The following is a 55,193-nucleotide window of genomic DNA, read 5'->3' as shown; positions in this document are numbered from 1 at the left end:
ATGCGAACGCATCCATAAACATCGTAGATGACGGGGTTTCACCGCGAAACGCATTGGGCGCGGGCATGGAAACCGTCATGATTGTAAAGATGATCAAAATCCAGATCAGCAACGGAATGTTGCGAAAGATTTCGACGTAGACGGACATCAACTTGCGTACCAACCAGTTCTTGGAGAGGCGCAGAACACCAGCCAACACACCAAGCACGGTAGCTGTGATACAGGCCAGAAACGCAACCAACAGCGTGTTGATGATCCCGACCCAAGCGGCCTGAAGGTTCGTGGACTGACTGGTATAGGGGATCAGCGTTTGGTTAATGTCATAACCTGCCGGATTGCCCAAGAAATCAAAACTGATGTCCAGCCCTTGCTCGCGCAAGTTGGTGCCAACGTTTGAACCCAGATACCAGAACGCGAAAACCAGAACGGCTAGGGCGATAACTTGCATCGTAACGGATCGATAGCGCGTATCGTACAAAAGCATGGAGAGCCGAAACGACTCCCTTGGAGGGTCGGTCAATATCGTCATCTGGGACGTCCCTGTGTTGCCCGCCTTCCATCTCGATGGCACGTCGCTGCGTGCGGGAAGGTCGGAATTTTTATATATCTTAAAGCCTAAAGCGCGAAGGGCGCAGAATTATCTGCGCCCTTCGTTTTTGTCGTTCTTAGCGGAAAGGAGGCGTGTAAAGCAGGCCGCCATCTGTCCACAGAGCGTTCAAGCCACGTGCCAGACCGATTGGTGTGTCTTCGCCGATGTTCTTGGAGAAGATTTCACCGTAGTTACCACCGGCAGAAATGGCCGCTTTGGCCCAACCAGCGTCAAGACCCATCATCTCACCCAATGTACCTTCGGTACCCAACAGGCGGGCAACTTCAGGGTTATTGGTGTTGCCGGACATCTCTTCGATGTTGGCAGATGTGACACCCAGTTCTTCAGCTGCAACCAATGCATTCACTGTCCAACGGACAACATCGCCCCATTCGTTGTCGCCGTGGCGAACGAGTGGGCCAAGTGGCTCTTTGGAAATGATCTCAGGCAGCAGGACGTGGTCGCCTGGGCTTTCGAACGTTGCACGTGTCGCCGCCAGACCAGAAGCATCTGTGGTGTACGTGTCGCAAGCACCAGCAAGATACTGCTGCTGACCTTCGGCGTTTGTTTCGATAGGCACGGGCTCATAGCTGATGTTGTTGGCACGGAAGAAATCCGCGAGGTTCAGCTCTGTTGTTGTACCCGTTTGGATACAAACAGTTGCGCCGTCCAATTCTTTGGCGGACGAAACACCCAATGCTTTGGGCACCATGAAGCCTTGGCCGTCATAGTAGTTGATACCGATGAAGTCGAACTTTAGGTCAACATCACGGGAGAACGTCCACGTGGTGTTACGCGCCAGCATGTCGATCTCGCCCGAAGCAAGTGCGGTAAAGCGTGTCTTGCCTGTTGTCGGGATGAATTCAACAGCTGTTGGGTCGTTCAGAACAGCAGCGGCAACCGCGCGGCATACAGCCACGTCAAAGCCGGACCATTCGCCGTTCGCATCCGGTGCAGCAAAGCCCACCAGACCAGTAGTAACACCGCAGTTCAGCTTGCCACGCGCTTTGACATCGTCAAGCGTACCAGCTGCTGCAATGCCGGCCGCCAGACCGGCAACGGTCAGCGTACCAATAAGTACAGATTTTTTCATTTTTACCTCTTCCTGATTTTCCGCCATGTTGTTTGACGGTTAGATCCGACGGGTTTTCACGCCGTAACTCCCACTATGCATTATAGTTCTCGCATAGTGGCGCACAGTCTGCTCGAAATGACGCCTAAGCGTCAAGGGCAGCCCCAACAAATCGCAGTAAAAACTCAGCTTGACCAAGCGTAAACTTTCAATAGCGGGAATCTAGGTATCAGATAGGTCAAACATGCGCTTTGCATGCTCAAATGCCCTCTGTTTAAGGGCCGCCATGGATTCGGCGTCTTCGTCAGCCCCCCACTGCTCAGCTTGCCAGCGCTCGTCCAAACGAGAAATATCCCAAATATCACCCGCAAAACGTGCATTTTGTGACGCGGCAAGCCCTAGAACCCAAGATCCTGACAGACTAACTAAGTCATGAAATGCTGCCAGGTCGAACGCTCCCATTTGGTGGGTAAGCTCAGTGGCCCGTGCGCGTGTCTGCTCAGATTGCGGCACGTGAACCACACCGATTCGGGTGTGAAAAATTATTCCATGTTCTTGGCGTACCCAATCCAGCATCGGGTCCCAAATCTCGTTTTGCCGCGCGACCAGCGATTCTGGTTGGTCTGCGCGGTAGCACAAGAGATCACTATCAGCATACGCCGCCAACATATCTGCCACTTCGGCGTGCTGTATCGCGACCTTATCAATCGCGGCATTTGCGGTCTTCGTGACTGGCATCAGGGCCGGATTGATTGTGCCTTCTTGCGCGTCCCATTCAGCCGCAGCGGCTTGCGCCATCTTGCGTGTCGGCAAGATCAGCGCGCGCTTTGCCGGTGTTTTGACCGGACGACCATCTAAGGTGACAGTAAATCCGCCTTCGGCCTCTTCAACTGTTGCCTCTGCCCAGAAACGTTTGGCCTTCCAATCGCTCATGACACAGTCTCCCAGATGCGCTGCACAAGCGGGCCAAGCGCGTCGAACCCTTCGATATTGTACTGCGCAGCACCCAAACGTTCTGGACCATGATAGCCCCAAGAAACGCCGATCCCGGTCACACCTGCCGCTGCCGCCATATCCATGTCAAAGCTTGTATCACCAACCATAACAGCATCTGACTTTTCGACGCCCGCATCGCGCAGCGCCTCAAAGATCATCGACGGATGCGGTTTGGAGGGGTGAAAATCGGCAACCTGACGCGTGACAAAGAACTTTTCTAATCCATGCCCCTCGATCAGCTTATCGAGGCCACGCTTGCTTTTGCCTGTCGCCACACCGAGCAGAACATCGGGCATCATGTGCAGCTCTTCCAACGCCTCTCGTGCGCCAGGATAAAGAGGGGATGACGCCGCCGTGCCTGTCTGCGCACGCAAGGTCATGTAAGCGTCTTTGTACCCCTGAACCAAGCGGCCATGCATCACGGTATCTTCTTCTGGGGCCAAAATCGGCATCGCCACATCAAGCGACAGACCGACGATCCCAAGCACCGAGTTCAGGATCGGCGGCACCAATCCTTCGGCCTGAAACGCCGCCGTCATCGCAGCCGAGATGTCGCCTTGGCTGTCGACCAAAGTGCCGTCTACGTCAAAGATCACCAGCCGCAAGCGGCCCGTCATGACCAGTCTTCCTCGAAAGGATCCGTAGGCACATCCGCCGGGAACCACTGGAATGTGTCCCAAGTACGCAGCATATGATCGGGCATTGGGGCCACAAGATTCAGCCGCGCTTTTGTCACAGGATGCTCAATCGTCAGAGACCGCGCATGCAGATGCAGCTTCTTTGAGATGTCGCCACCCAATTGCGCACCCCAGCCATCGCCCATGTTTTCTTGGCTAGACCCGCCGTATTTGCCGTCGCCCACAATCGGATGCCCGATTTCAGCCATATGCGCACGCAGCTGGTGAGTCCGACCGGTCACAGGAATAAGTGCTGCCCAACAGGTGCGGCTGCCGGCCTGCGCCAGAACCGTGTAGTCGGTAGTGGCCCGCTTGGCACCCTCGGTGGTGTCGATGTCGCGCGGATGCACGGCTACCATCTTTTCACCTTCGCCGCGCACACCGTGCCCGCCCGCTTTGACCAATCCAAACTTGATTTGGCCATTGCGCGGATGGGGCACACCCGCAATTGCTGCCCAGTAAATCTTGCGCGTCTCGCGGTGCCGAAACGAAGCCGTCAGCGCAGCTGCGACCGACCGAGACCGCGCCATGATCAGCACGCCCGACGTGTCCTTATCGAGCCGGTGCACCAGCCGTGGCTTTTCGTCCAGATCAAACATCAGCGCATCGGCCAACGCGTCCACATGACGGTCAGATTGGCCGGAACCGCCCTGCACCGGCAGGCCCGGAGGCTTGTTGAGCACAATGACATGATCGTCGCGGTAAATCACACAAGACCGAATGAATTTCGCGTCTGCATCCGTGACGCGAGTCCGCTTTGGTGGTGGCGGAGCTTCGGTGTCAGGCAACGGCGGCACGCGTATTTGCTGTCCGACCTCAAGCCGCGTTGATGCTTTGACCCGCCCGCCATCGACGCGGATGTCGCCCTTGCGGCACATCTTTTCGATGCGCCCTTGAGATATCAGCGGGAAAACGCGTTTGAACCAACGGTCCAACCGCTGATCACCGTCGCCCTCTTCAATCACTAATGTTTGTACTCGGCTCATGAAAGGACCCCTCTGGTCATCCAAACCCCCAACATAAGGGCCCCTATCGACACCACCACCGATACCAAGACGTAAAACGCCGCGGCCGTGATATTGCCACGCTCAATCAACAGCACCGTCTCAAGCGAAAAGGCGGAGAATGTTGTAAAACCGCCCAAAAGCCCCGTCATCACCAATGGACTGAGATGCGTCAGGCCCCGCTCGGCGGCAAAGACGACAAAGACGCCCATTAGAAACGACCCGACGACGTTGACAAAAATAATCGCCACCGGAAAATCTGATGGACCCAACAGGCGCAAGACCGCAACACCAGACAGGAACCGCAGCCCTGCACCGACAGCGCCTCCAAGGGCGACAAGAGAAAGCGTTGAAATCATGCCCGTGCTGTCGTCCTTCGAGGCCGGGATGTCAAGTTTTCCGCTTTGCGCGCAGCCCTGCAAAGTAATCCAGTCGCTTTTTTAGCTCGCGCTCAAAGCCGCGTTCGACCGGTTGGTAAAGATCTGGGCGCGCCATACTGTCAGGAAAGTAGTTTTGCCCCGAAAATCCATCCTCTGCATCATGGTCATAGGCATAGCCAGCGCCATATCCTTGATCCTTCATCATAGACGTCGCAGCATTCAGGATATGTTTGGGAGGTGGCTCTGAGCCAGTCTTTTTGGCCGCAGCCCGCGCGCCTTTGTAGGCCACATAAGCAGCGTTGGATTTCGGGGCGAGCGCCAGATACGTCACCGCTTGCGCCAATGCCAACTCCCCTTCGGGACTACCAAGGCGCTCGTAGGTTTCCCAACATTGCAAGCACACGGCCTGCGCCTGAGGATCGGCCAAACCGATATCCTCGACTGCCATCCGCGTGATCCGGCGCGCCAGATAGCGGGGGTCTTCGCCGCCCTCGAGCATACGCGCAAACCAATAAAGCGCGGCGTCCGGATCACTGCCGCGTACCGATTTATGCAAGGCTGAGATCAGGTTGTAATGCGCGTCACCAGATTTGTCGTATTGTGCCGCGCGTTTCATCAGACGCTTGGACAAAGCATCCGTGCCCAACGTGCCGTCGACCTTCCACGCCGCGACCTGCTCAATCAGGTTCAACAGCGCACGCCCGTCGCCGTCCGCCATATTCATCAAAGCATTACGCGCGTGATCGTCCAGCGGCAGGATTTGATCCAGCTCCTGCTCAGCGCGCAGTGCCAGTTTTTCTAGATCATCCAAGGCCAATCGCTCAAGCACGAGCACCTGCGCCCGGCTTAGCACAGCTGCATTCAACTCAAAGCTGGGGTTTTCAGTGGTTGCGCCCACAAGCAGGATGGTCCCATCCTCCATATGCGGCAGAAACCCGTCTTGCTGCGCTTTGTTAAAGCGATGTATTTCGTCGACAAATAGCAGCGTTCCCTGCCCGTTTTGTCGCCGAATTTTTGCCGCCTCAAAGACTTTGCGCAACTCTGGCACACCGCTAAAGATAGCAGATATCTGGACAAAATGCAGATCCGTCTCATCTGCCAAAAGCCGCGCGATGGTGGTTTTTCCAACACCCGGTGGACCCCAGAAAACCAAGGAACTCAGAACACCAGAGGCCAGCATCACGGTAAGTGGGGCATCTGGTCCAAGTACCTGGTCCTGACCAATCACCTCGGCCAGGGCACGCGGCCGCAACCGATCCGCGAGAGGTCGATGGGTACTCTCTACACGCGCGGGGCCGCTGCCGAACAAATCAACCATCCTACAGATACCCCCGCAGGGATAAGTCGACAGTTCTATGGATCAGGGCAAAAACTCTCATGACATATGATATGCGCGGGGGGATGGTTCTGCGCAACTCTCCTTAGGCCGAATGTTCGCACCCATACCCTCAAAAACAAAGAACCCCGCCAAAGGCGGGGCTCAAGGGCATTAACCTATGCAGGTAACGCTTATTCTTGCTCAGCAACTTCTTCGGCTGCAACACGGGCTTTGTCGCCTGCGCCTTTTGCATCACGGTCACGGTCAACAAATTCGATGATTGCCATTGGCGCCATGTCACCATAGCGGAAACCGGCCTTAAGGACGCGCACATAACCACCTTGGCGGTCTTTGTAACGTGGGCCCAAGATATCAAAAAGCTTTGTAACAAACTGGTCTTGCTTAAGCTTTGATGCCGCCTGACGACGGGCATGCAAATCGCCACGTTTGGCCAGCGTGATCATCTTTTCGATGATTGGCTTAAGTTCTTTTGCCTTAGGCAATGTTGTTTTGATTTGCTCATGTTCAATGAGCGAGCCTGCCATGTTAGCCCAGAGCGCCTTGCGGTGCTCATGTGTGCGGTTCAGGCGGCGGTATCCACGTGCGTGACGCATTTCTTATCTCCAAAATGATGCCCTCTACGGGCGGTTATGCTTTGTACGAGCCGTGATGCGTGTCAGCGGCCTTGTTGGGGCGGAATGCCCGGGTCTTTAAGGGGGTGACTTGCGGCCACCCCCTCGACACCCCCCGTATACCGGGGGAATGCGTAATCTTAGAACGAATCCTCGAACTTCTTGGCAAGGTCTTCGATGTTGTCAGGTGGCCAATCCTCGACGTCCATACCAAGGTGCAGACCCATACCAGACAACACTTCCTTGATTTCGTTCAAGGACTTGCGGCCAAAGTTTGGCGTGCGCAGCATCTCGGCCTCGGTCTTTTGAATGAGGTCCCCGATGTACACGATGTTGTCGTTCTTCAGGCAGTTTGCCGAACGAACAGACAGCTCCAACTCGTCCACTTTCTTGAGCAGAAGCGGGTTGAACTCAAGACCATCGTCATCGTCCTGACGCGAAGCTGATTCAGGCTCATCGAAGTTAACAAAGATGCCCAGCTGGTCCTGCAGGATGCGTGCAGCGAAAGCTACAGCGTCGTCCGGCGTGATAGAACCATCAGTTTCAACCTTCATCGTCAGCTTATCATAATCCAGCACCTGACCTTCGCGGGTGGGCTGTACATCATAGCTAACCTTCTTGACCGGCGAATAGATTGCGTCGATCGGGATCAAACCAATGGGTGCATCCTCTGGCTTGTTCTTGTCCGCAGACACGTAACCTTTGCCAGTGTTGACCATCAGCTCCATGTAGATGTCGGCACCATCATCGAGGTGACAGATCACATGGTCGCGGTTCAGAATTTCGATGCCGGCTGATTCAGAGATATCGCCTGCTGTCACAACGCCTGGACCCTTTGCAGAGATCGACAGACGCTTTGGTCCTTCGACTTCCATCCGGATGCTAACACCCTTGAGGTTCAAGATGATGTCAGTGACGTCTTCACGCACACCAGCAACGCTTGAGAATTCATGCAGCACGTTGTCGATCTGAACAGACGTGATCGCAGCACCCTGCAACGAGCTCATCAGCACGCGACGCAGCGCGTTACCCATGGTCAAACCAAAACCACGCTCAAGCGGTTCGGCAATCACAGTCGCCTGACGCGCAGGATCGTTACCCGGTTTGACTTCAAGCTGCTGTGGCTTGATCAATTCGGCCCAATTTTTATGGATCATATGTCCCTCCATCCTTGTTCATGCCTCATGTCCAAAAGGCGCGAACTCTCGAGGTTTCAAAAAAGCGGAATGGGGCCAGTGAAAACTCACCAGCCCCAGTATCGTAAAAGCTTAGACGCGGCGGCGCTTTGGAGGGCGGCAGCCGTTGTGTGCCATAGGCGTCACGTCGCGGATGGACGTGATGTTAAAGCCTGCAGCCGCCAGCGCACGCAGCGCGCTTTCGCGGCCAGAACCAGCACCTTGCACTTCAACTTCAAGCGTTTTCACGCCGTGGTCTTGTGCTTTGCGGCCCACGTCCTCTGCGGCCATCTGAGCTGCATAAGGTGTCGATTTACGAGACCCTTTAAAGCCCATGGTGCCAGCGGAAGACCATGCAATTGCGTTGCCCTGAACGTCAGAGATCAGGATTTTTGTGTTGTTGAAGGAAGAATTCACATGCGCCACACCTGCGGCGATGTTCTTGGAAACCTTCTTCTTAGCGCGTGTCTTTTCGCGTGCCATCGGTCAGATCCTCCCTTATTTCTTCTTACCAGCAATGGCCTTTGCGGGGCCTTTGCGAGTGCGAGCATTTGTGTGAGTACGCTGACCGCGAACCGGAAGGTTGCGACGATGGCGCAGGCCACGGTAGCAGCCAAGGTCCATCAGACGCTTGATGTTCATCTGTGTGTCCCGACGCAGGTCACCTTCGACAGAGTAGTTCTCGTCGATGTGCTCGCGTACTTTCAGGACTTCAGCATCGGACAACTCATTTACGCGACGCGCTGGGTCAATGCCCACTGCTTCGCAGATCGCTTGCGCGGAGGTTGTACCGATACCGGTGATATATGTGAGGGCGATTGGAACCCGCTTTGCAGTCGGGATGTTTACGCCGGCAATACGTGCCACGTGTCATATTCCTTTTTGTCGCGGGTCCGTCATACCAGACCCTTTTTTCACAACATAAGCCCGAAGCGTTTATGGCGCATCGGGCCCGGCTGATCAGGTGTTCTTGCGCAGGGCGTGATCGGTGCCCGTTGCAATACGATTCTCGTCAGAGATAGCGCTGGGTAGGGCTTTTCTCAGGGGGCGTCAAGTCAGACATAACCTCAATCGAAGATGGGCTTTGCCTACGCTTGTTTAGATGATCTAGATAGGATGCAAATTCAAGGGGACGTCGGATAATGTCAGGGTTTTCCAATCAGAGCTTTTCAGTTCTGGCCGAGTTACAGGCAAACAACACCAAAGAGTGGTACGACGCTAACAAAGACCGCCTTGTAACCCATGTCCGCGCACCCTTTGCTGCGATGCTTGGAATAACAACTGCTCTCCTCGAAGGCAGCAGCCTTCCTATGATCGGCAGCGACAAGACGATGTTCCGCCAAAACCGTGATGTTCGATTTTCCAAAGATAAGACGCTGTATAAAACCAACGTCTCGGGCATGTTAACGCCCTCCGGGGTCAAAGGTGGGCTGGCCGGGTTGGTTTATGCACAGCTGGGGCCGGAGGGCGGCTTTCTGGCTGCGGGATATTACCAACTGTCAACGCCGCAGCTGAACTTGGTGCGCGATCAAATCCTTGCCAACCCGGCCCGGTTTACAGAGATCACCGATGCTCTTGCGGTCAAGGGGCTGGTACGTTCCAGCGAGGGGAGCCTCAAGACGATGCCGCGCGGCTATACTCAGCACGCAGATCACGAGCTGGCAGATGCGCTTCGACTTAAAAGGTACGTTGTTTCCACGCCGCAGCCAAAGGAGGTCTGGCTGAACGGCGATATCGTTGAGCATATCGTGGCAATGGCTGAAGCAATCGCACCCCTGCTCCGCTTTGGACGAGACGCGCTCAGCAAGCAGGCCAGCTAGGCGTCAAGAACCTTTGCGATGCTCGTTTGCACAACTGCAATGTCACCCAGACCGTCAACTACGCCTAACTTATCTTTGGCGTAGTAATACCCGATCAGCGGTGATGTCTGTTTGTAATAAGCCATCAGACGAGTCTTGAGGCTTTCCTCATTATCATCAGCACGGCGTTTGAATTCAGTGTGACCACAATGGCTGCATTTGCCATCCGCTGGGATCGGTGCAGTCTTGTCGTTATAAACTTCGCCGCAGTCACCACAGGTCGACCGAGCTGTAATGCGTTCTACCAAAGCAGTGTCATCAACCCTCATCTCGATCACATGATCCAGTGCTTGGCCTTCTGCATCCATCAAACGCGTCAGCGCATCTGCCTGCTCCAACGTGCGCGGAAAGCCGTCAAAGATAAATCCACCGCCAGTGTCGCCTTGCAGCTTCTCTTTGATCAGCCCGATCACGATCTCATCCGTCACCAATTCTCCACGGGCCATGACGCCGGCAACCATATTGCCCATCTCGGTCCCGCTGTCCTTGGCCTCTCGCAGCATATCGCCAGTCGAAAGCTGGATCATGCCGCGCCCATCAACCAGATGCCGCGCTTGTGTGCCTTTACCGGCACCGGGTGGTCCAAGCAGAATTATGTTCATCGGCGTACTGGGCTCCGTTTTTTGCGGGGCTTGCCCGACTTGCTGGATTTGCCGCGCAACTGCGACTTTTCAAGCAGACCTTCGTATTGATGCGCAAGCAGATGGCTTTGCACTTGCTGGATTGTATCCATTGTAACGGAAACCACAATCAGCACAGATGTACCGCCGAAATAGAACGGGATCGCGAACTGACCCCGCAAGATCTCAGGGAGCAAACAAACCGCAGCGAGATAGGCAGAGCCAAGGACAAGCAGGCGGTTCACCACATATTCTAGATACTCTGCAGTGCGCTTACCTGGGCGAATACCCGGAACAAAACCGTTCTGGTTTTTAAGGTTATCAGCCACATCATCAGGCTTGAAGCTGACGTTGAATGTGTAGAAATACGCAAAGAACACGATCATCGCCACAAAGAACAACAGGTACAGCGGCTGACCGGGGCCAAAGTTTGCCAGCAGCCAAGACATAATCGGGTTGGTCGAATTGCCCGAGAACGTGCTGATCGTCACCGGCAAAAGCAGCAAGGACGAGGCAAAGATCGCAGGGATCACGCCAGCAGGGTTAACTTTGACCGGCAGGTGGCTGGAGCCCCCGTCATAGACCTTCATCCCGACCTGACGGCGCGGGTACTGGATATGGATCTTGCGCAGAGCGCGTTCCATAAAGACCACGAACATGATTGTCGCAATCACCATGACCAACACGGCCACAATAATCGCAGGGCTGATCGCGCCAGACCGGCCAGAAGCAAAGAACTGCGCCAGTGCAGCAGGAACTTCGGCGATAATGCCCACAAAGATGATCAGCGAGATGCCATTACCGATGCCACGTGCCGTGATTTGCTCACCAAGCCACATCAGGAACATCGTGCCGCCAACAAGTGTGATCATACACACAATGCGGAAATAGAGACCTGGATCAGCGGCAATGTCGCCCGCTTCAAGCGAAACGGCCAAGCCGTAAGCCTGCAATGTCGCAAGCGCCACGGTGCCAAAACGGGTGTATTGGTTGATTTTCTTGCGGCCCTGCTCGCCCTCTTTCTTGAGTTGCTCAAGCGAGGGAACCATCGACGTCAAAAGCTGAACGATGATCGAAGCCGAAATATAAGGCATGATACCAAGCGCAAAGATACCCATGCGTCCTAGCGCGCCGCCAGTAAACATCGAAACCATGCCGCCAATACCTTGGCCAGCGCTTTCCATGAACTGACGCAGTGCCGCGCCGTCGATGCCCGGAACAGGGATGAACGTCCCCAACCGGTAAATAATCAGTAATCCCAGCGTAAACAGGATGCGGTGGCGCAGGTCCGTGGCCTTGCCAAAGGCAGACCAGCTGGAGTTTGCGGCCATGTTTTCGACGGCTGATACCATGTTAAGGCTCTTTTCTGTTGGCACAACGCCGCCCGTGCCGTTTTCCGGCGGGCGGCGTTAAGGAAAACTCGAACTATTATGTAAGCGGCTTGCTAGCCGCTCACAAGTCACAAGGTTGGGTTACTCAGCTGAAGCCGTCGCTACTGGCGCCGTCACTGTCAAGCTACCGCCCGCTTTTTCCACTGCCGCGATGGCGGATTTGGACGCACCAGTCACGCTTAGGTCAAGCTTGCCGGTCACATCGCCCTTTGCCAGAACGCGGATACCGTCCAGCTTGCGACGTACCAGGCCGGACGCAATCAACACATCTTCGTCGATGGCTTTTTTGCCATCAATCTTGCCTGCGTCCACGAATTTCTGGATCAGGCCAAGGTTGATAACGGAAAATTCTTTGCGGTTCGGCTTGTTAAAGCCACGCTTTGGCAAACGTTGGTACAAGGGCATCTGGCCGCCTTCGTAACCATTGATCGCAACACCCGAACGGGATTTTTGACCTTTGATACCACGGCCACCCATCTTACCGGTGCCGGAGCCTGGGCCACGACCAACGCGCTTGCGTCGTTTGGTTGCGCCATCATTGTCTGAAAGTTCATGCAGTTTCATTGTCGCTTCTCCTTTTGCCGGAAGTGCTCCCCAGCGACGGGAGTGAGCAAACGCGGCGTTACGATTCTAAGGCGGACACACAGGTCCACCGGGGGCGTATAGACCTAGCCGAACGCCCGTTCAACCCCCACCTATACTGCAACATTTCAAATCCATTGCGTTTTTGGCCGCCGGATGTCTGTGGCCCCTAAATCGGGCCCGTTGGGGTACGGTATTCCTTACCCTGAGCATGGATCATTTGACACACCTGTCCAAAAAGTTACGGTAATCCCAGCGGCACTATATTTTCAGCTGCGCACAACTAATTTTAGCGCCCTTTTGTTGGGCTACATTTTTCGGAGACGCGGTGTGTTTGAACCCGTAACTCATGGCATTTCGCCATGGCAATTGCTTGGTATGGCATCGGCACTTTTAAGCTGCTACGCCTTTTTTCCTTACATAAGAGACACTCTGGCAGAGCGCACCAGGCCTCAAAGGGCGTCTTGGCTCATCTGGTCAACTCTGGGCAGCGTCGCACTATGCTCACAGATCTACGAAGGAGCGGTGCAATCTCTTTGGTTCGCTGCAACGCAGGTTGGTGGCACAGTTTTGATCTTCCTGCTGTCGATCACTCGCGGTACCGGGCGTTGCTTGCAAGGCGGTGACTGCTGGGTGCTGGTGCTCGCTGGCATCGGATTGGCACTGTGGTCAATTACGGAAAATGCAGGCTACGCATTGGCGATTACGATTGCGATTTCACTGATTGGCGGGTCGGTGACCGTCACAAAGGCCCTCCGCGACCCAAGCTCAGAGACGATGGCGACTTGGGTGTGCTCGTTGCTGGCAGCGGTCCTCGCCATGCTGTCAGTCGGTCGCGTTGATTGGGTGCTGTTGGCCTACCCATTCTACCTCTTTGCCCTCAGCGGGGCGATCGTCGTTGCCATGATCCGCGGTCGGGAACGTCAGCTCCAGGTAGGATACCCTACGCTCCAATAAAAAACGCCCTACACATGATGCAGGGCGTCTAATAATTCAAAGCGAAGAGCTTGGGCCGTCTGCAGATGCAGTTAGCCTTTTTCTTCGATGATCTCGACCATATGCGAAATCTTCCGGATCATACCGCGAACAGACGGTGTATCTTCCAGCTCGCGCACACGGTGCATTTTGTTCAGACCCAAACCAACCAATGTTGCTTTCTGGTCTGCAGGGCGGCGGATGGGTGAACCCACCTGCTTGATGACGATCGTCTTGGCCATGCTTATGCCTCCTCAGTCGCGGGTGCTTGATCAACAACAGGCGCATCCTGCGTACGCAGAATGTCCGCAACCTTCTTGCCGCGACGCTGAGCGACAGAGCGAGGTGAGGATTCTTTACGCAGACCGTCCATCGTGGCGCGGATCATGTTGTAAGGGTTCTGCGAACCGATCGACTTGGACACAACGTCCTTAATGCCGAGCATTTCGAAGACAGCACGCATTGGACCACCAGCGATGATACCAGTACCTTCAGGAGCTGAACGCATGATAACTTTGCCGGCACCGTGGCGACCGTGCATGTCGTGGTGCAGTGTACGGCCTTCGCGCAATTGAACGCGGATCATCTGTCGCTTTGCCTGCTCGGTGGCTTTGCGAATGGCCTCAGGGACCTCTTTCGCTTTACCTTTGCCGAAACCGACGCGGCCTTTTTGATCGCCTACAACCACAAGAGCTGCAAAGCCAAAGCGCTTACCACCCTTAACGGTCTTGGAAACGCGGTTGATCGCGACAAGGCGGTCTGTGAATTCGGGGTTCTCATCGCGGTCGCGACGACCGCCCCGCTGGTTTGGATCTCTGGCCATGCTGGCCTCCTGTCAATGCGGGCGCAACATGGCACCCTCTTTATATCAATCCTAGTGGGCCAAAGCCCCCGGATCATCGAGGCGGCACATCACGTGCCGCCTTCAAGTCTTAGATCTTAAGGCCACCTTCACGTGCAGCTTCGGCCAAAGCCTTCACCTTACCGTGAAAAAGGAAACCACCCCGGTCGAAATAGGCCTCAGCAACACCAGCCTTCTTGGCACGTTCCGCGATTGCGGTACCCACCTTGGTTGCGGCATCGATGTTGTTCTTGCCCACAACGCCCAGATCTTTTTCGAGCGAAGATGCGGCGGCGAGAGTCTTGCCGTTCACATCGTCGATCAGCTGGACGCTGATGTTCTTGTTGGAGCGGTGCACCGAAAGGCGCATGCGCCCCGCGTTGACCTTGCGAAGCTTGTTCCGAACGCGCAGGCGGCGTTTCAGAAACAGTTGTCTTTTGCTGTTTGCCATCTGAGCTATCCTTACTTCTTCTTGCCTTCTTTGCGGAAGACGAACTCACCCTTGTAGCGGATGCCTTTGCCCTTATAGGGCTCGGGCTTGCGCCAAGCGCGGATGTTCGCAGCGACTTGACCAACAAGCTGTTCGTCAATGCCTTCCACAACGATTTCGGTTTGCTTTGGTGCTGTTACAGTGACGCCCTCAGGCGGCGTGTAATCAACATCGTGGCTCAAGCCGAGGTTCAGTCGCAAGGTGTTGCCGTTCATCGCGGCGCGGTAACCCACACCCTGAATTTCCAGCTCTTTCTTGAAACCATTTGTAACGCCAGTGACGAGGTTTTCCACCATCGTGCGGGACATACCCCACTGTTGACGTGCGCGCTTGGACTTGCCGCGCGGTGTCACAGTAACAATATTGTCCTCTACAGTGAAGGTCACATCATCAGTCGCCTTAAAGCTACGGGTCCCCTTAGGGCCTTTCACTTCGATGGTCTGGCCGGAAACGCTTGCGGATACTCCGCTGGGCATTTCGACCGGTTTTTTACCAATACGAGACATCGTTTTCTCCTTAGAATACGGTGCAGAGCACTTCGCCGCCAACGTTGGCAGACCGTGCAGATGCATCCGACATCACACCCTGTGGGGTGGAGACAATCGACACGCCAAGGCCCTGACGGACCACCGGAATATCATTGACGCCCATGTAGACGCGGCGACCAGGCTTTGAAATCCGCTTAAGTTCGCGAATAACAGGTTCACCTTCGTAGTACTTGAGGCTGATCTCGATGGCAGGGTGGCCGTCGGCGCCCGTCATCTTTTCGTAGCCGCGAATGTAGCCTTCATCAGCCAGCACATCCAATACCCAGGCGCGCAGCTTGGAAGCTGGCGTCATGACGGTGGACTTGCCGCGCATCGAAGAGTTACGAATGCGGGTCAGCATATCTGCGATAGGATCGTTCATAATATGCTCTCCTTACCAGCTCGACTTGACCATGCCCGGGATCTGGCCTGCTGAGCCAAGATCACGCAGCGCGATACGCGAGATTTTAAGTTTGCGGTAATAGGCGTGAGGACGGCCCGTCAACTGGCAGCGGTTGTGCAGACGCACAGCGCTTGAGTTGCGAGGCAGTTTTGCCAGCTTCAGCGAAGCGCGAAAACGCTCTTCCATCGGCTTGCTTTCGTCACTTACGATTTCCTTGAGAGCAGCACGCTTCGCGGCGAATTTCTTCACCAGCGCTTCACGCTTCTTCTCGCGTTCGATCATAGATTTCTTAGCCATGTCTAATCCTTCCCGCGCTTACGAGTTGAAGGGCATGTTGAAATGCTTCAACAGTGCCTTGGCTTCAGCGTCGTTATCCGCAGTCGTGGCGATAACGATGTCCATTCCCCAAGTTTCATCAACTTTATCAAAGTCGATTTCGGGGAACACGATGTGCTCCTTCATGCCCATGGCATAGTTGCCACGGCCGTCAAAGGATTTGCCTGGTACGCCGCGGAAGTCGCGGATACGAGGCATTGCGATCGTGATTAGACGGTCCAGGAATTCATACATCCGCTCGCCGCGCAGGGTCACTTTGGCCCCCAACGGCATATCTTCACGGACGCGGAAACCAGCGATGGATTTCTTGGCCAATGTGGTCAGCGCTTTTTGGCCAGCAATCGTGCTCAGGTCTTGCTGAGCAGATTTGGCTTTCTTGCTGTCACGTACAGCCGCGGCACCACAACCAATGTTCAGAACAATCTTGTCCAAACGCGGGATCATCATGTCGTTCTTGTAAGAGAACTCTTCCTTCATCGCAGGACGGATTGTGTCCATGTACTGCGCCTTCAGGCGGGGTGTGTATTTTGCATCGTCAAGCATCAGATCACATCCCCTGTTGTCTTGGCAAAGCGCACTTTTTTGTCGCCTTCCATCTTGAAACCAACGCGGGTGGCTTTGCCGTTCGCGTCTTTGATTGCCAGATTGCTCAGGTTAATCGGCATCGCCTTAGGGATGCGACCGCCCTGGTCTGTCTGGGTTTGGCGTGTTGCGCGGATAGAGATGTTAATCCCGTCCACGATGGCTTTGTTGGATTTTGGATCAACGGAGGCGATTGTGCCTTCTTTGCCCTTGTCCTTGCCAGTCAGCACGACAACCTTGTCACCTTTACGAAGTTTGGCAGCCATGACTACAGTACCTCCGGTGCAAGTGAGATGATTTTCATGAAGTTCTTCGCACGCAACTCACGCACAACTGGCCCAAAGATACGTGTGCCAATTGGCTCGTTGTTGTTGTTGAGGATAACTGCGGCATTGCGGTCGAAACGAATGGCGGTGCCATCGTCGCGACGTACTTCCTTGGCGGTGCGAACAACGACGGCCTTACGGACATCGCCTTTTTTCACACGACCGCGAGGGATGGCTTCCTTTACCGACACGACAATAATGTCGCCGACGGATGCGTACTTACGCTTGGAACCACCCAGTACCTTGATGCACTGAACACGGCGAGCGCCGCTATTGTCAGCAACATCCAGGTTGGTCTGCATCTGGATCATTTGGTTTCTCCCGACCTTTGGGGGGCCGATGCGTGGCCTTCTCCCCCAGGGTTTCGATTAAGCAGGTAGGACTTATGCCTCAGCGGCAGTCAGCACTTCCCAACGTTTGGTTTTCGAGCGAGGCGCACATTCAATGATGCGGACGCTATCGCCCACTTTGAATGTGTTTTGTTCGTCGTGGGCCCGATACTTCTTGGACCGACGGATTGTCTTTTTCAGAACTGGGTGCGTAAAGCGACGCTCAACGGATACAGTTACTGTTTGTGCATTGGCATCGGATGTCACGGTGCCTGTCAGGATACGCTTGGGCATTTCTCAGGCTCCTCTTATTCCGCTGTCGCCGCAGAAGCGGCTTTTTGGTTCAACACTGTTTTAACACGGGCTGCGTCACGCTTAACGGAGCGCAAACGTGCAGGGTTTTCCAGCTGGCCAGTGGCTTGCTGAAAGCGCAGGTTGAATGCTTCTTTCTTGAGATTGACAAGCTCATCGCGGAGCTGGTCCGGCGTCTTGTCATGTAGTTCTTTGGCGTTCATTGACGCTGTCCTTTTCAACATCACCGGCAGGCCGCAAAAGCGTGACCCTGATTCCCGATGGAGTGGGGTGAAGTCCGCCGTATAGGAGGGTTATCTGCGTGGCGCAACCCCTTATCCCGCTGGGCTGTGGGACGTTTGGGATGTGTATCAAGGATGCTGGCGACTGACCAAGCAGTGCGTTATGAACAAGACATGTCAGATATCAAATCGCTCTTTGCGACCCGCCTTTATCACGCCGCCCTGTCAGAGCGCGGCAAACCCGTCGATGCAGAAGAGTTGGAAGCGTCGTGCCTTTCCGTCGCCGAGGATGACGAAGCAGGGCAAAACTGGTGCGAGGAAAACGACTTTCCCGGCTACACGTCTTATGCATCCCTGACCGACCTGCCCTGGCGCTTTCCGATCTTCAAAGATCTCAAAAAGGCCTTGGATAAGCATGTGAAGGCCTTCGCCAAGGATCTTGCCTTTGATTTGGATGGCAAAAAGCTAAAGCTGGACAGTCTTTGGATCAACATCTTGCCTGAGGGCGGCATCCACACGGCGCACATCCATCCTCATTCGGTGATTTCTGGTACAACTTACGTGGCAATGCCCGAAGGCGCTTCAGCTATTAAGTTCGAAGACCCCCGTCTGGCGATGATGATGGCCTCACCTGCCCGGGCAAAAGACGCGCCCGAAGCGCTGCGGCAATTCATCTATGTCGCCCCCAATGTCGGGGACGTGCTGCTCTGGGAAAGCTGGCTGCGTCACGAAGTCCCTATGAACATGGTAGAAGACGACCGCATCAGCGTTAGCTTTAACTACGCTTGGGGGTAGCCAGCTTTCTGGCGTCATCGATCGCCTTCACGGCGGCCTTTTCTTCTTTGGTCATTTTGTTGCCCCACTGATTGTTACTGAGGCCAAGGTCCGCAGGCATCGGCTTTGTCTTGCCCTTTTTGATCTCACCACCTTTGTTGAGAAACTGCTGGATGAGGTCCTCGTCTGTGGTCGGTTTGGGAACTTGTTTCATAGTGGGGTAACCTTTGTGCAGCTGTTGAGGTTCCGCACAATGATAGGCGTCTGGCCGGACATTGGCCAGTGCCTGAAGAGCTGACTAAGCTCGTTAAATCATAACGCGCCCAAACCGAAAGGTAGGCGAGATAGGAGCGCCCTGTTGGGGTGGTCAGGGCACTACCCACCCAGACGCCACTTATAGTCTACATTCTCTTTGCGCATTTGATCCGCAAGAGGCTCGGCATTTGCGCCCACGATCAGTTCTTGATGAGTTGAACCAAAGCGAACGTTAAGTTCTTTTTCCTCGGGGAAACGCCCAATTGCCAGACTGCGGGCAACATCAAAGCAATTTGAACTAACCCATCAACAAATTTCAACCCGTCGAAAAGCTGCCGCATTCATTCTCCACCGGCATTAGCAGCAATTCTTGATAATTGGGCAGCTGCAGTTCCCGCAAAGGCAAGCAGAGCTATCGAAAACCCGGCGGCTAAACTCAAACTCACGAACTCAAGGGTCGCCAGTTACTTTCTCCAATCTTCGCATAAAAAAGCCCCCGCCGATTTCTCAGCGGGGGCTTTTCTTATTCTACCGTTGGCGGAACGGGCATTTGCGGTGCAACGATCCTGCATCCGCTACATCGCCCCGCTAGCGGGGCAATGGGTTTACCAGTCTTCGCGTACAACGACGCGTGTTTTGATCGGCAGCTTCATCGCAGCGAGGCGCAGGGCTTCGCGGGCGATGTCGTCATTGACGCCATCGATTTCAAACATAACGCGGCCAGGTTTGACTTTGCAGGCCCAGTAATCGACGGAACCTTTACCCTTACCCATCCGAACTTCGGTAGGCTTGGAGGTTACCGGCACGTCCGGGAAAATCCGGATCCAGACACGGCCCTGACGCTTCATGTGACGCGTCATGGCACGACGTGCGGCTTCGATTTGACGCGCGGTAACGCGCTCAGGCTGCAACGCTTTTAGACCGTAGGTGCCAAAGTTCAGGTCAGACCCGCCCTTTGCTAAGCCTTTGATACGGCCTTTGTGCTGCTTGCGGAATTTCGTCCGTTTTGGCTGTAGCATCTATCTACTCCCTAACGACGACCGCCGGCACCGCGAGGTGCTGGACCGTCTTGAAGTTCCTGTAACTTACGATCATGCGCGGATGGATCATGTTCCATGATCTCACCTTTAAAGATCCATGTCTTAATGCCGATGATGCCATAAGCAGTCATCGCCTCAACATGGGCATAATCGATATCGGCACGAAGTGTGTGCAATGGCACGCGACCTTCACGGTACCATTCGGTACGCGCGATTTCAGCACCACCAAGACGACCCGCAAGGTTCACGCGGATGCCCAAGGCGCCCATACGCATGGCGTTCTGCACGGCACGTTTCATGGCGCGGCGGAAAGAAACCCGGCGCTCCAGCTGCTGTGCAATGCTTTCGCCAACCAATGCCGCGTCCAGTTCGGGCTTACGAACCTCAACAATGTTGAGGTGCAGCTCGGACTCGGTGATCTTGGCGATTTTCTGACGCAGACCTTCGATGTCTGCACCTTTCTTGCCAATGATCACACCCGGACGTGCTGTGTGGATCGTAACGCGGCACTTCTTATGCGGACGTTCGATGATCACACGGGCGATACCAGCCTGATGACACTCTTTCTTGATGAAAGCGCGGATGGCGAGGTCTTCAAGCAGAAGGTCACCATAGTCTTTCGTGTCGGCGTACCAGCGGCTGTCCCAAGTGCGGTTAACCTGAAGGCGCATGCCAATCGGATTTACTTTGTTACCCATTAGGCTTGCTCCTCAACTTGACGCACGATGATCGTGATTTCCGAGAACGGCTTGATAATCTTGCCGAAACGGCCACGTGCCCGCGGACGACCACGCTTCATGATCAGGTTCTTACCGACATAGGCCTCGGCCACGATCAGTTCATCCACGTCGAGGTTGTGGTTGTTTTCGCCATTTGCAATCGCGGATTGAAGGCATTTCTTCACATCCAGCGCGATCCGCTTTTTGGAGAACGTCAGGTCCGTAAGGGCCTTGTCCACCTTTTTGCCGCGAATCATTGCTGCAACGAGGTTCAGTTTTTGCGGGCTGGTACGCAGCATGCGCAGTTTTGCACGTGCTTCGTTATCTGCCACGCGGCGGGGATTTTTATCCTTGCTCATGGCTTATTTCCGCTTCGCTTTTTTATCGGCGGAGTGACCATAGTAGGTCCGCGTTGGTGAAAATTCACCAAACTTTTGACCGATCATCTCTTCGCTGATGTTTACTGGGATGTGCTTACGACCGTTGTACACGCCGAACGTCAAGCCAACAAATTGTGGCAGGATCGTAGAGCGACGCGACCAGATCTTGATCACTTCGTTGCGGCCGCTTTCACGGGACGCTTCGGCCTTCTTGAGGACATAGCTGTCGACAAAAGGACCTTTCCATACTGAACGAGACATCTATTAACGCCCCTTCTTCTTGGCGTGCCGCGAGCGGATGATCAGCTTGCTTGACGCTTTGTTCTTGTTCCGGGTTTTTGCACCCTTTGTCGGCTTGCCCCATGGCGTCACCGGGTGACGACCACCAGACGTACGGCCTTCACCACCACCGTGCGGGTGATCGATCGGGTTCATCACGACACCACGTACAGAAGGACGGATGCCCTTGTGACGCATGCGGCCCGCTTTACCGTAGTTCTGGTTGGAGTTGTCAGGGTTGGACACGGCACCAACGGTGGCCATGCATTCCTGACGTACCAGGCGCAGTTCGCCCGAGCTGAGACGGATCTGAGCATAACCACCATCACGGCCAACGAACTGAGCATAGGTGCCCGCCGCACGCGCGATCTGACCACCCTTACCGGCCTTCATCTCGATGTTGTGGACAATCGTACCGATAGGCATGCCAGAGAAAGGCATCGCGTTACCGGGTTTGATGTCGGCCTTGGCAGAGGCGATGATCTTGTCGCCAACAGCAAGACGCTGAGGGGCAAGCACATAGGCCTGCTCGCCATCGTCATATTTTACCAGTGCGATAAACGCAGTCCGGTTCGGGTCATATTCGATCCGCTCAACGGTGGCTGCGATATCCAGCTTGTTCCGTTTGAAATCTACGATCCGGTAGAGGCGCTTTGCACCACCACCCTTGCGACGCATCGTGATCCGTCCGGTGTTGTTCCGTCCGCCATTTTTGGTCAAACCCTCTGTGAGGGCTTTAACCGGGCGGCCTTTCCAAAGCTCCGAACGGTCGATCAGTACCAGCCCACGCTGGCCTGGCGTCGTCGGTTTGTACGACTTTAGTGCCATGTTGTCTGTCTTCCGTTTTGCTTGTGAGCGGCGCGAGGGCCGCTGTGGTTTGTAGGCCCCCGTAGGTGCCCGTAGAGATGTTCTTGCGAACAAAGGCAAAGCCCCGGACGAATCCGGGGCTATGTCGATGGTGTCGTTTAGGTTAGGGCGCAGGACGGGTCAAGGTCTTAGCTGCGCAAATCCGCCCGAAACCTCATGAACATAAGGTGCCGCCCTTAAAGCGGGTGCAGAAGGTGGCCCCTAGCCTCGCGGCTTAGGCTTGCCATCTGTTGCTGCACGAAATTTGGCACTATGCAGACCGATACATCCAGACACATCAGCTCCCGTTAGGCTCTGTAACCAAGATTGCTGTTGGACCATTGGCTTACCCACAGCTGCATAGCCCAAGATGCAAACAACGCCCCGGAATACCGGAGCGTTGTTGTGTTCAATTTCGGCAGGCGAACCGTCTAGCCGCTTGCAAAGATACTTCCAGCTTCCATGCTGTTCATAGACATCGGTAATTCATCAGCTGCCTGAGCGCGAATTTCCGCAACTTTGGCCTGCGCAGCGTTTGCAGTCGCTTCGTCGGAGTATGAAGTCACGACGGTAAAGGTCAGATCACCTGTGCGGATCATCTGAACACCAGACGCCCCTACCGCGAGGATGAGCGGCACGAATTTATCTCGTGCAATCGCTTCAAGCTCGTCATTCCATTCCGTCGTTGTCCAATGAGATATTGATGAAAATGCCATCTGATTATTCCTTTGTTTCTTACAATAATTGAAGCGTCGCATAGCTTGCCGAAAACCCAAAGCCAAAACTGGACGGCGGAATGACAGTTCGGCAATTCAGGTGATGCGCCCTACGTTCGTAAAGACAGCGAGTCCCAGCTCTAGCTGCCGGTCCTACATACTTCGCTTTGGGCTCCAAACAAGCATCTGGCGTTTTTGCCCAACCAATACACGAACGCGACGACTGTACGCTGGTAAAGCAGTCATTGACCACTTGCCCGAAAATGATCCAAAATTTGAACTCGCGATGCGACACTGATCGCGGCCATAATTTGGAGGACTTGCAGGTTGGGGGATCAAGGGATCGTTATTCGGGGAATGTCTTGTGCGGACAATGTCGAGATGTCGCGGCTTCTTGGAGACGTCTTCAGCAGACGAGATCCTCCTGCAATGGCGACTCAGTTCTCACCCAGAAAACTCGAAAAGATTGCCGCCATATTCGGAACGAAATCCGCAAGGGAAGGCTTGTCTTCAGTCGCTGTGGAATCGGTTTCCGGTGAAATTGTCGGCGCTGTCCTAACACATGATTTTGGCCGGGCACCTCCGAGTGAAATTGAGGACGTAGACCTGAGCTCCGAACCGGTAATTGCGCTCCTGGATGAGCTGGAGGAAATTTTTGCAAACGCTCATGAAATTGGGCCCGGTGAATTTTTGCACATATTCATGATTGCTGTGCGTGATGATTTCTCAGGGAAAGGGATTGCGCAAAACTTGGTACAGTCTTGCTTAGAGCAGGCAAAAAACCTCGGGTACGGTTTGGCCTTCACCGAGGCAACAAACCAAATATCACAACGGGTTTTCAAAAATGTCGGCTTCGACGAACTTCATTTGATCGGCTACAGTACTTTCGAATTTCACGGACGAAAGCCATTTCAAGGGATCAGCCAACATCGAGGCTGCGCGTTAATGGAAATGGATTTATCCACATACCCGGATCGCTCGCTGACTACCGGATAGCCATTCCAAGCCTGGTGGCTTGACTCGAAACAGACATTCGAGGCCTGCGTCGGGAGCCTTGCTCATTCGCGACAGTGCCGCCGGCTGCACAGGCACTCAGAACATAAGGCGCAGGGTCCACAAATGAAAAAGGGCGCATCGTTCCCGATACGCCCCTCCAATTCATTCAAACATTGCTCCCCGCGGGGAACCCGGCTTATGCCAGTTGGATGTTTGTTGCGCTTTCGCGGCCGTCACGGCCTGCTTCGATGTCGAAAGTCACTTTTTGGTCGTCGCTCAGACCTGTAAGGCCTGCCTGCTCAACGGCAGAGATGTGTACGAACACGTCTTTGCTGCCGCCATCGGGGGCGATAAAACCGAAACCTTTAGTTGTGTTGAACCATTTGACTGTACCAGTGGCCATTGTTGTATTCCTTAATAGTGTCTGCCCGCAGGATGCGGCAGGTCGGCTAAGTCAGTGATAGATCGTATGACTGAGCCGTAAGGAGCAGTAATGCCGATAGATATAGTAACGTCGCAGGTGCCGAATGCGCCATTTCCACATCAAATGCAAGCATTTATTATCGGGCAGTGACTGCAACAGCGGTATTCAGCCGCTCCGCATACCCACCTGCCCCAACACAAAAGGCCCCCGCTGATGCGAGGGCCCTTCGTAATTCATATTCAACCTAGAGCTTTACAGCCCGGTGGAAACGTCAATCGTATTGCCCTCTTCGAGCGTAACGTAAGCCTTCTTGACGTCGCGACGTGTGCCGAGTTGGCCACGGAAGCGCTTTACTTTGCCTTTGGTGATGGTCGTGTTCACGGCCTTCACCTTCACACCAAACAATGCCTCAACGGCCTCTTTGATCTGTGGCTTGTTGGAGCCAATGGCCACCTCAAAAACAACAGCGTTGTTTTCGGATGCCATGGTCGCCTTTTCAGTGATGATCGGCTTGCGGATCACATCGTAGTGTTCATGCTTGGCGGTCATTTCAATCGGGCCTCCAGTGCTTCGATCCCCGCTTTGGTGATCACAAGTGTATCACGCTTGAGGATGTCATAGACGTTAGCGCCCATCGTTGGCAGGATATCCAGGCCTTCGATGTTGCGCGCGGCTTGCGCAAAGTTCTCGTTTACGGCTGCACCGTCGATGATCAACGCGCGCTTCCAACCGAGTGCTTTGACCTGCTTGGCCAGAGCGGCGGTTTTGCCGTCCGAGGATGCATCTTCGATGATAACCAGCGTACCCGCTTTTGCCTTTGCAGACAGTGCGTGGCGCAGGCCCAGCTTACGAAACTTCTTGGTCAACTCATGGCCGTGGCTACGGGGCGTTGGGCCCTTATAGATACCACCACCACGGAAGATCGGTGCAGAACGTGCGCCGTGGCGTGCGCCGCCGGTGCCTTTCTGACGATAGATCTTCTTGGTCGAATAGCTGACCTCGGAGCGTGTCTTTACCTTGTGCGTACCGGCTTGCGCATTGTTGCGCTGCCAGCGGACGACGCGGTGCAGGATGTCGGCGCGTGGCTCAAGACCAAACAGGGCCTCGTCCAAGTCTACCGAACCGGCCTTGCCGCCGTCGAGTTTGATGACATCAAGTTTCATTCGTCACCTTCCTTCTTCTCAGCTTCGGGCGCAGCACCTGCGTCGTCTGCTTTATCGGCTGCGATATCAGCTTCTGCGGCTTTCAGCTGTTCTGCTTCTGCGGCGGCTTGCTCTTCTGCAAGGCGTGCTGCTTCTGCTTCTGCTTCGGCTGCTGCGGCTGCGGCTGCTTCTTCGGCTGCTTTCGCGGCTTCCTTGGCAGCGGATGCCAAAGCAGCGGGAACGATAGCACTGTCAGGGAACGGCTTCTTCACCGCATCCTTAACTGTCACCCAACCACCTTTGGAGCCGGGAACAGCGCCTTTGACCATGATCAATCCACGCGCCGTGTCGGTCTTTACGACCTCAAGGTTCTGCGTGGTGACACGGGCAGCGCCCATGTGACCGGCCATTTTCTTGCCTTTGAAAACTTTACCCGGGTCCTGACACTGACCTGTAGAGCCATGCGAACGGTGGCTGATCGAAACACCGTGTGTCGCGCGCAAACCGCCGAAGTTGTGACGCTTCATCGCACCCTGAAAGCCTTTACCGATAGACGTACCCGCCACATCGACATACTGGCCTGCAAAGTAATGATCCGCGATGATTTCCTCACCGACAGCGATCATAGCATCGGCGTCCACACGGAACTCCGCTACCTTGCGCTTGGGCTCAACCTTAGCAGCGGCAAAGTGGCCCCGCATCGCCTGAGATGTCCGTTTGACCTTGGCTGTACCGGCACCGAGCTGAACAGCTGTGTAGCCGTCCTTCTCATTGGTACGCTGTGCAACAACCTGAAGGCCATCGAGCAGAAGAACGGTTACAGGGATCTGCTTTCCGTCTTCCATGAATAGACGGGTCATGCCCATCTTTTTTGCAATAACGCCTGAGCGCAACATAATATTACCCTCCTACGATTAAGACTGCAGCTTGATCTCGACGTCCACACCAGCAGCCAAGTCGAGCTTCATCAGCGCGTCTACGGTCTGGGGGGTCGGATCAACGATATCCAGCAGGCGCTTGTGCGTGCGGATTTCGAACTGGTCACGGGATTTCTTGTCAACGTGGGGACCACGTAGAACGGTGAATTTTTCGATTTTGTTCGGCAGCGGAATTGGGCCGCGAACAGAAGCGCCTGTGCGCTTAGCAGTGTTGACGATTTCCTGAGTGGAGGCATCAAGCACCCGGTAGTCAAACGCCTTCAGGCGAATGCGGATGTTTTGGCTAGCAGCCATGTGCAAATCCCTTACATTGGGATGTCAACGGATTGGAGGAGAACCGCTCATCGGCCCGCCTCATCGCGTCTTGGTGTCAAAACCAAACAGGGCGCGTGTTGACGCACCCCGAGCGGTTGACGGTGCTATAGGGGGGTTAGGCTTGGGTGGCAAGTCCCTGCGAAGCGATCACGCAACTTTCTTTCCGGCCCGCTCGTGGTCTATGTGCGTGGCTGCCGTCCGCGACAATCACAGGCCCGTTAAACTGGCAGATTTGGTCTTCCCAGCCAAAGAGATTTTCAACGCGCTTCGGCGTTTTTTAACTAGGGTCACGAGGCCGCCTCATCAATCGCAAAGAGCGGGATTTTTGTTAAAGCGCCGTCCAAAGCTGCAACAACGCAAGCATCCCAAATGACACACAGGTCGCAATGAGCGCGCGGACAAATCGGCCACGCTTTAGCTCCCGCAGTTTCGATACCTTGAGAAGCTCAAAAGAGAGCTCAGACACCCAGTCGCTGCCATGGACGGCGCTCTGAAGGTCTTCAACCGTCTTATGACGGGCGGTCTCAACATAAAGTACGCGCCGCAACACTACCTCTGTGCCTGCCTTCACCTGTGGGGCGAGCCGGCGCGACGGATAAAGGACATACCCAAACAGAAACAACGGAGCCATGACGATCAGCCAGAACAGCAAAATATACAGAGGCTCTCCACCGCTTGCCCCTGGCAAACCGCCCACAACGACCGCTACGATATTGAGTGCGAAAGTGTAACCGATCCCAACGATCTGCGCTTTGGTGTCATACGCCCGGACGGTCGCCTGCGCTTCTTCAAGCGCTACTTGTAGGAATTTGAGATCATCGGCGCGCGTAGATGGCTCAGTATGTGACATGATCTGCCTTCACCGCTGCGCCGGACGTAACCTGCCGCGTCATTTGGGGGGTCAGTCCTGCCGCTTTATAAATGCTGTGATTTCTTTTTCCGGCACTGCATTTCTAACTCTGCGAAAGAGCAGATTCAAACCACCTTCGGTCAAAGTCCGGTGGTACTCCTGCAACTCATATTCACCGACAGTGTTGATATAGAGCGAATAAACGGTGAACGTGTCGCCCTCAAACCGTGCCCAGACAAACGGTTCCCCCTTTAAAGGGTCAAGCGGAACTTGCTTCCCAAAGAGGTTCGATTTCATTGCGGAGCTATAAATGCTGGGTCGTTGGCTAGGGTCGAAATCCACCATAAAGACCTTCTCCGCAACGTCGCCATCGTTGCGATAAATCACTGACGTCCAACGCAGGGTGAAGCCGTCACCATCCGCCTCGATCAAGGTCTTGATATCTCGCGGCTTTGCTTCGTCACCGATTACAACATCCGCACTGCCTTCGTAGTTGCCGACAAAGCGATCGAAATCTGCCGCCCAAACGCTGAGCGGAGAAAGGATAAATACGGCCAAACAAACCGTGCGCAAAGAGTGTAGGAGATTCTTCATACCAAATCCTAACCTAGCAGCAACAAAATGTCAGTGCCTTAACGCCGCAAAATTCGCGCGGCTCTTGAACGCAAAACGGCCACCCAATTGGGTGGCCGCTTGCAAAGCTTGTTGTGAGGTGGACGATCTGCCCACCTCGATTGATCACTCAGTGATCTTGGATACCACGCCGGCACCAACCGTACGGCCACCTTCGCGGATCGCAAAGCGCAGGCCTTGCTCCATAGCGATCGGCGCAATCAGCTCAACGTCGAACTTCAGGTTGTCGCCCGGCATGACCATTTCTGTGCCCTCGGGCAGGTTCACGGTACCGGTCACATCCGTCGTACGGAAGTAGAACTGTGGACGATAGTTCGCAAAGAATGGCGTGTGACGGCCACCTTCATCTTTGGTCAAGATATACGCCTCGGCCTCGAACTTTGTGTGTGGCATAACCGACTTCGGCTTACACAGAACCTGACCGCGTTCAACACCTTCACGGTCGATGCCGCGCAACAAAACGCCAACGTTATCGCCAGCTTCACCACGATCCAGCAACTTGCGGAACATTTCAACACCAGTACACGTCGTTGTCTTCGTGTCGCGGATGCCAACGATTTCGATGCTGTCGCCCACGTTGATCACGCCACGCTCAATACGACCGGTCACAACCGTACCACGGCCAGAGATCGAGAACACATCTTCCACCGGCAACAAGAACGGCTGGTCAATCGCGCGCTCGGGCGTTGGGATCCATTCGTCAACAGCTGCCATCAGCTTTTTGATCGACTCTTCGCCAATCTCAGGATCGCGGCCTTCCAAGGCTGCAAGTGCAGAGCCCGGTACAACAGGCATGTCGTCGCCGTTGTACTCATACTTGCTAAGCAGTTCACGGATTTCCATTTCGACCAGCTCAAGCAGCTCGTCGTCATCAACCTGATCCACCTTGTTCATGTAGACAACCATCTCTGGGATACCAACCTGGCGGCCCAGCAGGATGTGCTCGCGCGTCTGGGGCATTGGACCGTCGGCCGCGTTCACAACCAAGATCGCGCCGTCCATCTGGGCAGCACCGGTGATCATGTTCTTGACGTAGTCCGCGTGGCCGGGGCAATCGACGTGCGCATAGTGACGTGCTTCAGTCTCATATTCCACGTGCGCTGTGGAAATCGTGATCCCACGGGCTTTTTCTTCGGGCGCGCCGTCAATTTGGTCATACGCTTGGAAGTCACCAAAATACTTGGTGATCGCCGCTGTCAGCGTCGTCTTGCCGTGGTCAACGTGGCCAATCGTGCCAATGTTCACGTGCGGCTTGTTACGTTCAAACTTTTCCTTTGCCATGGTGTGGCTCCTTTTTCAGTCTTTGGGTGGTGGGCGAATAGCCCACCCTACGATTTGGGTAGGGCGGGGTTGTCCCCGCCGTCCCGATTATGCAAATTTGGCCTGAATCTCGTCGGAGATGTTCTGTGGCACACCTTCGTAGTGGTCGAACTGCATCGAGAAGTTCGCACGACCCGACGACATTGACCGCAACGTGTTGATGTAGCCGAACATGTTGGCGAGCGGTACAAAAGCTTCGATAGCAATCGCGTTGCCGCGAGTGTCTTGACCCTGTACCTGACCACGACGTGAAGTCAGATCGCCGATGATGCCGCCTGTGTATTCTTCAGGTGTCACCACTTCGACCTTCATGATCGGTTCCAGCAATTTCGCGCCGGCTTTCTTCATGCCTTCACGCATCCCCATGCGACCTGCGATTTCAAACGCAAGAACACTGGAGTCAACGTCGTGGTATTTGCCTTCGATCAGCGCCACTTTGAAGTCGATGACCGGGAAGCCCGCCAATGGACCGGAGTCCATGACTGATTTGATCCCTTTTTCGACACCAGGGATGTATTCCTTTGGCACCGAACCACCAACAACACGAGACTCGAACGAATAACCTTCGCCGGGTTCTGTCGGAGTGATGATCATCTTCACTTCAGCGAACTGACCTGAACCACCCGATTGCTTCTTGTGGGTGTAAACGATCTCAGCTTCGCGGCTGACAGTCTCACGATATGCCACTTGTGGCGCACCGATGTTGGCTTCAACTTTGAATTCACGCTTCAGACGATCAACCAAGATATCGAGGTGAAGTTCGCCCATGCCCTTCATGATGGTCTGACCGGATTCGATATCCGTTTCAACGCGGAAGGATGGATCCTCGGCAGCCAGACGGGCCAAACCGGTGGACATCTTCTCTTGGTCGGCCTTTGTTTTAGGCTCAACCGCGATTTCGATAACCGGATCGGGGAACGTCATGGTTTCCAGAACCACAGGATCGTTGACCGCACAAAGCGTGTCACCTGTTGTGGTGTCTTTCAGACCTGCAAGCGCGATGATGTCACCCGCAAATGCTTCCGTGATTTCTTCACGGTCGATAGCGTGCATCATCATCATACGACCAACGCGCTCTTTCTTACCCTTAGTCGAGTTCAAAAGAGTGTCGCCCTTGCTCAGAGTACCCGAATAGACGCGAGTAAACGTGAGAGAGCCAACAAAAGGGTCGTTCATGATCTTAAATGCGAGGCCAGAGAACGCCATATCATCATCCGCACGGCGCGGGATGTCACGTATTTCTTCTTCGTCACCGGGCTTAAAGCCCATGTAATCAACAACATCCAGCGGGCTGGGCAGATAGTCGATTACAGCGTTGAGAAGGAACTGAACACCTTTGTTCTTGAACGCGGAACCGCCCAGAACAGGAACGAAAGCCATAGACAACGTACCCTTACGCAGCAATGCACGAAGCGTCGCAACGTCCGGCTCTGCGCCGTCCATCAGGTAGTTTTCCATCGCGTCGTCGTCCATTTCGACGGCGGCTTCGATCATCTTGCCACGCCATTCGGTGGCCATGTCCAGCAAATCAGCGCGGATCGGGCGTTTTTCCCAAGTCGCGCCAAGATCTTCACCGATGTAGACCCACTCGACCATGGTCACGAGGTCAATAAGACCTTCAAGCTCTGTCTCTGCACCAATCGGAACACCGACTGGAATGGCTGTGGCACCTGTACGGTCTTCGATCTGTGCAACACAGTTGAAGAAGTCCGCGCCGATTTTGTCCATCTTGTTGACGAACACAATGCGTGGAACTTTGTAACGGTCGGCCTGACGCCAAACAGTTTCAGTCTGCGGCTCAACGCCGGCGTTACCGTCAAGAACGGTAACCGCGCCATCGAGAACAGCCAAAGAACGCTCAACTTCAATCGTGAAGTCAACGTGACCCGGCGTGTCGATGATGTTCATGCGGTGCTTAGCAGAATCCGGCGTTACGCCGTCTTCTGTGCGTTCCCAGAATGTCGTCGTCGCAGCGGAAGTAATAGTAATACCCCGTTCCTGCTCCTGCTCCATCCAGTCCATTGTCGCAGCGCCGTCGTGCACTTCGCCAATGTTATGCTCTTTACCCGTGTAATACAGGATACGTTCGGAACATGTGGTTTTACCGGCGTCGATATGCGCGATGATACCAAAGTTACGGTACAGTTCGAGGGGATAGTCGCGTGCCATTTGAAAGCTTCCTCAGGAGTGTGCTTTGAAAAAGGTCAGGAGCCCAGCGGATCCGGGCCCCGATCTCAATATCTTACCAGCGGTAGTGGCTGAATGCTTTGTTCGCATCGGCCATCTTGTGCGTGTCTTCACGCTTTTTGACGGCTGTACCGCGCGATTGCACCGCATCCATTAGCTCGCCTGCAAGACGCTCTTCCATGGTGTTCTCGTTGCGCGAACGCGCAGCTTTGATCAACCAACGGATCGCCAACGCCTGACGACGCTCTGGACGCACTTCGACGGGCACCTGGTAGGTGGCACCACCAACGCGGCGCGAACGCACTTCGACGGATGGCTGGATGTTATCGAGCGCTTCGTGGAAAACTTCCACAGGGGCGCGCTTAATCTTGGTCTCAACCCGGTCGAGAGCGTTATAAACAATACGCTCCGCGACGGATTTCTTACCGTCGATCATTAGGTTGTTCATGAATTTGGACAATACCAGATCACCATACTTGGCGTCTGGCAGGATTTCGCGTTTTTCAGCGGCGTGACGGCGTGACATTTAGGTGTCTTCCTCTTAGCGGGCGGCAGGGATTAACCCCGCGCAAGTGTCGGATGGTCTGGCGGGGATCGCCCCCGCCACGAGAATTACTTCGGACGCTTGGCACCGTACTTCGAACGACGCTGTTTACGGTCCTTGACGCCCTGGGTATCCAAAACACCACGCAGAATGTGGTAACGGACACCGGGAAGGTCTTTGACACGGCCGCCACGGATCAGAACCACAGAGTGCTCCTGAAGGTTGTGCGACTCACCCGGAATATAGCTGATGACTTCGAAACCGTTTGTCAGGCGCACTTTGGCAACCTTACGCATGGCCGAGTTCGGCTTTTTCGGTGTCGTTGTATAAACGCGCGTACAAACGCCACGTTTTTGCGGACACGCTTCTAGGTGCATAGACTTCGAGCGTTTAACTTTGGGCTGGCGCGGTTTGCGGATCAGCTGTTGGATCGTTGGCATTCAGGATTTCCCCGTTTAGCTTCACATGGGTGCATGAAGGAGCATCCTCCATGCGACAAAATTCGACCACTTCGCGCGTCCGCAAAGCATTTGGACCGCAACGTTTCCGTACCGAGGAAAACGAGGCGGTGGGCTAACAGAGGACCGGGCCGATAGGGGGCCGGATCGTGACCACTTAAGTTCTGATTTCAGTGCATAGGGCGACCCCTAGCTCCGATATAAAGCGGCGTATAAGAGGAGTCGCGCAGCCTGTCAACACTACCTGCCCGTCGATCCGGGTTGCCAACGCGGCTGCCCTCCGCCCATAGTCTGCGCAACCGCCGTCAGCACCCGGAGACGCCTTAATGCAGACCATCGGCCTGTGCCGTTTTTCCTACCCCGCTTTGGGCGGATTTCAAGTGGAACACGACACAACCGACGACCGCATCCGCTATCTCTACGGCGAGGCGAGGCTGGAAGAACGTTTTCGCCTGTTGGAAACCGTCGCCCTGCCCTGCCTCAAGCACCAAACGGACGATGATTTTGAGCTGATCATCGTGATTGGCGATCAATTGCCAAAACATCACTTGGATCGCTTGCATGCCCTCGTTGAGGACATGCCACAGGTGCGCCTGCACGCGGAACCCCCACGTCCGCAGCGCGAGGTGATGAAGGAGATCCTAAATAGCGCGCGTCGAAAACCAAATGAACCCTGCTTGCAGTTTCGCTATGATGATGATGACGCGGTCGCCGTAGATTTCATCGATAAACTGCGCGCCGCCTCTGCGGATTGCGCTGCCCTGACGGCCAAACATCGCACCGTCGCGTTTGATTGGAACAAGGGTTTCGTTGCAGAATTTGGGCCAAAGGGTATCGCCGCGACCGAAATTTTTCGCCCTTTCTATGTTGCCGGCCTGGGGATGCAGATCAAAGGGGGCAGCCCGCTGACGATCATGAACTTTGCCCATGAAAAAATCAGCCGCTTTATGCCTACTGTGAGTTTTGAGGGCCCAGCCATGTTTGTGCGCAGTCACAACACGTCTAATGACAGCCGACAAAAGCCGGTCAAACCTGTGCCTGTCACCCCCCTGACCGTCAAACAAGAAGCCATGTTCCGGGATCGCTTTGCCATCGATGCAGACACCGTACAGCGCGTTTTTACCGACGGATAGCACCTTGCAGACCTCCATCAAGACCATCGGCATCTGCCGGTTTTCATATGCCGGCATGGGCGGGTTTCAGGTCGAGCACCCTGACCTCCCCGCCCGTGAGGCTTTCCTTTATGACCCTGTCCGAATGGAGGAACGCTTTCGCCTGTTCGAGGCAATCACCCTGCCGTCGGTCGCTGGCCAAACCGACCCGGACTTCACGTTTCTGATTGTGACGGGCGACAGCCTACCGGACGCCTATATGACCCGGTTGCGCGCGCTGACCGAACGCATTCCGCAAACCATGATCCGCAGCTATCCGCCCCTGCCCCACCGCAAGGTCATGAAACGCGCCATCAACGAAGCGCGCGGGGATGCGGACACCCCATGCCTTCAATTTCGGCTGGATGATGACGATGCAATGGCGGTGACCTTCGTCGCCCGCCTCAAGCAAACCGCGTTAGATTTGCGCAGCCTTTGGGACAGGCACCCCGCAATCGCCATCGATTTCAACAAAGGTTACGTTTTTACAGCTGGCCCCGAAGGCATCAGCGTTTGGGCCTATAAATATCAGTACTCAGCCATAGCACTTGGGATGTTGGTGCAGCCTGGCCATACCGATACGATCATGAACCACGGCCATCAGAACCTGTGGAAGACGATGCCGACTGTGACCTTTACCGACGAAGACATGATGATGCGCGGCCATAATGACTTCAACGACTCGCGTCAAAAAGCACGACGGAACGTGTTTGATTATCAGCCTTTGGACTCAGGCCAAGCCGCGTATTTCAAAAAAACGTTCAACATCGATAATGCGGTGGTGAGGCGTATCTTTTCAGTGGGTTAAGGCGCTAGACGTCGGGCGCGCTGTTCGCGGTATAGCGTGAACAAACCAGTGCCAACTACAATTGCCGCCCCCAGAAGCGTCAATGCGCGCGGCACTTCGCCGAAAACAAGATAGCCGACCAACATCGCCGCAATCAGGCCCGCATATCGAAACGGAGCCACAAAAGACACCTCGCCCACCCGCATGGCCTGAATGCTGCAATAGTACCCCCCGACGATGAAGAACGACGCCACCGCGATCAACCCGCCAACCTGCGGCGTGACCGCGGCCCATGGCTGCGCCAGGGACGCCAAACCCGCAGCAACCATGACCAACACAGAAGTTGTTAAGGTTACTGTAATGCCAGGGACCGCCGCGGACAGCACACGCGTGCTGAGGTCGCGCACCGTGACGCAGCACACCGCGATCAGCGCATAAAGCGACCAGACGTTGAACCCTTCGGCGCCCGGTCGCACGATCAAAAGCACACCGCCAAATCCAATAGCAATCGCAAGCACGCGCCGCCATCCAACCGCCTCGCGCAACACCACAGCCGACGCGAGCGTGACCGTCAGCGGCAATACCTGCAGGATCGCTGTCAGGTTGCCGATGGGCATGTTGAACAGTGCTGAGAGGAAAAAGTATGCCCCTGCAATTTCGGCAATGCCGCGCAGCGTGATCAACGCCCAATCGCGCCGCGGCAAACGAAACCGCAACGGACCAATGCTTCTGGCAAGAACCAAGATCATCCCGCTTGATAAAACGCCGCGCAAAAAGATCAGTTGAAAGAGCGGCACTTCGCCACCGGTCAGCTTAACAAACGTGTCATTGAGCGTGAACGCTGCCATCCCCGCGACCATCAAGAACGCACCGATAAGATTGGGGGACATCGCAACGCGCCTTTCTTGGAATTCCCCAGCTATCAGCGATTGCGCGCGGCTGAGCAAGTCCTCAACGAAAAACCCCCGCGCCATTTCTGGCACGGGGGTATGTCATTTAGCCGTCAATAAGGACCGCTTATTCGCGGCTTTCCGAGTTGTCGACCGGCGTGCTGAAAACGTCACCACCGATGATGTCCTCGGCCGGCTCAGGCGCTGCAAGTGCAGCTGCGGCTTCGGCTTCTTCGCGGCGCGCCTCGATCACGACATTGTCGCGGTCAGTGGCAACTTTGCGCATCTGCTGGGTTGCCCCACCTGTGCCTGCTGGGATCAGACGACCCACGATGACGTTCTCTTTGAGGCCAACCAGTTTGTCCCGCTTGCCCTGAACGGAAGCTTCCGTCAGCACGCGCGTGGTTTCCTGGAAGGACGCCGCAGAGATGAAGCTACGGGTTTGTAGCGACGCCTTTGTGATGCCCAGCAGAATCGGTTCGCCCTTGGCAGGACGGCCTTTCTTGGACAGCGCCTTTTCGTTGGCTTGGTCGAACTCTTGTTTGTCGACGTGTTCGCCTTTCAGCAGCGTGGTATCGCCAGATTCCTGGATTTCCCACTTTTGCAGCATCTGACGCACGATGACTTCGATGTGTTTGTCGTTAATCTTCACACCTTGCAGGCGGTAGACGTCCTGCACTTCGTCGATCATGTAATCCGCTAGCGCTTCGACACCCATAATCGCAAGGATATCATGCGGCGCTGGATTGCCGTCCATGATGTAGTCGCCCTTTTGGACAAAGTCACCTTCCGCAACCGGGATGTGCTTGCCCTTAGGCACCATGTACTCGACCTTGTACTCGGGATCTTCCGAAGACTCGATCGCGATGCGACGCTTGTTCTTGTAGTCTTTGCCGAACCGCACATAGCCGTCGATTTCCGCGATGATAGCGTGATCCTTGGGGCGACGTGCCTCAAAGAGTTCGGCCACACGTGGCAGACCACCGGTGATGTCCTTGGTCTTGGCACCTTCACGAGGGATACGCGCAATGATGTCACCAGCTTTGATTTCGGTCTGGTCTTCGACGGACAGAACCGCATCAACAGACATCGGATAGGTCACCGGATTGCCCGCATCATTGCGGATCGGCTCGCCATCTTTGTCGATCAGGATAACCTCTGGCTTCAGCTCGTTGCCTTTGGGGGCCGCGCGCCAGTCAATGACGATCTTCTGAGTCATGCCTGTGGCATCATCCGTCTCGTCCTTGACTGCGATACCAGAAACCAGATCGACGAACTTGGTCATACCAGCGCTCTCAGCGATGATCGGCAGGGTGTAGGGATCCCATTCGAACAATTTGTCGCCACGGATCACGTTCTGCGCTTCTTTGACAAACAGTTTGGTACCGTAACCGACCTTGTGGCTGGCACGTTCTTCGCCGTTTTCATCGATCAACAGCAGCTTCATGTTGCGGCCCACAACCATGGTCTCGCCAGCGGCGTTTTCAATGGTCTGGACACTCTCGAAGCGTACTTTGCCTGACTGTGCGGCCTCAAGGAAGGACTGCTGTCCACCTTGTGCAACGCCACCGATGTGGAACGTCCGCATCGTCAGCTGTGTACCAGGTTCACCAATTGATTGCGCCGCGATGATACCCACCGCTTCGCCTTGGTTCACAAGCGTACCACGTGCAAGGTCACGACCATAACATTGCGCACAAACGCCTTCTTCGGCCTCACAGGTCAATGGGCTACGGATCCGTGCCGAAGCAACGCCAGCTTCGTCAATGATGTCCGCCAGACGTTCGTCGATGATGGACTGTGCCGTCACCAACACTTCTTCTGTACCAGGGCGCAAGATATCATCCGCAACCACACGGCCCAGCAAGCGATCCGCCAGCGAAGACACGACTTCGCCGTCGTTCACAGCCGCAACAGCGGTGATCGCGGTTTCAGTCCCACAATCATGCATGCGCACGATACAGTCCTGAGCCACGTCCACCAAACGACGCGTGAGGTAACCGGAGTTCGCCGTTTTCAGGGCGGTGTCCGACAAACCTTTGCGAGCACCGTGCGTTGAGTTGAAGTACTCAAGAACGGTCAGGCCTTCTTTAAAGTTCGAGATGATCGGTGTCTCGATGATGTCGCCGTTCGGCTTGGCCATCAGGCCCCGCATCCCGCCGAGCTGTTTCATCTGAGTGACCGAGCCACGCGCACCAGAGTGGGCCATCATGTAGACAGAGTTTGGCTCATTCTCGGAACCGTCCTCAGCATATGTGTGAGCCGAAATCGCCCCCATCATCGCATCGGTGACCTTGTCGTTACACTTCGACCAAGCATCAACAACTTTGTTGTACTTTTCGCCCTGAGTAATCAGGCCGTCCATGTACTGCTGTTCAAAGTCCTTAACCTGACCGCGGGTTTCATCAACCAGTGGCCACTTGGTTTCGGGGATCAGCATGTCGTCTTTGCCGAACGAAATACCGGCCCGGAATGCTTCGCGGAAACCCATTGTCATGATCTGATCACAGAAGACGACGGATTCTTTTTGCCCACAATACCGGTAAACGGTGTCGATGACTTGCTGCACTTCTTTCTTGCGCAACAGACGGTTGACCAGATCAAACGGTGCCTTTGCGTTCAGCGGCAACAAAGCCCCCAAAAGCATACGGCCTGGCGTGGTGTCAAAACGGATCATGACCTCATTGCCTTCGGCGTCGATCTGCTTGATCCGTGCTTTGACCTTGGCGTGCATATGCACTTCGCCAGCGTCCAGCGCGTGCTGAACTTCTTCGACGTTACCAAAGACTTTGCCCTGACCTTTTACGCCTTCACGGTCTAGCGTGACGTAGTAAAGGCCCAAGATCATATCCTGTGATGGCACGATGATCGGTGCACCGTTTGCAGGCGACAGAACGTTGTTCGTGGACATCATCAAGACGCGTGCTTCAAGCTGGGCTTCAAGGCTCAGCGGTACGTGCACGGCCATTTGGTCGCCGTCAAAGTCAGCGTTAAAGGCCGAACAAACGAGCGGGTGCAGCTGGATAGCCTTACCTTCGATCAATACGGGTTCAAACGCCTGGATGCCCAAACGGTGCAACGTCGGCGCACGGTTCAGCATGACAGGGTGTTCACGGATGACTTCATCCAAGATATCCCAAACTTCGGGACGCTCTTTCTCAACCAGCTTCTTGGCTTGTTTAACCGTCGAAGACAGACCCTTGGCTTCAAGGCGCGAATAGATGAACGGCTTGAACAGTTCGAGCGCCATCTTTTTCGGCAAACCACACTGGTGCAGCTTCAGCTCAGGACCAGTCACAATCACGGAACGACCAGAGAAGTCGACGCGCTTGCCCAAAAGGTTCTGACGGAAGCGGCCTTGCTTGCCTTTCAGCATGTCAGACAGCGACTTCAGCGGACGTTTGTTAGCACCCGTAATGACGCGGCCACGACGGCCATTGTCAAACAGAGCATCAACAGATTCCTGCAGCATCCGCTTTTCGTTACGCACGATGATGTCAGGCGCGCGCAGTTCGATCAGACGCTTAAGACGGTTGTTACGGTTGATAACCCGGCGGTACAGATCATTAAGGTCAGACGTCGCGAAACGGCCACCATCCAGCGGCACCAGCGGACGCAGTTCTGGCGGGATCACAGGGATCACGGTCAGAACCATCCACTCAGGGCGGTTGCCAGATTCAAGGAAGCTCTCGACGACCTTCAGACGCTTGATGATCTTCTTGGGCTTCAGCTCGCCTGTGGCCTCTTTGAGGTCCGCACGCAGTTGGTCTGCTTCTGCTTCCAGATCAATCGCAGCCAGCATTTCGCGGATCGCTTCAGCACCAATATTGGCGGTGAATGCATCCATGCCGTAGATGTCTTGGGCTTCCATATACTCTTCTTCGGTCAACATCTGACCGTAGGTGAGTTCGGTGAGGCCCGGCTCGATCACAACGTAGTTCTCAAAGTACAGAACCCGTTCCAGATCACGCAGTGTCATGTCCAGCATCAAACCGATGCGCGAAGGCAGCGATTTCAGGAACCAGATGTGCGCAACCGGTGAGGCCAACTCAATGTGGCCCATCCGCTCGCGGCGCACTTTTTGCAGCGTAACTTCAACGCCGCATTTTTCGCAGACAACGCCGCGATATTTCATGCGCTTATATTTACCGCACAGGCATTCATAATCTTTGATCGGGCCAAAGATACGGGCACAGAACAGGCCATCACGCTCGGGCTTAAACGTCCGATAGTTGATGGTTTCTGGCTTCTTGATCTCACCGAAAGACCACGACAAGATCCGCTCTGGCGATGCCAAAGAGACCTTGATCTCGTCGAACGTCTTGGTTGGCGCGACTGGGTTAAACGGGTTGTTTGTCAGTTCCTGGTTCATACTTTTTCCTCAAGTTTCAGAGGGTGCGGGGGAAGTTTGGCGGGAGCCCAAACCTTCATCGAAGGTCTGGGCGCAAAATCTGATTTCAGATCTTGCCCGTTACTCATCTTCCTCCGCATCCAGGAGTTCCATGTTCAGGCCAAGGCCACGGACTTCTTTGACAAGAACGTTGAACGATTCCGGAATACCGGCCTCGAAGTTGTCCTCGCCTTTGACGATGCTTTCATAGACCTTCGTACGGCCTGCAACGTCATCCGATTTCACCGTCAGCATCTCTTGGAGGGTGTAGGCGGCACCGTAAGCTTCCAGAGCCCAGACCTCCATTTCCCCAAAGCGCTGGCCACCGAACTGTGCCTTACCACCCAGCGGCTGCTGAGTAACAAGCGAGTACGGCCCTGTGGAGCGCGCGTGGATTTTGTCATCCACCAAGTGGTGCAGTTTCAGCAGGTATTTGACACCTACCGTCACTTTACGGCTGAACTCTTCGCCTGTGCGGCCATCAAACAAGACCGACTGACCTGACGTGTCGAAACCGGCACGTGCAAGGCTGTCGTTAACGTCTGCTTCTTTGGCACCGTCAAAGACTGGCGTCGCAATCGGCACACCTCTGGTTACGTTACCAGCAGCTTCAAGCAGGTCGTCTTCGGCCATGCCTGTGATGCCTTCTTCGAACACGTCATCGCCGTAAGCCAGATGCATTGCTTCACGTACAGGTGTCAGATCGCCGGAACGCTTATACTCTTGCAGCGCCTCGTCGATGTTGACCCCCAAGCCACGTGCAGCCCAACCCATGTGGGTTTCTAGGATCTGACCGACGTTCATGCGCGATGGCACACCCAGCGGGTTCAGACAGAAATCAACCGGTGTACCATCCTCGAGGAACGGCATGTCCTCCATCGGAACAACCTTAGAAATCACACCTTTGTTGCCGTGACGGCCAGCCATTTTGTCGCCCGGCTGCAGCTTACGCTTTACCGCTACGAACACTTTGACCATTTTCATCACGCCCGGAGGCAGATCGTCGCCGCGACGTACTTTCTCGACTTTGTCCTCGAACCGAGCATCAAGCGTCCGCTTTTGGATCTCGTATTGCTCGTTCAGGGCTTCGACGATTTTCGCGTCGTCTTCGTCTTCGAGCGCCAGCTGCCACCACTGACCACGTGTCAGGATTTCGTCCAGCATCTCATCGTTGATCTGCGCGCCGGGCTTAACCCCTTTGGGGCCTTTGACGGCCACTTTGCCCGTGATCATCTGACGCAAACGCGCGTAGATGTTGCGATCAAGGATCCCAAGTTCATCGTCGCGGTCACGAGCAAGGCGTTCAACCTCTTCGCGCTCGATCTGCAGCGCACGTTCGTCCTTTTCCACACCGTGGCGGTTGAACACACGTACTTCAACGACCGTACCAAAATCACCTGGCTTCACACGCAGCGATGTATCGCGAACGTCCGAGGCTTTCTCACCAAAGATGGCGCGTAGGAGCTTTTCTTCTGGCGTCATCGGGCTTTCGCCTTTTGGCGTGATCTTACCCACAAGAATATCGCCCGGCTCTACGTCGGCCCCGATATAGACGATGCCCGCCTCATCAAGGTTACGCAGCGCTTCTTCGCCCACGTTGGGGATGTCGCGAGTGATCTCTTCTGGCCCAAGCTTTGTGTCACGTGCGGCGACTTCAAATTCCTCAATGTGAATCGAGGTAAAGACGTCATCACGCGAAACCCGCTCGGAGATCAGGATCGAGTCTTCGTAGTTGTAGCCATTCCAAGGCATGAACGCGACGACCACGTTTTTGCCAAGTGCCAGCTCACCCATGTCCGTAGATGGACCATCGGCAATTACCTGACCTTTTGTAACCGTCTCACCAACCTGAACCAGCGGACGCTGGTTGATACAGGTGTTTTGGTTAGACCGCTGGAACTTACGCATGCGGTAGATGTCCACACCCGCATCGCCCAGCTCTAGATCTGCGGTCGCCCGGATCACGATACGCGTTGCGTCAACTTGGTCGATGACACCGGCACGTTTGGCCATATAGGCTGCGCCGGAATCGCGCGCCACGACTTCTTCGATACCAGTTCCGACCAGCGGTGCTTCAGCTTGCAGAAGCGGCACAGCCTGACGTTGCATGTTCGAGCCCATCAAGGCTCTGTTCGCATCGTCATTTTCAAGGAACGGGATCAACGAGGCGGCGACAGAGACCAGCTGCTTTGGGCTGACGTCGATCAAGTCCACGTTTTCCGACGGGGCCAGCGTATAGTCGCCGGACTGACGGGTAGAGACCAGATCGTTCACGAACTTCATGTTTTCATCAAGGTTCGCGTTGGCCTGAGCCACCGTATGGCGCATCTCTTCGGTTGCAGACATGTACTGCACTTCGTCGGAAACCACACCGTTAGAAACCTTACGATAAGGCGTTTCGATGAAGCCGTATTTGTTCACGCGGGCAAACGTCGCCAGCGAGTTGATCAGACCAATGTTCGGGCCTTCCGGCGTTTCAATCGGACACATCCGACCATAGTGGGTCGGGTGCACGTCACGTACTTCAAAACCAGCACGTTCACGTGTCAGGCCACCTGGTCCAAGCGCTGAGAGGCGACGCTTGTGCGTGACCTCGGAAAGCGGGTTGGTTTGGTCCATGAATTGCGACAGCTGCGAGGAGCCGAAGAATTCACGTACTGCAGCAGCGGCAGGTTTTGCGTTGATCAGATCCTGCGGCATCACGGTATCGATCTCGACGGAAGACATCCGCTCTTTGATCGCACGTTCCATGCGCAACAGGCCGACGCGGTACTGGTTTTCCATCAATTCACCGACGGAACGCACTCGGCGGTTGCCGAGGTGGTCGATATCGTCGATGTCGCCACGGCCATCACGCAGGTCGACCAATGCTTTGATACACTGCACGATGTCGTCACGGTCCAGCGTGCGTTGGGTGTCTTCTTTATCAAGGGCCAAACGCATGTTCATTTTCACGCGGCCAACAGCTGACAAGTCATAACGTTCACCATCAAAGAACAGCGTGTTGAACAGGTTTGACGCGGCCTCAACGGTAGGCGGCTCGCCCGGACGCATAACGCGGTAAATGTCCATGAGCGCCGTGTCGCGGTTCATGTTTTTGTCGTTGCTCATCGTGTTACGCATGTACGCGCCAACATTGATGTTATCGATATCCAAGAGCGGAATGTCGTGGATGCCGGCATCCACAAGCTCCTTGGCCGTCCCGCCGATCAGCGTGCCGTCCTTGTCATGCTCCAGCGTTAATTCATCACCAGCTTCGACGTAAATCGCGCCCGTTTCTTCGTTGATGATGTCTTTGGAGACGAATTTGCCCGCAATATGATCAAACGGCAGCAGCAACTCAGTCACCTTACCATCGTCGACCAATTGCTTGACCGCGCGTGGCGTGACTTTCTTGCCTTGCTCAAACAGCACTTCGCCAGTTTTTGCGTCTACAAGATCATAAGTTGGCCGCGTGCCCCGCACACGGTCCGGGTAGAAAGGCGCAACCCAGCCTTTGCCCTCTTGCAGCTTAAAGTTCACTGTCTCGTAATAGGCGTCCATGATCGCTTCTTGGTCCAACCCCAAAGCATAAAGCAAGGTGGTCACAGGCAGCTTGCGACGACGGTCGATCCGCGCGAATACGATGTCCTTGGCGTCGAATTCAAAATCCAACCAAGAGCCGCGGTAAGGAATAATCCGGCAAGCAAACAGCAGCTTGCCCGAAGAATGCGTCTTGCCCTTGTCGTGATCAAAGAACACGCCGGGGCTACGGTGCATCTGGGAAACGATCACACGCTCAGTACCATTCACGATGAACGTACCATTGGGGGTCATCAGAGGCATGTCGCCCATGAAGACGTCTTGTTCCTTGATATCCTTGACCGACTTGGCACCCGTGTCCTCGTCGATATCAAATACGATCAGACGCAGCGTGACTTTCAAAGGTGCGCTGTAGGTCATGTCACGTTGCTGACATTCCTCGACGTCGTACTTTGGCTTTTCCAGCTCGTACTTGACGTATTCAAGTACCGAAGTCTCGTTGAAGTCCTTGATCGGGAAAACCGATTGGAACACGCCCTGAATACCATCACCATCGGTGGGGATTTCGGCATCGCCAGAATTCAGGAATAGATCGTATGAAGATTTCTGAACCTCAATGAGGTTCGGCATTTCCAGCACTTCGCGGATTTTGCCATAATATTTACGTAGACGCTTCTGGCCAAGGAAGGATTGTGCCATGTGTCGTGTCACCTTTCGTGTCTCTTGCCTAAGCGCCACCACCGGGGCCGTGGTGCGCCTATCAGAGCGGAAAATCCGGTCAATGCTTGGAATGCGTCCCACCGCACCCCTTCCGACCTTAGGACCTCTCCTGAAGAAGGGTCCATCTGAAGGACCACTCGTCAAAATAGGTCAGGCTGGACAGAGATTGCTCCCCATCCAGCCTTGTTCTTTCGGGATTTATTGAGTTTTCCGAAGAAACCCCAACCTGATCTTTCCTAAAAAAGACCTGTTCCCGTTGCGTGTGGCTTAAGCCAGTTCGACTTCTGCGCCAGCTGCTTCCAGCTTCGCTTTGACTTCTTCTGCTTCGGCTTTGTCCACGCCTTCTTTGATCTTGCCACCGGCTTCAACCAGGTCTTTGGCTTCTTTGAGGCCAAGACCGGTAATGCCACGGACTTCCTTGATCACGTTGATCTTGGAGGCACCGGCATTTTTCAGCACGACGTCAAATTCAGTCTTTTCCTCTTCTGCGGCACCGCCGTCAGCAGGACCAGCCATCATCACAGCGCCGCCAGCGGCGGGCTCGATGCCGTACTCGTCTTTGAGGATTGTCTTCAGTTCTTGTGCTTCCAGCAGTGTCAGACCAACGATGTCTTCTGCCATTTTCTTCAGATCAGCCATGTTTTAGCTCTTTCCGTTAACGATATGTGTGTTCCAACGCGAAGGTTCAACCCTGCGCCAGCTTGACGATATGCTTTACGCAGCCGCCTTGTCCTCGATTGAGGACAAGATGGAAGCAATGTTGCTTGCAGGTGCGCCAATGGCCCCGGCGATGTTCGATGCAGGTGCGCCCAGCATGCCCGCGATTGTGGCGATAAGCTCGTCACGCGAAGGCATTTTAGACACGGCTTCGACACCGGCGACGTCCAACGCATTCTCACCCATTGCACCGCCGAGAATGATAAATTTATCATTCTCTTTAGCGAAATCCTGAGCAACCTTGGCAGCAGCCACGGGATCCTCAGAAAAGGTAAGAACGGTCATGCCCGTAAGAAGATCCGCAATGCTTGCGCATGGCTTTCCTTCAAGGGCGATCTTGGCGAGCCTGTTTTTTGCAACACGCACAGATCCACCAGCCGCGCGTGCGCGCGCCCGAAGGTCCTGCATATTAGCAACTGTCAAACCGACGTAATGGCTAACCACAACGACGCCAGAGCTTTCAAAGATCTGGCCGAGTTCATCGACCAGCTGTTCTTTTTGTGCTCTATCCACAGTTTCACTCCAGTAAGGGAGGGTTGCCCCTCCGGCTCAGTTCTGCCGGAACAAAGGTGTCCCGACGGTCGGGTCCTTACGGGGTCCTGCGCATCGCCGCGGAAAGCCCAGATCGGGCGGTCCGAAGAAAATTTGCCGTTTCCCGTCTCAGGCAGGAATTATGAAGATCACTGACCCTCACCCGCCGTCTCGGACGAAAAGCACAAAAGCGCGACGAATCGCGCTTTGATACTTAGGTGCTGACCTACATAAAGGTCGTGGGTTTTCCAACCCCCAGATGCTGGGTTTTTATCAAATCGGCAAGATTACGGCTCACGAGCAGCTATTGCAAAGGTAGCGTTGAGCGAAATCTAGACTTCCGGCACAAAAAACGGGCCCAAGAGGGCCCGCTTTCATTCGCAACAAAGCGAATTATCTTACGCGAAATTACTCGCCGACAGCGTTTTCAATAGAAACGCTAACGCCTGGACCCATTGTGGAGGTCAGGTTGATCTTTTTGACATAAGTACCTTTGGCACCCGCTGGGCGTGCTTTAGACACGGCACCGATAAAGGCACGGATGTTTTCGACCAGCTTGCCCTCGTCAAAGGACATCTTGCCAACACCGGCGTGTACAACGCCGCCTTTTTCCGCCTTGAACTGAACTTCGCCGCCTTTGGCCGCCTTAACAGCTGCCTCAACGTCCATGGTCACAGTTCCAACCTTTGGGTTCGGCATCAGGTTACGTGGACCCAGTACTTTACCCAGACGCCCAACGATTGGCATCATGTCTGGTGTCGCGATGCAGCGATCAAAATCGATCTTGCCGCTTTGCACGATCTCCATCAGATCCTCTGCACCCACGATATCTGCGCCAGCCTTTTCAGCCTCTTCAGCTTTGGGGCCACGAGCGAACACAGCAACACGCATGTTTTTGCCGGTGCCGTTTGGCAGACCGATTACGCCGCGGACCATCTGGTCTGCGTGGCGCGGGTCGATCCCGAGGTTCATAGCGATCTCGACAGTTTCGTCGAATTTCACGCCAGAGTTTGCTTTGATCAGGGTCACAGCCTCTTCGACTGTGATGTCCACTTTGCCTGCGAATGCTTCGCGGGCAGATTTTGTACGTTTACCAAGCTTTGCCATTTTACTTAACCTCAATGCCCATAGAACGGGCTGAACCCAAAATGATCTTCATCGCCTGATCGATATCGTTGGCGGATAGATCGGCCATCTTCGCTTCTGCGATCTCGCGCAGCTGCTTAGTGGTCACGGTACCAATGGTTTCACGGCTAGGCGTTTTGGCGCCTGACTTAACCTTGGCGGCTTTCTTCAGGTAATAGGACGCAGGTGGCGTCTTGATGTCCATCGTAAAGGACTTGTCCTGATAATAGCTGATCACGGTTGGGCACGGCGCACCGGGCTCCAGGTCTGCTGTCTTGGCGTTGAACGCTTTACAGAATTCCATGATGTTGATCCCGCGCTGACCCAATGCTGGGCCGACAGGTGGGGATGGGTTCGCTTGACCCGCTTTAACTTGCAACTTCATCGTACCGACGAGTTTCTTGGCCATTGGCCTTCTCCTATTCCAACTGCCTGATCCATCGCGATGGGGGCAATATGTTGTGGTGGTCCGGCGTATCAGGCGCGCCTGACGTACCTCCCACCGGGATAATCCCGACTTTGATTCGGAAACGGCTTAAAAACAGCAACCGAGTCAACGAGAATGGGGCAATAGTGCGCTTTCCCCCTCAACGCAAGCCTGTCGAGCGATGTTGAGCACCAAGTACCTATGTTGTCGACGACCCCGTCAAATCCGGAACCGCAAACCTCGCCTCTGCCAAGCTCACGACAACATCAACACGCAGGAGGCTGAAACGCAAAACGGCGGGGATAAACCCGCCGCTCAGATCTCGAAAATATCGAAAATCAAATCTGTTTGTTAACCTGAGTGAATTCCAATTCAACCGGCGTCTCGCGACCAAAGATCGAAACTGTGACCTTAAGGCGCTGGTTATCTTCGTCGACTTCTTCAACCATACCGTCGAAGTCTTCGAACGGACCGTCCGCGACTTTGACTTTCTCACCGATTTCAAAGTGGATAAGCGTGCGTGGCGCATCTTCGCCCTCTTGCACGCGCCCCAGAATGGCCTGCACTTCGGCATCGCGCATCGGCATTGGGCGACCTTGCGGCCCCAAAAACCCTGTGACGCGATTGATCGAGTTGATCAGGTGATACCCGCGATCTGACATCTCCATGTGCACCAGCACATAGCCCGGCATAAAGCGCCGCTCAGTCGTGACTTTTTTACCGCGACGAATTTCGATCACTTCTTCAGTCGGAACCAACACTTCGTCGATCTGATCCTCAAGCTGCTGCTCCGCGACAGTTGTGCGGATCTGCTCGGCGATCTTTTTCTCAAAGTTGGACAGGACACTGACCGAATACCACCGTGTTGCCATTTGATCGCTTGCCCCTATCTGGTCTCTACTGTTGCATGCATCTTTGAGCATGCGTGAATGATTTGGTCTGGGGCGTTTGGGCCTCGGACCCTGAACAAAGAATCGGCGCGCAACTCGAATCGCCGCACACCCGACTTGTAGAACAGGCCTGCGCAATAGCTCGCAAACTCGAATGTTTCAAGAGGTTCAGGCGATTTTCGCCCAAGGCAATCGCGTTCAGCCAAACATGTTCAGAACGTACTGAAGACCGCTCCGGATCGTAATGTCTACAAGCGCAAAGAACACCGCGGTCAACGCGGCAAGGATAAAGACCATCACTGTGGTCAACATCACCTCACGACGTGTCGGCCAAACGACCTTAGACACTTCGGCGCGAACCTGCTGGATGAACTGAAGTGGATTTGTGGTGGCCATGGATCACGTCCCGATTAAGTAAGTTAGCCGGATGTAACGGCTCTGCTTGAGGGTTTCAAGGCTGCAGTTTGACGCGCGATGCTGTTGGTTCAAGCCCCGTCGTTGCGCAATCCGTCCAAGCGGCGCTCCAACGCCTCTTCGTGACGCGCATCAGCTTGGGCTAATGCACCAAAGTCAGGCAGATAAAGACCATCCACCGTCCCTTCTGGGAAACGGTCAAGGAAAGCATCCCACCTCACCGCAAAGAGGTCCATACGCCCATGCAGCTCGGCTGTGCGTTTCGGCCTGCGTTTTGCGTACCAACGGCCAAGGGCCATGCTACGGTGCCAGAATCCATCATACCCTAGGATCAGAAAAATCACCGTGAATACGAACACAATCAGCAGAACAAACCCAACCACCAACCATGGGCGCATAACAATCAACACAAGCAGGCACCCCAGCAAGATATGCCGAGGCGTCGGGCGATAGCCCGTCACTTTCGCTTTGAGCGCCTCAATTTTAGACGCGAAACGGCCGCTTTCGGGTTTCTTAGCAACCTTTGACGCATGACGTTTGCGCGGCGCGTCCCCCGCCTCTTCGTCCATTTGCGGAGCAATTTCAGGCAAAACATCCGCCTTGCGCCACTTTTTCTTTTTTATGGGGGCAACAGGTGCTTGCGGTTTTGCATCTTGCGCCAAAATCTCTTTGGTCGACGCATTCCGAGTAGCCTCAGCTCCTTGTGGTGCAGGCTCAGCGTCCATCAGCGCGCGAATTGCGGCAAGTGAGACCGGATCAAGATCATTTTTGGGGTCTGGCTGCATGGCATCATCTCCATCGCGGGCCCTATTGATCAGGAACCGTTGTCGGAAAATTAGCGGCCCATTCGGGCCTATCGTTGGAAAGAACGTGGCAACATTGTGGCAACCCACCTGCACGCCCACCAATTTCTGGCAATATTTCTGGAAACTTGGCAGGGGCTAAGAGACTCGAACTCTTGACCCTCGGTTTTGGAGACCGAGAATATTCTTTTTTAAATTTCGTCTAACAGCGTCCAAAAATGTCCGCACCCGTTCTACAAAAGTTTTTTTATTTATATTTTATAAACAGATATGTATTGTCCCCCCAAGGACTACACGTCCATAAGTGTCCATAGCAATCTGCCACCATCTGGGGTATTTTGTCCCCTGTGTGTCCCCTGAAAAGAGTTTGGATGTGAAAGTTGATTTATCAGACCCATATATCAGGGCACTAAGAGCGCCTGATATCGGCCGCATCGAAATCTCAGACGCTAAGCGCCGGGGTCTTAGGCTGCGCCTTTACGCGGCAAGCCTGCTGTTTCCGAAGGGCAAAGCCGTCTGGATGTACGAGAAGAGGGTTAAGGGCGGCAAGAAGCGCAAGCATACTTTAGGGACGTGGCCGGAGCTATCACTCGCAAGTGCGCGCGCAGAGGCATTGGAAATCGAAGTCGAAGCCGCCAAGGGGATCGACAGGGTTTCAGTCGCACAGGAAAACCGCTTAGAGGCCGAGGCCGCTCTGGCGAGTTTGTCCACCGTTCAGCAAGTTATAGATACCTACGACAGGTTGCACTTGTCAGCATTGCGTACAGGCATGGAACGCAAGAGGGCAATCGAGAAAGCTCTCTCCAGGCATTTAGGCAAGTCAATTGCCAAACTGACACGCAAGGATATCCAAGAAGCGATAGACGCGAAGGCAATGGAGGGCTACAAGGTTTACGCTAACCGCATCCGTAGCATGTTGCTGGCTTTGACGAACTGGGCATGGCAACGTGGATACATCGAAACCCCTATCGGTGCCGGTATTCCAAAAGCGACAAGCGAAACCGCGCGCGAGCGGGTTCTAAGCATTTCGGAAACGCAACAGATTTGGCAAGCGACTTACTCGATGGGTGTGCTTTGGGGACCATTCCTGCGGTTGATGCTGTTGACGGGCCAACGTCGCGCCGAGATAGCAAAACTACGTTGGGTACAGGTAGATTTTGAAAAACGGCGCTTAATTAAGGCTGGGTCAGAAACAAAGAACGGCAAACCACATATTACTCACTTGTCTCCACCCGCCATGTCGGAAATCCAAATGATGGAACCAAACGGCTCCGAGTATATTTTTACCACCAACGGGAAAACTCCAATTTCCGGCTTTTCAAGAATGAAACGCAGCTTCGACAGATTGTTGGGAAATGATTTTGAGCACTGGCGTCTCCACGATATTAGAACTGCGATGGCGACTGCCCTTGCCGAGTCGGGCGAACCTGAAACGGTGGTGGACCGAATATTGAACCACTCTGCTAGCGGCTCTGCGCCGAGCGCGGTTGCAAGAGTCTATAATCAGGCCCAGCAATTACCCCAACGGGCGCAGGCCTTGGACAGATGGGCGGAATTGGTGACGGGCGAGTGCTCAAAGATTGTTTACGTGGGAGACTATTCAGCATGAGCCGGTATTTGATTATGCCTAAAATTATCGCGGTATTGAATGCTCACTTTCCGGCAACGATCAGTGAGCGTTTCGAAGCCCAAGCTGAGGAAATATATGATGAGTGGTCACTATTCAGCGCTCTTGAAGATATAGAACGCAGTGACAGGCATCCAACTAAAGACATCAAGGGATTGGAAAAGGCCGTGACCCTTCTCAAACGAGCCGCGGTTGAATTTTCCGAAGTCGGCTGGCATGGCAGTAAAGCCTTGGATCGTCCAGCCAAACAACTGATGTTTGCTAAAGATGACGGGCTGCAACACCTACAGCTGACCGCGCTTGAGGCACCCGCATTTTTCGTAGAACACCTGCATCAAATAGCGGCTTCAGTTGCCCATGTAATCCCCAACATTTCGGAACATGCGCCCTCAGTGAATACAGCGTTCGGTGAAGGACCCGGGTTTGAAAGAAATAACAACAAACCTAAGAAAACAGGTGCCGCTGGAACGGCTGAGAAGTGTTTCGATGTGTTTGAAAAGCTTAGCGGTAAGACCGCCACAGTTCCGGCATTAGGCGGAAAGGCCTATGGGCCGTTTCTTTCGTTTGTAACCGACGTTTTCAACGCACTAGAAATTAAGGCTAGTCCGGAAGCCCGGGCGAGGTCAGCAATAAGGATTAATCGCCCCAAAAGTTAGGGGAAAACTCCTTTTTTATTTTTCTGGCATTTGCTTAAATTGGGGGTCGCATACACTTAGATGGAGCGACCCCCATGCATACACCCTCAGACATCAAAGCCCGCTTGTTGAGCATTCCACAGGCCGTAGCATACTCGAACGAGAGCCGCGCTACGCTCTATAAAGAGCGTAAAGCAGGCAATATCAAATTCGTAAAAATGGGTGGTTCCACCCGGATCGAGTTTGATGAACTCAATCGCTACATCGACACCAAAATGTGCGCAGCCGCATAAGAAAACCCCCAACCGCTAGCGAGACGGTCAGGGGCGATATTTCTTTTCAGCGGTGAACAGAAGTTAGCGCATTTGAACCGTCCGCACAACCGAAAGGAACGCGGACCATGACGAACCATAGCAAATCTAAAGGCTACACAAACCGCCCCCCGGTCAACACCCTGCGCGTAGAGGCGTGGCGCGACCTCCCCACCGAAAAGGCACTCGCTCGCTACGAGATCACAGGGCAAGACGGTGAAAAGCGCACAATCACGCTCGCCAAGGGCAATCGCATCATTCTCGACGCCCTGCTGCTCAGCCCGGTCTACTGCGCCAGCCCGGTTCGCATCTCCGACCGTGATTGCGTCCTGCGCCGAGAATACGGTGTCCCGATCACCAAGGAGATGTACGAGAACGACGCGGCAACGGATCGCGCAACATTCGGCGTCTACTTCATTGGTCAAGGTGTCCATCGGATCACAGGGGGTGCGCGCTGATGGCCTTCACATTGCAAATCGCCCGCCTCCAACGCCTCTACGGTATCTCAGAAACCCACGCCCGCTTGATTGCCGGTCTGCACTTTGGGGAGGACTCAGCATGAGTTGGTCACACGAACAACAAGCCCAAATCCGCCCGAACGGGGAAATCATCTGGCCAATTGCTGGCACCATTCGCTGGGTGCAAGGCAAGGCGAAAGGCGTCTGGGGCAAAGATATCAAAATCAAACCGTTGCTCATGACGAAAGATGGCACCGTGCGCGACCTCAACGCCCTTGAGCGCATTCTCTACGCAAAAGAAATTAAGGAGGATTGCCTGTGAATATGGCCGCAATACAAACTTCCCCTGCCATCCAGCGCAACTTGGAGGTGGCAAAATCTTTGGCATCCGCTGGCCTTCCCGTCTTCCCATGCCGCAATGCGGCCAACGGCGATAAAGGGGCCAAATCACCCCTAACGTCTGATGGGTTCAAATCTGCAACGACAGATGTGGACCAGATTGAGCGTTGGTGGTCCAGTCATCCGTCAGCCGTGGTTGGCGTGCCAACAGGCGCGGCGTCTGGGATCTCCGTGCTTGATGGCGATATTGACCGCAAGACAGGCGAACCAGTTGGTGAACGGCAACTTGAGGAACTTGGTCTTTTGCCTCCGTCCGCCGTGAAGGTCTTAACCCAGAGTGGAGGCGTTCAGTATCTCTTTGCCCATTGCGAAGGGGCGAGAACAAGCAGCCACCAGGTTGCCAGCAACGTCGATACGCGGGGCGATGGTGGCTATATCATCGCGCCGGGGTCTGTGATGGCAGACGGCGCTTCATACCGCTATGCGGCCCGCAAGTTGTCCGATGCGATCAAAGCAGGCGACCTTCCTACTTATCCAGTTCATGCCGTCGATGCTGCGATACTGGCGAGGAAAGAAAAGGAAAAGGCCCCGCCATCAATTGCGACTAACTTGTTTATCGACACCGGTGACACGCGAGCATCCGACCCAGAAACACTGAACGCGACGCGACGCTTGCTTGCTGAAGCCCCAAACACCCTAACACGTGAGGATTGGGTAAAGCTGGCCCTGTCGCTGCGGGTTGCCTACGGGGACGCGCTGCATGATGCTTTCCTGTCATTCTCAGAGCGCTATTCGGGCGGAACCCCATGTGATGCCAAGGCCGCACAGGTTGTTTGGAATAGCGCCGCCCACCCATCTAGCGTGACAACGATTGCGCCAGCGCTCGCCCTGCTAAAAAACGCCGCAGGCGAAGGGCGCACCAAAGAGATATGGCGCGAAGTGTTCGCCGAACGGGACCACCAACAACCCGCGCAATCAATCGTGCTGGGCAAGGACCAAGCCAACACCGCCTCAGACTGGCCAGAGCCAGACGCGAAGATGGGGGAGCCCATCCGACCGCCTGCCCCTGTTATGACTAACACGGAATTTGAACAGGTGTTCGGGCCGTGGGCGCAGTGGATCACAGACGCAGCGGAAACAAAGAACGCACCCACTGATTATGTAGCTCTAACCCTCTTGGCTACAGCGGGGGCCGCTATTGGCAATTCCCGCTGGGCGGTGCCTTGGGAGGGATGGAAAGAGCCGCCCGTACTTTGGGCAATGTTGGTGGGCGATCCATCGGCGGGCAAGTCGCCAGCCTTGGACGCTGTTCTTGACCCTGTGAAAGATATCGAACGGGAAATGACGGACATATATCGAAAGGCACGCGACAAGTGGGCGGACGAAAATGAGGTTGCAGCGCTTGTTTTGTCGCAGTGGAAGCAGGACGCCAAAAGCGCAATGGCAGATGGTGATACACCACCATCAAAGCCGCGTGAAGCGGACGCAGGATCGCCACCCGTTAGAGAACGCATCTGCATCACAGATATCACGACAGAAAAGGTTGCTGACCTCCTATCAACCACATGGCGTGGGTTACTACTGGCACGAGATGAATTGTCTGGCTGGCTTGGCAGTATGGATCGTTACAACGGGGGCGGGGATCGTCCATTCTGGCTAGAAGCATATGGTGGGCGTAGCTACACAATTGACCGCAAGAACAGCCCTGAGCCGATCACGGTGGATCATCTAAGCGTCTCGATCATCGGAGGCACGCAGCCCGACAAACTGTCTGACCTGCTGGTGAACTCTGATGACGACGGGTTGCTTGCCCGCTTCATAGTGGTTTGCCCCGATGCTGTGCCTTTGTCGCGGCCAACAGTTTCACTTGATGGGGCTAAACTCACTGAGGCAGTCGAAATGCTGCACGGCTTGCCTCATGGCACAGATGAAAACGGCAACCGCCGCCCGTTCTTCATCGACTTCAGCCCGGACGCTGCAGACGCGTTGCATGAGTTCCGTGGTCGGTGTCGTGTTTGGGAAGCGGATTCAACGGGCCTGTACAAAAGCCACATTGGGAAAATGCCTGGGCTTGTCGTTCGGATCGCCAATGTTCTGGCCCACCTCGATTGGGCCGCTGATGCTGGAAATGACTTTGTGACGCATATCACCGTGAACCATGTAGGACGCGCTTGTCACTTTGTTGGCGAATATCTCAGGAAACACGCCTACCGCGCATACGGGGCCGCTAAGATGCCCTCAGAGGTTCAGGCCGCCAAAACTATAGGCTCAATTATTCGCACCGATGATCTTACCCTGTTCAAGCTGCGCGACATTCAGAACAAGGGCCGCACTGGCCTGCTCAAGACAACAGATGTGAAAGCAGCGCTTGGTGTTCTAATCGACGCTGATTGGTTGCGTGAAATCAGAGCAACAACAGGCGGGCGTCCGTCTGTATCTTACTCAGTCAATCCTAAGTTGGAGGACATGAAGTGAGCCGTTGGCTAGACATAGCGGCGCAGGCGGACCCTGCATCCATTTCCGCTCCCGACACACAGCAAGAACCATCAAAAAGACCGGAAAAGGGCCAAGGTGGGGGAGCGGGCGAAACCGAGCCCCCCTTAATGATGGTTTATGAGGTGTGTCGGGACGATAAATCAATTGATGGGAGCGCATCCCAAAGTAGCGACATGCGGCACGGCTTTGCCATCAACGGCCACCCCAAAACATGGAACGGCAACATCATATCATTGCAGCAATGGCGGCAGCTTACCGAGTGGGAAAAGCATGGGCCGAATGGGCGTCACTGGAATGGAAAGACAAAATATTGGGAGTACCCGAATGACACGTAATAACGATGCAACAACGTATACTGATGAATCAGGAAAGTTCGCCACCGGCAACCCCGGCAGGCCCAAGGGGGCCCGCCACAAGACCACACAAGCTATTGAGGTGATGCTAGAGGGCCAGCAGGAAGCGTTGACCCAAGCAGCCATAGATAAGGCGCTGGATGGCGACGTGACT

General features: G+C 54.7%; 67 protein-coding genes (2 of these 67 only partly in view). 14 read left to right on the top strand and 53 right to left on the bottom strand.

All coding sequences use genetic code 11. From position 1 onward, the window contains the following. From C1J03_RS03435 to rpsM, 11 genes are all read right to left on the bottom strand, one after another. Positions 1–529 carry the 5' portion of an amino acid ABC transporter permease gene (locus tag C1J03_RS03435; RefSeq protein ID WP_114883714.1) on the bottom strand. 686 nt of this gene lie to the left of the window's left edge, so the window shows 529 of its 1,215 coding nt (coding positions 1–529); it begins with the start codon at positions 527–529; the stop codon falls past the left edge of the window. Positions 530–665: 136 nt separating this feature from the next. After that, positions 666–1,682, bottom strand: coding sequence for an amino acid ABC transporter substrate-binding protein (locus tag C1J03_RS03430; RefSeq protein WP_114888820.1), 1,017 nt, complete (start codon positions 1,680–1,682; stop codon positions 666–668). Between the two features lie 201 nt (positions 1,683–1,883). Further along, positions 1,884–2,594, bottom strand: a complete 711-nt coding sequence (locus tag C1J03_RS03425; protein WP_114883712.1) for an ATP12 family chaperone protein — start codon at positions 2,592–2,594, stop codon at positions 1,884–1,886. Further along, positions 2,591–3,274 (bottom strand): HAD-IA family hydrolase, encoded by a 684-nt coding sequence (locus tag C1J03_RS03420; protein WP_114883711.1) that lies wholly within the window; start codon positions 3,272–3,274, stop codon positions 2,591–2,593. The genes C1J03_RS03425 and C1J03_RS03420 overlap by 4 nt, the downstream gene beginning before the upstream one ends. Further along, on the bottom strand, positions 3,271–4,320 hold the full coding sequence (locus C1J03_RS03415) for an RluA family pseudouridine synthase (RefSeq protein WP_114883709.1): 1,050 nt from the start codon (positions 4,318–4,320) through the stop codon (positions 3,271–3,273). The genes C1J03_RS03420 and C1J03_RS03415 overlap by 4 nt, the downstream gene beginning before the upstream one ends. After that, positions 4,317–4,697 carry a fluoride efflux transporter CrcB gene (gene crcB / locus C1J03_RS03410; RefSeq protein ID WP_114883707.1) on the bottom strand — a complete coding sequence of 127 codons (381 nt, stop codon included), beginning with the start codon at positions 4,695–4,697 and terminating at the stop codon, positions 4,317–4,319. The genes C1J03_RS03415 and crcB overlap by 4 nt, the downstream gene beginning before the upstream one ends. Positions 4,698–4,728: 31 nt before the next feature. Further along, positions 4,729–6,036: a replication-associated recombination protein A gene (locus C1J03_RS03405; RefSeq protein ID WP_114883704.1), complete on the bottom strand. Its 1,308-nt coding sequence runs from the start codon at positions 6,034–6,036 to the stop codon at positions 4,729–4,731. Between the two features lie 191 nt (positions 6,037–6,227). Beyond that, positions 6,228–6,650 carry a 50S ribosomal protein L17 gene (rplQ, locus tag C1J03_RS03400; RefSeq protein ID WP_114883702.1) on the bottom strand — a complete coding sequence of 141 codons (423 nt, stop codon included), beginning with the start codon at positions 6,648–6,650 and terminating at the stop codon, positions 6,228–6,230. 158 nt (positions 6,651–6,808) lie between these two features. Continuing rightward, positions 6,809–7,825 (bottom strand): DNA-directed RNA polymerase subunit alpha, encoded by a 1,017-nt coding sequence (locus tag C1J03_RS03395; protein WP_114883700.1) that lies wholly within the window; start codon positions 7,823–7,825, stop codon positions 6,809–6,811. A gap of 111 nt (positions 7,826–7,936) precedes the next feature. After that, the gene (rpsK, locus tag C1J03_RS03390; RefSeq protein WP_114883698.1) at positions 7,937–8,326 is read right to left on the bottom strand and encodes a 30S ribosomal protein S11; all 390 of its coding nucleotides are present in this window, start codon (positions 8,324–8,326) and stop codon (positions 7,937–7,939) included. 15 nt (positions 8,327–8,341) lie between these two features. Then, the gene (rpsM, locus tag C1J03_RS03385; protein ID WP_114883697.1) at positions 8,342–8,710 is read right to left on the bottom strand and encodes a 30S ribosomal protein S13; all 369 of its coding nucleotides are present in this window, start codon (positions 8,708–8,710) and stop codon (positions 8,342–8,344) included. Between the two features lie 275 nt (positions 8,711–8,985). Here rpsM and C1J03_RS03380 point away from each other — a divergent pair, with 275 nt between their 5' ends. Continuing rightward, complete coding sequence (locus C1J03_RS03380; RefSeq protein ID WP_114883695.1) at positions 8,986–9,663, top strand: DUF2461 domain-containing protein; 678 nt, start codon at positions 8,986–8,988, stop codon at positions 9,661–9,663. Here the strand turns inward: C1J03_RS03380 and C1J03_RS03375 are convergent. The 3 genes from C1J03_RS03375 to rplO form a co-directional block, all read right to left on the bottom strand. After that, positions 9,660–10,304: an adenylate kinase gene (locus C1J03_RS03375; protein ID WP_114883692.1), complete on the bottom strand. Its 645-nt coding sequence runs from the start codon at positions 10,302–10,304 to the stop codon at positions 9,660–9,662. The two genes, C1J03_RS03380 and C1J03_RS03375, sit on opposite strands and share 4 nt — an antisense overlap. Further along, a complete protein-coding gene (secY, locus tag C1J03_RS03370) occupies positions 10,301–11,674 on the bottom strand; it encodes a preprotein translocase subunit SecY (RefSeq protein ID WP_114883690.1) in 1,374 nt (457 codons plus the stop codon). The genes C1J03_RS03375 and secY overlap by 4 nt, the downstream gene beginning before the upstream one ends. 120 nt (positions 11,675–11,794) lie before the next feature. After that, positions 11,795–12,277 (bottom strand): 50S ribosomal protein L15, encoded by a 483-nt coding sequence (gene rplO, locus C1J03_RS03365; RefSeq protein ID WP_114883688.1) that lies wholly within the window; start codon positions 12,275–12,277, stop codon positions 11,795–11,797. 543 nt (positions 12,278–12,820) lie between these two features. Between rplO and C1J03_RS25220 the strand changes: the two genes are divergently transcribed. After that, a complete protein-coding gene (locus C1J03_RS25220; protein WP_162798434.1) occupies positions 12,821–13,252 on the top strand; it encodes a hypothetical protein in 432 nt (143 codons plus the stop codon). Positions 13,253–13,323: 71 nt separating this feature from the next. Here C1J03_RS25220 and rpmD read toward each other — a convergent pair whose 3' ends face one another. The 11 genes from rpmD to rpmC form a co-directional block, all read right to left on the bottom strand. Next, complete coding sequence (rpmD, locus tag C1J03_RS03355) at positions 13,324–13,512, bottom strand: 50S ribosomal protein L30 (RefSeq protein ID WP_114883684.1); 189 nt, start codon at positions 13,510–13,512, stop codon at positions 13,324–13,326. A 2-nt stretch (positions 13,513–13,514) separates the two neighbouring features. Continuing rightward, entirely contained in the window at positions 13,515–14,093 is a 579-nt protein-coding gene (gene rpsE / locus C1J03_RS03350) for a 30S ribosomal protein S5 (protein WP_114883682.1), read from the bottom strand. A gap of 109 nt (positions 14,094–14,202) precedes the next feature. Further along, complete coding sequence (gene rplR / locus C1J03_RS03345) at positions 14,203–14,562, bottom strand: 50S ribosomal protein L18 (RefSeq protein WP_114883680.1); 360 nt, start codon at positions 14,560–14,562, stop codon at positions 14,203–14,205. A gap of 11 nt (positions 14,563–14,573) precedes the next feature. After that, positions 14,574–15,107 carry a 50S ribosomal protein L6 gene (gene rplF, locus C1J03_RS03340; protein ID WP_114883678.1) on the bottom strand — a complete coding sequence of 178 codons (534 nt, stop codon included), beginning with the start codon at positions 15,105–15,107 and terminating at the stop codon, positions 14,574–14,576. 10 nt (positions 15,108–15,117) lie between these two features. After that, complete coding sequence (rpsH, locus tag C1J03_RS03335) at positions 15,118–15,510, bottom strand: 30S ribosomal protein S8 (RefSeq protein WP_114883676.1); 393 nt, start codon at positions 15,508–15,510, stop codon at positions 15,118–15,120. Positions 15,511–15,522: 12 nt separating this feature from the next. Further along, positions 15,523–15,828 (bottom strand): 30S ribosomal protein S14, encoded by a 306-nt coding sequence (gene rpsN / locus C1J03_RS03330; protein WP_114883674.1) that lies wholly within the window; start codon positions 15,826–15,828, stop codon positions 15,523–15,525. A gap of 18 nt (positions 15,829–15,846) precedes the next feature. Further along, on the bottom strand, positions 15,847–16,410 hold the full coding sequence (gene rplE, locus C1J03_RS03325) for a 50S ribosomal protein L5 (protein WP_114883673.1): 564 nt from the start codon (positions 16,408–16,410) through the stop codon (positions 15,847–15,849). Continuing rightward, a complete protein-coding gene (gene rplX / locus C1J03_RS03320) occupies positions 16,410–16,715 on the bottom strand; it encodes a 50S ribosomal protein L24 (protein ID WP_114883672.1) in 306 nt (101 codons plus the stop codon). The genes rplE and rplX overlap by 1 nt, the downstream gene beginning before the upstream one ends. Positions 16,716–16,717: 2 nt before the next feature. Next, positions 16,718–17,086 carry a 50S ribosomal protein L14 gene (gene rplN / locus C1J03_RS03315; RefSeq protein WP_013963207.1) on the bottom strand — a complete coding sequence of 123 codons (369 nt, stop codon included), beginning with the start codon at positions 17,084–17,086 and terminating at the stop codon, positions 16,718–16,720. A 72-nt stretch (positions 17,087–17,158) separates the two neighbouring features. After that, positions 17,159–17,398 carry a 30S ribosomal protein S17 gene (gene rpsQ, locus C1J03_RS03310; RefSeq protein WP_114883671.1) on the bottom strand — a complete coding sequence of 80 codons (240 nt, stop codon included), beginning with the start codon at positions 17,396–17,398 and terminating at the stop codon, positions 17,159–17,161. 14 nt (positions 17,399–17,412) lie between these two features. After that, on the bottom strand, positions 17,413–17,619 hold the full coding sequence (rpmC, locus tag C1J03_RS03305; protein WP_114883670.1) for a 50S ribosomal protein L29: 207 nt from the start codon (positions 17,617–17,619) through the stop codon (positions 17,413–17,415). A 192-nt stretch (positions 17,620–17,811) separates the two neighbouring features. Here rpmC and C1J03_RS03300 point away from each other — a divergent pair, with 192 nt between their 5' ends. Beyond that, positions 17,812–18,432, top strand: a complete 621-nt coding sequence (locus C1J03_RS03300; protein ID WP_114888819.1) for a 2OG-Fe(II) oxygenase family protein — start codon at positions 17,812–17,814, stop codon at positions 18,430–18,432. Here the strand turns inward: C1J03_RS03300 and C1J03_RS03295 are convergent. The 7 genes from C1J03_RS03295 to C1J03_RS03265 form a co-directional block, all read right to left on the bottom strand. After that, complete coding sequence (locus tag C1J03_RS03295) at positions 18,413–18,625, bottom strand: hypothetical protein (protein ID WP_114883668.1); 213 nt, start codon at positions 18,623–18,625, stop codon at positions 18,413–18,415. The genes C1J03_RS03300 and C1J03_RS03295 overlap by 20 nt on opposite strands. Before the next feature lie 646 nt (positions 18,626–19,271). After that, positions 19,272–19,685 carry a 50S ribosomal protein L16 gene (gene rplP, locus C1J03_RS03290; RefSeq protein WP_114883666.1) on the bottom strand — a complete coding sequence of 138 codons (414 nt, stop codon included), beginning with the start codon at positions 19,683–19,685 and terminating at the stop codon, positions 19,272–19,274. 11 nt (positions 19,686–19,696) lie between these two features. Next, complete coding sequence (rpsC, locus tag C1J03_RS03285; protein ID WP_114883664.1) at positions 19,697–20,404, bottom strand: 30S ribosomal protein S3; 708 nt, start codon at positions 20,402–20,404, stop codon at positions 19,697–19,699. After that, entirely contained in the window at positions 20,404–20,784 is a 381-nt protein-coding gene (gene rplV, locus C1J03_RS03280) for a 50S ribosomal protein L22 (protein WP_114883662.1), read from the bottom strand. The genes rpsC and rplV overlap by 1 nt, the downstream gene beginning before the upstream one ends. A 3-nt stretch (positions 20,785–20,787) precedes the next feature. Continuing rightward, on the bottom strand, positions 20,788–21,066 hold the full coding sequence (gene rpsS, locus C1J03_RS03275) for a 30S ribosomal protein S19 (RefSeq protein ID WP_114883660.1): 279 nt from the start codon (positions 21,064–21,066) through the stop codon (positions 20,788–20,790). Between the two features lie 3 nt (positions 21,067–21,069). Continuing rightward, complete coding sequence (rplB, locus tag C1J03_RS03270; protein ID WP_114883658.1) at positions 21,070–21,912, bottom strand: 50S ribosomal protein L2; 843 nt, start codon at positions 21,910–21,912, stop codon at positions 21,070–21,072. Positions 21,913–22,361: 449 nt separating this feature from the next. After that, the gene (locus tag C1J03_RS03265; RefSeq protein WP_114883656.1) at positions 22,362–22,646 is read right to left on the bottom strand and encodes a hypothetical protein; all 285 of its coding nucleotides are present in this window, start codon (positions 22,644–22,646) and stop codon (positions 22,362–22,364) included. A gap of 429 nt (positions 22,647–23,075) precedes the next feature. On the opposite strand from C1J03_RS03265, the gene C1J03_RS03260 reads away from it, so the two are divergent. Next, a complete protein-coding gene (locus C1J03_RS03260; RefSeq protein WP_216825891.1) occupies positions 23,076–23,642 on the top strand; it encodes a GNAT family N-acetyltransferase in 567 nt (188 codons plus the stop codon). A 196-nt stretch (positions 23,643–23,838) separates the two neighbouring features. On the opposite strand, the gene C1J03_RS03255 is transcribed toward C1J03_RS03260, so the two are convergent. The 11 genes from C1J03_RS03255 to rpsL all read right to left on the bottom strand — a co-directional run bounded on the left by C1J03_RS03255 (position 23,839) and on the right by rpsL (position 32,435). Then, entirely contained in the window at positions 23,839–24,045 is a 207-nt protein-coding gene (locus tag C1J03_RS03255; protein WP_025048099.1) for a cold-shock protein, read from the bottom strand. Positions 24,046–24,318: 273 nt separating this feature from the next. Beyond that, positions 24,319–24,615: a 50S ribosomal protein L23 gene (locus C1J03_RS03250; RefSeq protein WP_114883652.1), complete on the bottom strand. Its 297-nt coding sequence runs from the start codon at positions 24,613–24,615 to the stop codon at positions 24,319–24,321. Next, a complete protein-coding gene (rplD, locus tag C1J03_RS03245) occupies positions 24,612–25,229 on the bottom strand; it encodes a 50S ribosomal protein L4 (RefSeq protein ID WP_114883650.1) in 618 nt (205 codons plus the stop codon). The genes C1J03_RS03250 and rplD overlap by 4 nt, the downstream gene beginning before the upstream one ends. Further along, complete coding sequence (gene rplC, locus C1J03_RS03240; protein ID WP_114883648.1) at positions 25,226–26,104, bottom strand: 50S ribosomal protein L3; 879 nt, start codon at positions 26,102–26,104, stop codon at positions 25,226–25,228. The genes rplD and rplC overlap by 4 nt, the downstream gene beginning before the upstream one ends. 18 nt (positions 26,105–26,122) lie before the next feature. Beyond that, positions 26,123–26,440, bottom strand: coding sequence for a 30S ribosomal protein S10 (gene rpsJ, locus C1J03_RS03235; RefSeq protein ID WP_025063450.1), 318 nt, complete (start codon positions 26,438–26,440; stop codon positions 26,123–26,125). Positions 26,441–26,789: 349 nt separating this feature from the next. Beyond that, on the bottom strand, positions 26,790–27,311 hold the full coding sequence (locus C1J03_RS03230; protein ID WP_114883646.1) for a hypothetical protein: 522 nt from the start codon (positions 27,309–27,311) through the stop codon (positions 26,790–26,792). A gap of 51 nt (positions 27,312–27,362) precedes the next feature. Then, entirely contained in the window at positions 27,363–27,905 is a 543-nt protein-coding gene (locus C1J03_RS03225; RefSeq protein ID WP_114883644.1) for a hypothetical protein, read from the bottom strand. Between the two features lie 144 nt (positions 27,906–28,049). Continuing rightward, positions 28,050–29,225, bottom strand: a complete 1,176-nt coding sequence (gene tuf, locus C1J03_RS03220) for an elongation factor Tu (protein ID WP_114883529.1) — start codon at positions 29,223–29,225, stop codon at positions 28,050–28,052. A gap of 87 nt (positions 29,226–29,312) precedes the next feature. Further along, complete coding sequence (fusA, locus tag C1J03_RS03215; protein WP_114883642.1) at positions 29,313–31,433, bottom strand: elongation factor G; 2,121 nt, start codon at positions 31,431–31,433, stop codon at positions 29,313–29,315. Between the two features lie 73 nt (positions 31,434–31,506). After that, complete coding sequence (gene rpsG, locus C1J03_RS03210; RefSeq protein WP_114883640.1) at positions 31,507–31,977, bottom strand: 30S ribosomal protein S7; 471 nt, start codon at positions 31,975–31,977, stop codon at positions 31,507–31,509. Between the two features lie 86 nt (positions 31,978–32,063). After that, positions 32,064–32,435, bottom strand: a complete 372-nt coding sequence (rpsL, locus tag C1J03_RS03205) for a 30S ribosomal protein S12 (protein WP_114883638.1) — start codon at positions 32,433–32,435, stop codon at positions 32,064–32,066. Positions 32,436–32,779: 344 nt separating this feature from the next. On the opposite strand from rpsL, the gene C1J03_RS03200 reads away from it, so the two are divergent. After that, positions 32,780–33,586 carry a putative rhamnosyl transferase gene (locus C1J03_RS03200; RefSeq protein WP_114883636.1) on the top strand — a complete coding sequence of 269 codons (807 nt, stop codon included), beginning with the start codon at positions 32,780–32,782 and terminating at the stop codon, positions 33,584–33,586. A 4-nt stretch (positions 33,587–33,590) separates the two neighbouring features. Then, positions 33,591–34,412: a putative rhamnosyl transferase gene (locus C1J03_RS03195; protein WP_254694165.1), complete on the top strand. Its 822-nt coding sequence runs from the start codon at positions 33,591–33,593 to the stop codon at positions 34,410–34,412. Here the strand turns inward: C1J03_RS03195 and C1J03_RS03190 are convergent. From C1J03_RS03190 to C1J03_RS03145, 10 genes are all read right to left on the bottom strand, one after another. Then, the gene (locus C1J03_RS03190) at positions 34,409–35,281 is read right to left on the bottom strand and encodes a DMT family transporter (protein WP_114888817.1); all 873 of its coding nucleotides are present in this window, start codon (positions 35,279–35,281) and stop codon (positions 34,409–34,411) included. The genes C1J03_RS03195 and C1J03_RS03190 overlap by 4 nt on opposite strands. Positions 35,282–35,408: 127 nt before the next feature. After that, entirely contained in the window at positions 35,409–39,653 is a 4,245-nt protein-coding gene (rpoC, locus tag C1J03_RS03185; protein ID WP_114883634.1) for a DNA-directed RNA polymerase subunit beta', read from the bottom strand. Positions 39,654–39,752: 99 nt separating this feature from the next. Then, positions 39,753–43,892, bottom strand: a complete 4,140-nt coding sequence (gene rpoB / locus C1J03_RS03180; RefSeq protein WP_114883632.1) for a DNA-directed RNA polymerase subunit beta — start codon at positions 43,890–43,892, stop codon at positions 39,753–39,755. A 288-nt stretch (positions 43,893–44,180) separates the two neighbouring features. Further along, on the bottom strand, positions 44,181–44,552 hold the full coding sequence (gene rplL, locus C1J03_RS03175) for a 50S ribosomal protein L7/L12 (RefSeq protein WP_114883630.1): 372 nt from the start codon (positions 44,550–44,552) through the stop codon (positions 44,181–44,183). 75 nt (positions 44,553–44,627) lie between these two features. Beyond that, complete coding sequence (gene rplJ / locus C1J03_RS03170) at positions 44,628–45,143, bottom strand: 50S ribosomal protein L10 (protein WP_114883628.1); 516 nt, start codon at positions 45,141–45,143, stop codon at positions 44,628–44,630. A gap of 426 nt (positions 45,144–45,569) precedes the next feature. Further along, positions 45,570–46,268, bottom strand: a complete 699-nt coding sequence (gene rplA / locus C1J03_RS03165) for a 50S ribosomal protein L1 (RefSeq protein WP_114883626.1) — start codon at positions 46,266–46,268, stop codon at positions 45,570–45,572. A gap of 1 nt (position 46,269) precedes the next feature. Next, entirely contained in the window at positions 46,270–46,695 is a 426-nt protein-coding gene (rplK, locus tag C1J03_RS03160; protein ID WP_114883624.1) for a 50S ribosomal protein L11, read from the bottom strand. 356 nt (positions 46,696–47,051) lie between these two features. Further along, positions 47,052–47,585, bottom strand: a complete 534-nt coding sequence (gene nusG, locus C1J03_RS03155) for a transcription termination/antitermination protein NusG (RefSeq protein ID WP_114883622.1) — start codon at positions 47,583–47,585, stop codon at positions 47,052–47,054. Between the two features lie 216 nt (positions 47,586–47,801). Beyond that, positions 47,802–47,999: a preprotein translocase subunit SecE gene (secE, locus tag C1J03_RS03150; protein WP_114883620.1), complete on the bottom strand. Its 198-nt coding sequence runs from the start codon at positions 47,997–47,999 to the stop codon at positions 47,802–47,804. A gap of 89 nt (positions 48,000–48,088) precedes the next feature. Beyond that, positions 48,089–48,802: a heme biosynthesis HemY N-terminal domain-containing protein gene (locus tag C1J03_RS03145; RefSeq protein ID WP_114883618.1), complete on the bottom strand. Its 714-nt coding sequence runs from the start codon at positions 48,800–48,802 to the stop codon at positions 48,089–48,091. Positions 48,803–49,193: 391 nt separating this feature from the next. Between C1J03_RS03145 and C1J03_RS03140 the strand changes: the two genes are divergently transcribed. From C1J03_RS03140 to C1J03_RS03105, 8 genes are all read left to right on the top strand, one after another. After that, complete coding sequence (locus C1J03_RS03140) at positions 49,194–50,429, top strand: tyrosine-type recombinase/integrase (RefSeq protein WP_254694256.1); 1,236 nt, start codon at positions 49,194–49,196, stop codon at positions 50,427–50,429. After that, entirely contained in the window at positions 50,426–51,103 is a 678-nt protein-coding gene (locus tag C1J03_RS03135) for a hypothetical protein (protein WP_114883613.1), read from the top strand. The genes C1J03_RS03140 and C1J03_RS03135 overlap by 4 nt, the downstream gene beginning before the upstream one ends. Before the next feature lie 74 nt (positions 51,104–51,177). Continuing rightward, positions 51,178–51,375, top strand: coding sequence for a helix-turn-helix domain-containing protein (locus C1J03_RS03130; protein WP_114883610.1), 198 nt, complete (start codon positions 51,178–51,180; stop codon positions 51,373–51,375). 107 nt (positions 51,376–51,482) lie between these two features. Then, positions 51,483–51,851, top strand: coding sequence for a hypothetical protein (locus C1J03_RS03125; RefSeq protein ID WP_114883608.1), 369 nt, complete (start codon positions 51,483–51,485; stop codon positions 51,849–51,851). 100 nt (positions 51,852–51,951) lie between these two features. Beyond that, positions 51,952–52,173: a hypothetical protein gene (locus C1J03_RS03120; protein ID WP_114883606.1), complete on the top strand. Its 222-nt coding sequence runs from the start codon at positions 51,952–51,954 to the stop codon at positions 52,171–52,173. A 2-nt stretch (positions 52,174–52,175) separates the two neighbouring features. Then, on the top strand, positions 52,176–54,665 hold the full coding sequence (locus C1J03_RS03115; RefSeq protein ID WP_114883604.1) for a DUF3987 domain-containing protein: 2,490 nt from the start codon (positions 52,176–52,178) through the stop codon (positions 54,663–54,665). Continuing rightward, on the top strand, positions 54,662–55,021 hold the full coding sequence (locus C1J03_RS03110; protein ID WP_114883602.1) for a hypothetical protein: 360 nt from the start codon (positions 54,662–54,664) through the stop codon (positions 55,019–55,021). Before C1J03_RS03115 ends, C1J03_RS03110 begins: the two co-directional genes overlap by 4 nt. Beyond that, on the top strand, positions 55,011–55,193 hold the 5' portion of the coding sequence (locus C1J03_RS03105; RefSeq protein ID WP_114883600.1) for a DUF5681 domain-containing protein. It continues 249 nt past the right edge of the window; the window shows 183 of its 432 coding nt (coding positions 1–183); it begins with the start codon at positions 55,011–55,013; its stop codon lies off the right edge, out of view. Before C1J03_RS03110 ends, C1J03_RS03105 begins: the two co-directional genes overlap by 11 nt.

Origin of the sequence: Sulfitobacter sp. SK012, assembly GCF_003352085.1 — a bacterium.
GTDB lineage: Bacteria > Pseudomonadota > Alphaproteobacteria > Rhodobacterales > Rhodobacteraceae > Sulfitobacter.
Note: the sequence above shows the minus strand (reverse complement) of the source record. Positions and strands in the feature narration are given on the sequence as shown.

Excerpts from the sequence above, each read along its gene's own strand:
- C1J03_RS03430 (WP_114888820.1), bottom strand. The coding sequence starts at position 1,682 with ATGAAAAAATCTGTACTTATTGGTACGCTGACCGTTGCCGGTCTGGCG.
- C1J03_RS03425 (WP_114883712.1), bottom strand. The coding sequence starts at position 2,594 with ATGAGCGATTGGAAGGCCAAACGTTTCTGGGCAGAGGCAACAGTTGAA.
- C1J03_RS03420 (WP_114883711.1), bottom strand. The coding sequence starts at position 3,274 with ATGACGGGCCGCTTGCGGCTGGTGATCTTTGACGTAGACGGCACTTTG.
- C1J03_RS03415 (WP_114883709.1), bottom strand. The coding sequence starts at position 4,320 with ATGAGCCGAGTACAAACATTAGTGATTGAAGAGGGCGACGGTGATCAG.
- crcB (WP_114883707.1), bottom strand. The coding sequence starts at position 4,697 with ATGATTTCAACGCTTTCTCTTGTCGCCCTTGGAGGCGCTGTCGGTGCA.
- C1J03_RS03405 (WP_114883704.1), bottom strand. The coding sequence starts at position 6,036 with ATGGTTGATTTGTTCGGCAGCGGCCCCGCGCGTGTAGAGAGTACCCAT.
- rplQ (WP_114883702.1), bottom strand. The coding sequence starts at position 6,650 with ATGCGTCACGCACGTGGATACCGCCGCCTGAACCGCACACATGAGCAC.
- C1J03_RS03395 (WP_114883700.1), bottom strand. The coding sequence starts at position 7,825 with ATGATCCATAAAAATTGGGCCGAATTGATCAAGCCACAGCAGCTTGAA.
- rpsK (WP_114883698.1), bottom strand. The coding sequence starts at position 8,326 with ATGGCACGCGAAAAGACACGCGCTAAGAAGAAGGTTTCCAAGAACATC.
- C1J03_RS03380 (WP_114883695.1), top strand. The coding sequence starts at position 8,986 with ATGTCAGGGTTTTCCAATCAGAGCTTTTCAGTTCTGGCCGAGTTACAG.
- C1J03_RS03375 (WP_114883692.1), bottom strand. The coding sequence starts at position 10,304 with ATGAACATAATTCTGCTTGGACCACCCGGTGCCGGTAAAGGCACACAA.
- secY (WP_114883690.1), bottom strand. The coding sequence starts at position 11,674 with ATGGTATCAGCCGTCGAAAACATGGCCGCAAACTCCAGCTGGTCTGCC.
- rplO (WP_114883688.1), bottom strand. The coding sequence starts at position 12,277 with ATGAAACTGCATGAACTTTCAGACAATGATGGCGCAACCAAACGACGC.
- rpmD (WP_114883684.1), bottom strand. The coding sequence starts at position 13,512 with ATGGCCAAGACGATCGTCATCAAGCAGGTGGGTTCACCCATCCGCCGC.
- rpsE (WP_114883682.1), bottom strand. The coding sequence starts at position 14,093 with ATGGCCAGAGATCCAAACCAGCGGGGCGGTCGTCGCGACCGCGATGAG.
- rplR (WP_114883680.1), bottom strand. The coding sequence starts at position 14,562 with ATGGCAAACAGCAAAAGACAACTGTTTCTGAAACGCCGCCTGCGCGTT.
- rplF (WP_114883678.1), bottom strand. The coding sequence starts at position 15,107 with ATGTCTCGTATTGGTAAAAAACCGGTCGAAATGCCCAGCGGAGTATCC.
- rpsH (WP_114883676.1), bottom strand. The coding sequence starts at position 15,510 with ATGAACGATCCTATCGCAGATATGCTGACCCGCATTCGTAACTCTTCG.
- rpsN (WP_114883674.1), bottom strand. The coding sequence starts at position 15,828 with ATGGCTAAGAAATCTATGATCGAACGCGAGAAGAAGCGTGAAGCGCTG.
- rplE (WP_114883673.1), bottom strand. The coding sequence starts at position 16,410 with ATGCTTGACGATGCAAAATACACACCCCGCCTGAAGGCGCAGTACATG.
- rplX (WP_114883672.1), bottom strand. The coding sequence starts at position 16,715 with ATGGCTGCCAAACTTCGTAAAGGTGACAAGGTTGTCGTGCTGACTGGC.
- rplN (WP_013963207.1), bottom strand. The coding sequence starts at position 17,086 with ATGATCCAGATGCAGACCAACCTGGATGTTGCTGACAATAGCGGCGCT.
- rpsQ (WP_114883671.1), bottom strand. The coding sequence starts at position 17,398 with ATGCCCAAGCGTATCCTGACAGGCACCGTGACATCCGATGCCAATGCA.
- rpmC (WP_114883670.1), bottom strand. The coding sequence starts at position 17,619 with ATGAACGCCAAAGAACTACATGACAAGACGCCGGACCAGCTCCGCGAT.
- C1J03_RS03300 (WP_114888819.1), top strand. The coding sequence starts at position 17,812 with ATGTCAGATATCAAATCGCTCTTTGCGACCCGCCTTTATCACGCCGCC.
- C1J03_RS03295 (WP_114883668.1), bottom strand. The coding sequence starts at position 18,625 with ATGAAACAAGTTCCCAAACCGACCACAGACGAGGACCTCATCCAGCAG.
- rplP (WP_114883666.1), bottom strand. The coding sequence starts at position 19,685 with ATGCTACAGCCAAAACGGACGAAATTCCGCAAGCAGCACAAAGGCCGT.
- rpsC (WP_114883664.1), bottom strand. The coding sequence starts at position 20,404 with ATGGGTAACAAAGTAAATCCGATTGGCATGCGCCTTCAGGTTAACCGC.
- rplV (WP_114883662.1), bottom strand. The coding sequence starts at position 20,784 with ATGAGCAAGGATAAAAATCCCCGCCGCGTGGCAGATAACGAAGCACGT.
- rpsS (WP_114883660.1), bottom strand. The coding sequence starts at position 21,066 with ATGTCTCGTTCAGTATGGAAAGGTCCTTTTGTCGACAGCTATGTCCTC.
- rplB (WP_114883658.1), bottom strand. The coding sequence starts at position 21,912 with ATGGCACTAAAGTCGTACAAACCGACGACGCCAGGCCAGCGTGGGCTG.
- C1J03_RS03265 (WP_114883656.1), bottom strand. The coding sequence starts at position 22,646 with ATGGCATTTTCATCAATATCTCATTGGACAACGACGGAATGGAATGAC.
- C1J03_RS03260 (WP_216825891.1), top strand. The coding sequence starts at position 23,076 with ATGGCGACTCAGTTCTCACCCAGAAAACTCGAAAAGATTGCCGCCATA.
- C1J03_RS03255 (WP_025048099.1), bottom strand. The coding sequence starts at position 24,045 with ATGGCCACTGGTACAGTCAAATGGTTCAACACAACTAAAGGTTTCGGT.
- C1J03_RS03250 (WP_114883652.1), bottom strand. The coding sequence starts at position 24,615 with ATGACCGCCAAGCATGAACACTACGATGTGATCCGCAAGCCGATCATC.
- rplD (WP_114883650.1), bottom strand. The coding sequence starts at position 25,229 with ATGAAACTTGATGTCATCAAACTCGACGGCGGCAAGGCCGGTTCGGTA.
- rplC (WP_114883648.1), bottom strand. The coding sequence starts at position 26,104 with ATGTTGCGCTCAGGCGTTATTGCAAAAAAGATGGGCATGACCCGTCTA.
- rpsJ (WP_025063450.1), bottom strand. The coding sequence starts at position 26,440 with ATGGCTGCTAGCCAAAACATCCGCATTCGCCTGAAGGCGTTTGACTAC.
- C1J03_RS03230 (WP_114883646.1), bottom strand. The coding sequence starts at position 27,311 with ATGTCACATACTGAGCCATCTACGCGCGCCGATGATCTCAAATTCCTA.
- C1J03_RS03225 (WP_114883644.1), bottom strand. The coding sequence starts at position 27,905 with ATGAAGAATCTCCTACACTCTTTGCGCACGGTTTGTTTGGCCGTATTT.
- tuf (WP_114883529.1), bottom strand. The coding sequence starts at position 29,225 with ATGGCAAAGGAAAAGTTTGAACGTAACAAGCCGCACGTGAACATTGGC.
- fusA (WP_114883642.1), bottom strand. The coding sequence starts at position 31,433 with ATGGCACGCGACTATCCCCTCGAACTGTACCGTAACTTTGGTATCATC.
- rpsG (WP_114883640.1), bottom strand. The coding sequence starts at position 31,977 with ATGTCACGCCGTCACGCCGCTGAAAAACGCGAAATCCTGCCAGACGCC.
- rpsL (WP_114883638.1), bottom strand. The coding sequence starts at position 32,435 with ATGCCAACGATCCAACAGCTGATCCGCAAACCGCGCCAGCCCAAAGTT.
- C1J03_RS03200 (WP_114883636.1), top strand. The coding sequence starts at position 32,780 with ATGCAGACCATCGGCCTGTGCCGTTTTTCCTACCCCGCTTTGGGCGGA.
- C1J03_RS03190 (WP_114888817.1), bottom strand. The coding sequence starts at position 35,281 with ATGTCCCCCAATCTTATCGGTGCGTTCTTGATGGTCGCGGGGATGGCA.
- rpoC (WP_114883634.1), bottom strand. The coding sequence starts at position 39,653 with ATGAACCAGGAACTGACAAACAACCCGTTTAACCCAGTCGCGCCAACC.
- rpoB (WP_114883632.1), bottom strand. The coding sequence starts at position 43,892 with ATGGCACAATCCTTCCTTGGCCAGAAGCGTCTACGTAAATATTATGGC.
- rplL (WP_114883630.1), bottom strand. The coding sequence starts at position 44,552 with ATGGCTGATCTGAAGAAAATGGCAGAAGACATCGTTGGTCTGACACTG.
- rplA (WP_114883626.1), bottom strand. The coding sequence starts at position 46,268 with ATGGCAAAGCTTGGTAAACGTACAAAATCTGCCCGCGAAGCATTCGCA.
- rplK (WP_114883624.1), bottom strand. The coding sequence starts at position 46,695 with ATGGCCAAGAAACTCGTCGGTACGATGAAGTTGCAAGTTAAAGCGGGT.
- nusG (WP_114883622.1), bottom strand. The coding sequence starts at position 47,585 with ATGGCAACACGGTGGTATTCGGTCAGTGTCCTGTCCAACTTTGAGAAA.
- secE (WP_114883620.1), bottom strand. The coding sequence starts at position 47,999 with ATGGCCACCACAAATCCACTTCAGTTCATCCAGCAGGTTCGCGCCGAA.
- C1J03_RS03145 (WP_114883618.1), bottom strand. The coding sequence starts at position 48,802 with ATGCAGCCAGACCCCAAAAATGATCTTGATCCGGTCTCACTTGCCGCA.
- C1J03_RS03135 (WP_114883613.1), top strand. The coding sequence starts at position 50,426 with ATGAGCCGGTATTTGATTATGCCTAAAATTATCGCGGTATTGAATGCT.
- C1J03_RS03130 (WP_114883610.1), top strand. The coding sequence starts at position 51,178 with ATGCATACACCCTCAGACATCAAAGCCCGCTTGTTGAGCATTCCACAG.
- C1J03_RS03125 (WP_114883608.1), top strand. The coding sequence starts at position 51,483 with ATGACGAACCATAGCAAATCTAAAGGCTACACAAACCGCCCCCCGGTC.
- C1J03_RS03120 (WP_114883606.1), top strand. The coding sequence starts at position 51,952 with ATGAGTTGGTCACACGAACAACAAGCCCAAATCCGCCCGAACGGGGAA.
- C1J03_RS03115 (WP_114883604.1), top strand. The coding sequence starts at position 52,176 with ATGGCCGCAATACAAACTTCCCCTGCCATCCAGCGCAACTTGGAGGTG.